Origin of the sequence: Dactylosporangium siamense, assembly GCF_016862795.1 — a bacterium.
Lineage (GTDB): Bacteria > Actinomycetota > Actinomycetes > Mycobacteriales > Micromonosporaceae > Dactylosporangium > Dactylosporangium siamense.
Window position 1 is genome coordinate 1 of sequence record NZ_BONQ01000004.1, and the last position, 56090, is coordinate 56090.

Consider the following 56090-nt stretch of genomic DNA (forward strand, 5'->3'; position numbering starts at 1 on the left):
GGTAGCCGCCGCCTCAGGACGATGGGGCGGCGGCCGGTGCGGGCGGGGCGGGGTCAGCCGCGTTCGACGAGGTGGCCGACGATCTCCGGGGCGCGCAGCTGGGCGCCGGAGCCGTCGCGGCGCTGGTCGGGGGCGGGCAGGTCGCGGGGCTCGCCCTTGGTGGAGGAGGCGGCGGGGCGGGGGCCGACCCAGGCGAGGACCAGGTGGGTCTCGCCCTTGAGGAAGCGCTGGGCGCGGACGCCGCCCGTGGCCCGGCCCTTCGCCGGGTAGAGGCGCAGCGGGGTCATCTTGGCGTTGCCGATGGTGGCGGTGACGACCATGGGCTCGCCGTGCTGCGGGTCGTGGGTGGTGACGGCGCCGAAGAAGAGGACCTGGACGCCGTCGGCGAGGGCGATGCCGGCCATGCCGCCGCCCTTGAGGCCCTGGGGGCGCACGAGCTTGGCCGGGAAGCGCAGCAGCGACGCGTCGGAGGTGACGAACGCGAGGGTCTCGGCGCCGTCGCCGAGCCAGGTGGCGCCGACGACCTCGTCGCCTTCGCGGAGGCCGATGACCTCGAACTCGTCGGCGCGGACCGGCCACTCGGGGGCGCAGATCTTCACCATGCCGTTGCGGGTGCCGAGGGCGAGGCCTGGTGAGCCTTCGGCGCCCGGGCCGCCGAGCGGGGCGAGGGTGACGACGGTCTCGCCGGCCTGGAGCGGGACGAGCTCGGCGGTGGACATGCCGCCGCGCAGGGAGACGGTGCCGGTCTGCTCGGGCAGGACCGGCAGGGGCAGGACGTCGACCTTGAACGCCCGGCCGAGGCTCGTGACGAGCAGGACCTGGCCGCGGGCCGTGGTGTGCACGACGGCGCGGACGGTGTCGTGCTTGTCGCGGCCGGCCTTGCGGCTGCCCTCGGGGGCCTCCTCCGACTCGGCGGCGGTGCGGGCGACGAGGCCGGTGCTGGACAGCAGGACCTGGCACGGGTCGTCGGACACCTCGAGGGGGCCGGCGGGGACGGACGCGGCGAGGACCTCCTTGAGGTCACCGTCGATGAGGGTGGTGCGGCGCGGCTGGGCGAACTCCTTGACGACGGCGGCGAGCTCGTCGGAGACGACCTTCTTGAGGACCTTCTCGTCGTCGAGGATCTGGCTGAGCGCGGCGATCTCCTCGTTGAGGCGGGCCTGCTCGGCCTCAAGCTCGATGCGGTCGAAGCGGGTGAGGCGGCGCAGCGGGGTGTCCAGGATGTAGGTGGCCTGGATGTCGGTGAGGCCGAACTCGCTCATCAGCGACGCCTTGGCCGCGGCCGCGTTGTCGCTGGCACGGATGATGGCCACGACCCGGTCGATGTCCAGCAGCGCGACGAGCAGGCCGTCGACGAGGTGCAGCCGGTCCTGGCGCTTCTTGCGGCGGAACTCGGTGCGGCGGGTCACGACCTCGTAGCGGTGCGCGAGGAACACCTCGAGCAGGGGCTTGAGGCCGAGGGTCTGCGGCTGGCCGTCGACGAGGACGAGGTTGTTGACGCCGAAGGACTGCTCCAGCGGGGTCAGCCGGTAGAGGTCGGCGAGCAGGGCCTGCGGGTTGACGCCGACCTTGCACTCGATGACCAGCCTGGTGCCGTTCTCCCGGTCGGTGAGGTCCTTGACGTCGGCGATGCCCTGCAGGCGCTTGGTCTTGTTGACCTCGTCGGTGATCTTCTCGATGACCTTCTCGGCGCCGATGCCGTAGGGCAGCTCGGTGACGGTGATCGCCTGCCGGCCGCGGCTGCCCTCGAGCAGGCCGATCTCGATCCGGCCGCGCATGCGCACCACGCCGCGGCCGGTCTCGTAGGCGCGGCGGACCTCGTCGAGGCCCAGCAGCAGCCCACCGGTCGGCAGGTCCGGGCCGGGGACGAACTCCATGAGCTTGTCCAGGGTGGCGGTCGGGTGGTTGATGAGCCAGCGGGCCGCGGCGACGACCTCGCCGAGGTTGTGCGGGATCATGTTGGTGGCCATGCCGACGGCGATGCCCGAGGAACCGTTGACCAGCAGGTTGGGGAACGCGGCCGGCAGCACCGACGGCTCCTCGAGGGAGCCGTCGTAGTTGGGCCGGAAGTCCACGGTGCCCTCGTCGAGCTCGCCGACGAGCAGCATCGCCTCCCGCGACATCCTGGCCTCGGTGTACCGCGAGGCGGCCGGTCCGTCGTCCGGGGAGCCGAAGTTGCCGTGGCCGTCGATGAGGGGCACGTTGAGCGAGAAGTCCTGTGCCATGCGGACCATCGCGTCGTAGATCGCGCTGTCGCCGTGAGGGTGGTACTTACCCATGACGTCACCGACGACGCGGGACGACTTGACGTGGCCGCGGTCGGGGCGGTGCCCCTGCTCGCTCATCGAGAACAGGATCCGGCGGTGCACCGGCTTGAGGCCGTCCCGCGCGTCGGGCAGCGCACGGGAGTGGATGACCGAATACGCATACTCCAGGTAGGAGTCCTCGACCTCGGTGATGAGCGGGTTGTTGAGGACCCGCGCACCCGCCTGGTCGAAAGCGGACAGGTCGGCCTTCACTGGTGTGGCCTTGCGTGCCATGTCGGCGAACTACCCTTCCTGACTCAGGCGTCGATGTTCTCTTGGTCGACCCGCGGCGCGGCGTCGATGAGCCAGTTGCGGCGGGGCTCGACCCGCTCACCCATGAGCAGCTCGAGGACCTCTTCGGCCTTCTCGACGTCGTCGAGGGTGATGCGCCGCACGGCCCGGGTCGCCGGGTTCATCGTCGTGTCCCACAGCTCGTCGGCGTCCATCTCACCGAGACCCTTGAACCGCGGGATCGGCGTGACGACCTGCTTGTTGGCCTTCTCCAGCCGGGTGACGGTGCTGACCATCTCCTGCTGCGTGTACGTGTAGATCGTCTCGGGGTTGCGGCCCTTGGTGACGATCTTGTGCAGGGGCGGGACGGCGGCGTAGAGCCGGCCGTCGGCGATCGCCGGGCGCATGTACTTGGCGAACAGCGTGATGAGCAGCGTGCGGATGTGCGAGCCGTCGACGTCGGCGTCGGCCATGATCAGGATTCGCCCGTAGCGCATCGACTCGAGGTCGAACGTGCGGCCGGAGCCGGCGCCGAGCACCTGCACGATCGCGGAGCACTCCGCGTTGTCCAGGACCTGCTGGATGTTGGCCTTCTGCACGTTGAGGATCTTGCCGCGGATCGGCAGCAGCGCCTGATACTCCGAGGAGCGGGCCATCCGGGCGGTGCCGAGGGCGCTGTCGCCCTCGACGATGAACAGCTCGCTGCGCTGCACGCCGGTGGAGCGGCAGTCGACCAGTTTCGCCGGCATCGACGCGCCTTCAAGCGCCGTCTTGCGCCGGGCGGCGTCCTTCTGCTGCTTCTGGGTGAGGCGCACCCGCGCCGCGTCGACGATCTTCTGCAGGACGGTGCGGGCCTCGACCTTGGTCTTGCGGGCCTCGACCCACGCCTTCACCTGCTGCTCGACGATCGCCTGCACGACCCGGGTGACCGGCGCCGTGGACAGCTCGTCCTTGGTCTGCGACGTGAACTGCGGCTCGGGGATCCGCACGTGGATGACCGCCGTCATGCCCTCGAGCACGTCGTCGAGGGTCGGCAGGTCCTCCTTCGGCCGCAGCAGGCCGCGGGTGTTGCGGATCGCGTCGGCGAGCGCCCGCAGCGCGCCGCGCTCGAAGCCGCGGCGGTGCGTGCCGCCGTGCACGTTGCGGATCGTGTTGGTGAACGACTCCACGATCCGCTCATAGCCGGTGCCCCAGCGCAGCGCGATCTCGATCTCGGCGCGGCGCTCGACGTTGGCCTTCATCACGCCGTTCTCGTCGGCGGCGTTCTCCTTGTAGGTGCCCTCGCCGGTGATGTGCAGCATGCCGCAGACGGCCCGGTCGCCGGACGGCGCCAGGAACTCGACCATGTCGGCGAGGCCGTTGGGATATTGGAACGTCTCGGTCGCGATCTGCCCGCCGGTCGCGTCCTTGAGCACATAGGCCACGCCGGGGACGAGGAACGCGGTGTTGCGCAGCTTGGTGCGGACCGTCTCGACGTCGAGCGTGGCGCCGGTCTCGAAGTAGCGGGCGTCGTGCCAGTAGCGGATCGACGTGCCGGCGGACTGGCCCCGCTTCATCCGGCCGGTGACGCTGAGCCCCGAGCGGCGGGTGAACGGCGCGGCCGGTCCGGTGCCGTCGAAGTCGCCGGGGACGCCGTGCTGGAAGGCCATGTGGTGGACCTTGCCGTCGCGGCGCACGGTGACGTCGAAGCGGTGCGACAGGGCGTTGACCGCGGACGCGCCGACGCCGTGCAGGCCGCCGGAGGTCTTGTAGCCCGACCCGCCGAACTTGCCGCCGGCGTGCAGCCGGGTCAGCACCAGCTCGACCCCGGACATGCCCGACTTCGCGTGCACGCCGACGGGGATGCCACGACCGTCGTCGTCGACCTGGACGGAACCGTCGGCGTGCAGGGTCACCTCGACGCGGGTCGCGTGGCCCGCGATGCCCTCGTCGGTGGAGTTGTCGACGATCTCGTTGAACAGGTGAGCGACGCCGCGGCTGTCGGTCGAGCCGATGTACATGCCGGGCCGCTTGCGGACAGCGTCCAGCCCTTCGAGGAGCGTGAGGTCGTCAGCCCCGTACAAGGTCTCGGGTTGTGCGGTCAACTCGATGCTCTCCAATGATCTGGTGCGCTGCTGCCCGCGAGCGTAGCCGCAGGGTCTGACAATTCCGTGGCACCCTCGCCGGTTGTGGTGCCCGCCGCCTCCGGAAAATCAAACGAAGCCGCCCGGAAACCAAACGGAGCCGCCCGGAACGTCAGACAAAAGCCGACCGGCAAGTTGCCCCTCAGGTGCGGCCCGGTCACGCCGATGTGCCGGTCACACGCCACTTCCTGGCCGTTCGCCGAATGAGGTGCTCCTGCCGTGACCGCTCCCACAGCTCCGTCGCGTTCCGGTCCCCTGCGCGCCTTCCACGACATGCGGGTCGGCGGCAAGATCTACCTCGCCGTCGTCATCGTCATCCTCGTGGCGATCGGCGTCGGCGGCCTGTCGATCACGCGGATGAGCACGCTCAACGACCGGCTCACCACGATCAAGGAGCAGAACGTCGACGGTCTGCGCCACGTGGACGCGGCCCGCGGCGGCATCGAGAAGATGTACTCGGACATGGCCTTCTACTTCGCCACCACGGGCAGCGGCGGGCAGGGCCCCAGCGTCGCGGAGTTCGTGCGGATGGTCCACTCCGACGACAAACTCGTCGATGACTCGATCGCCGCCTACCGTTCAGTGAAGCACGGCCACAACGCGGACGCGGTCCAGGCCTTCGAGAAGTCGGCCACACAGTACCGCGGCCTGCGCGACACGGTCGCGTTCCGCCAGCCGCCGCCGGCCGGCCTGACCATCCCGACGGAGATCCCGGCGCTGATCAAGGCGTTCGACGACGGCCAGAAGCTGATGGACGCGTCGTTGCAGCGTCTCGTCGACGCCGAGGTCGCCGACGCGAACGCGCAGGTCAAGGCGACCGCGGACACCTACCACGCGGCGGTGCGCCTGATCGTCATCGTGATCGTCGTGGGGTTGCTGCTGGCGGTGCTGCTGGCCGCGGCCATCACCCGGCGGATCGTGCGGCCGCTGCGCGACGTGTCGCAGTCCCTGGCGAAGGTGGCCGCGGGCGACCTCACCCACACCGTGCCGGTCACGTCCCGCGACGAGGTCGGGCAGATGGCGGCGTCGCTCAACCAGGCCACCGAGTCGGTGCGGGAGACCGTCCGGGCGCTGCGGACCAGCGCGGACACCCTGTCGTCCAACTCCTCGCAGCTGACCTCGCTCAGTGACCGCATCGCGGTGAACGCCGACTCCGCCAGCAGCCAGGCGAGCTCCGCCGCGCACAGCGCGGACCAGGTGTCGCGCAACATGCAGACGGTCTCCGCCGGCGCCGGCGAGATGGGCTCGTCGATCCGCGAGATCTCCGCCAGCGCCAACGAGGGCGCCCGGGTGGCCGCGCAGGCCGTGGCGGTGGCGCAGTCGACGAACGCGACGATCGCGAGCCTCGGCGAGTCCTCGGCGCAGATCAGCTCGGTCATCAAGGCGATCACGTCCATCGCCGAGCAGACCAACCTGCTCGCCCTCAACGCCACCATCGAGGCCGCCCGGGCCGGCGAGTCCGGCAAGGGCTTCGCGGTCGTCGCCGGCGAGGTGAAGGACCTGGCCCAGGAGACGGCGAAGGCGACCGAGGACATCTCCCGGCGGGTGGAGGCGATCCAGGCCGACACCGGCCGGGCGGTCGAGGCGATCAGCGAGATCGGCGACATCATCGCCCGGATCAACGACTACCAGATGACGATCGCCAGCGCCGTGGAGGAGCAGACCGCGACGACGAACGAGATGAACCGCAACGTCGGCGAGGCCGCCAACCTCGGCGCGGAGATCGCCGCGCACATCAGCGGGGTCGCCACGGCCGCGCAGGCCACGGCGCAGAGCACCGGCGAGAGCCGACAGGCCGCCGCGGACCTGGCGTCGCTGTCCGACGAGCTACGAGGGCTGGTCTCGAGGTTCAAGTACTGAACGACCGCCGAACTGCGCGAGGGCGCCGAGGATCTCCGATTCGGTGCGGTCGTTGAGCCGCAGCGGCGCCAGGTAGCGAACCCGGCCCGCGAAGACGGCGATCATCCGGGCGCCCAGGAACCGGCGCCGGGCGACCCGCTCGACGGACTCCCAGGGGATCCAGACGGCCTTGCCCCACACGGCCTGCGAGTTCTTGATCCAGAGACCGGAGTGGTCGAGCGCGAGCACCGGGCCGTTGCTCAGGATGATCCGGACCACGATCAGCGCGGCCACCGCGAAAATGACGGCGGCGCAGAACCCGCCGACCACCACGGCGACCACGTCGCCGCCGGTGCGGTCCTGGGACTCGCCCGCGAGCAGGCCGAACGCCAGCTGGCCGGTCAACAGTGCCCAGATCAGCGCGAACACCGATCCCATGGACACCGACAGCCGCCCGGCGCTGCGCCGCACCACGAACGGCAGGTCGCCCGGGATCTGCCTGCGAGGCGCCGGCGGCGCCCCACGCCACGACGGCGGCTGAGGATTGGTCACGCGAGCAGGATACGGTCAGGCACTGGTGCGGTCGATCCACGAACGGTAGGTGCCTCCGCCGTCGCCGGTGGGCTCCTCGAGGTAGTACTCGCGCAGATCGCCGCGGGTGACGAAGCCGGCGATGAAGAACAGCAGGCCGGCCGCGAAGAGCTCGGCGGTGCCGTGCACCCACAGGTACCACTCCGGCACGGCCTTCGCGTATTCCTGCCGCAGCAGCTCGGGCTCCTCGCCGGTCGGGGCGACCGCCCACTCGGGTCCGCCGACGAGCCCGCACAGCAGGGCCAGGCCGAGCAGCGGCCCGATGATCCAGATCGCGGCCCTGATCTTCGGGCTGTGCCGGTGCACGACCAGCGCCAGCGCCACCATCAGCACCGCTCCGACGGATGCCACCAGCAGGTTGTTGGTGTAGTCGGCCTTGACCTGCTCGAGGGAGCGCGGGGACATGAGCCGGGTGTCCAGGTGCAGCAGGTTGCGCCGCACCACCGCGGTCATGGCGGCGTCGAGCACGAGCAGTGCCGCGATCGCGACGACGGACCAGAACACCAGCCGGACCTGCGTGCGCACCTGCATTGCCACACGCTAACCAAGTGCCCCTCGCCACCGCAGCCCCGTTTCGAACCGGCAAAAGCGACCGGCATAGTGCACAATTCCCCGGTGGATCCTGTGATGGCCCTGGCCGGGCTCGGTGTCGGCGTCGTCGTCGGCCTCACCGGTATGGGTGGCGGCGCGCTGATGACCCCCATCCTGGTGCTGTTCTTCGGGATCCCTCCCCTGGCGGCGGTCTCCAGCGACCTGGCGGCGAGCGCGGTGATGAAGCCGTTCGGCGGCTGGGTGCACGCCCGCCGCGGCACCGTCAACTGGGCGCTGGTGCGGTGGCTGTGCCTGGGCAGCGTGCCCGCGGCGTTCACCGGAGTCCTGATCATGCGGGCGCTCGGGGACGGCGAGTCGGTGCAGGACGTCGTCCGCGTGGCGCTCGGCGTCGCGCTGATGCTCGCCGTCGTGGGTCTGCTGATCAAGGCGTACACCGGCCGAAATCGGAACAAACAGGATGTAGCGGAAGAGATCACCATCAGACCCGTCCCGACGGTGCTGCTCGGCGCCCTCGGCGGGGTGGTCGTGGGGATGACCTCGGTCGGGTCCGGCTCGCTCATCATTGTGATCCTGCTCGCGTTGTATCCGATGCTGCGCCCGAACGACCTCGTCGGCACCGACCTCGTGCAGGCCATCCCCCTGGTCGCCGCGGCCGCGCTGGGCCACGCGATCTTCGGCGACCTGAAGCTCGACCTCGCCGCCGCCGTCCTGGTCGGATCCGTGCCCGGCGTGCTCATCGGCGCGCGGCTGTCGTCCCGGGCGCCGGCCGGCGTCGTGCGGGCCGCCCTGGTCATCGTGCTGATCGCCAGCGCGCTGAAACTGTTCGAGGTGCCCACCGCCGTCGTCGGCGCCGTGGTCGCGGCGGCAACCGTCGCGGCGGTCGTGATCGCGATCCGTCGACGGTCGACAGTTTCGGCGGGTGTACCGGCACCGCCGGCCGAACCGGTCGGGGCGGCCCTCACGGGGTGGGACCAATCGCAAGATCGGCGCACGGAGGACGAGACGGATGCGAAAGGGGCACAATCCCAGTGAGAGTGTGACCTCGCTGAAGGAGTGCTTGATGTCTCACGGCCGACCCAATCAGCTGCCCGAATGGGCTGCGCTGGCGAAACACCGCGCCGAGCTGGGTGAGGTGCACCTGCGGGACCTGTTCGCCGACGACCCCGGGCGCGGTGAGAAGTACGCCCTGCGGGTCGGCGACCTGTATCTCGACTACGGCAAGCACCTCGTCACCGGCGAGACCCTCGGCCTGCTGCGCGACCTCGCCGCGGCGCGCGGGGTGGGCGAGCTGCGCGACGCCATGTTCCGCGGCGACCGGATCAACTTCACCGAGCACCGGGCGGTGCTGCACACCGCGCTGCGCGCGCCCCGCGGCGCGGTCGTCGAGGTCGACGGTGAGAACGTGGTGCCGAAGGTGCACGCCGTGCTGGACCGGATGGCGGCGTTCGCCGAGCGGATCCGCTCCGGCGAGTGGACCGGCTTCACCGGCCGGCGGATCACCACGATCGTCAACATCGGCATCGGCGGCTCCGACCTCGGCCCCGCGATGGCCTACGAGGTGCTGCGCGGATACACCGACCGCGACCTGGAGATGCACTTCGTCTCCAACGTCGACGGCGCCGACCTCTACGAGGCCGTGCGGGCCGCCGACCCGGCCACGACCCTGTTCATCGTGTCGTCCAAGACGTTCACCACGATCGAGACGATCACCAACGCGACCGCCGCCCGCACCTGGATCCTCGACGCGTTCGGCGACGACGCCGCGGTCGCCAAGCACTTCGTCGCGGTGTCGACCAACGCCGGCGAGGTCGCGAAGTTCGGCATCGACACGACCAACATGTTCGAGTTCTGGGACTGGGTCGGTGGGCGGTACTCCTACGACAGCGCGATCGGCCTGTCGCTGATGATCGCGCTCGGACCGGACGGCTTCCGGGAGATGCTCGACGGCTTCCACGCCATGGACGAGCACTTCCGCACCGCGCCGCCGGAGGAGAACGCGCCGTTGCTGCTCGGGCTGCTCGGCATCTGGTACCGCAACTTCCACGACGCGCAGACCCACGCCGTGCTCCCCTACAGCCACTACCTGTCCCGGTTCACCGCGTACCTGCAGCAGCTGGACATGGAGTCCAACGGCAAGTCCGTCGACCACGACGGCCACCCGGTCGAGTGGCAGACGGGCCCGGTCGTGTGGGGCACCCCCGGCACCAACGGCCAGCACGCGTACTACCAGCTGATCCACCAGGGCACGATGCTCATCCCGGCCGACCTCATCGGCTTCGCGCAGCCGGCGCCGGGTCTCGGCGTCTTCGCCGACCAGCACGACCTGCTGATGGCCAACCTGTTCGCGCAGGGCCAGGCGCTCGCGTTCGGCAAGACGTCCGACGAGGTCGCGAAGGAGGGCGTCGCCGCCGAGGAGGTCCCGCACCGCACGTTCCGCGGCGACCGGCCGACCACCACCATCCTCGCCGACAAGCTCACCCCCGGCGTGCTCGGTCAGCTGATCGCCCTGTATGAGCACAAGGTCTTCGTCCAGGGCGCGATCTGGGACATCGACTCCTTCGACCAGTGGGGCGTCGAACTCGGCAAGGTCCTCGCCAAGCGGATCGAACCCGCCCTCACCAGCGCCGCCGGCGACACGTCCGCGCTGGACTCCTCGACCGCCGCCCTGGTCAACCGCTACCGGGCGCAACGCGGCCGCTGAGTGCCGGTCACCGACGACGAGCTCGCTCGGATGTCCCCGTCCGAGCGGGCCGACCTGGCCCGGCGCCTCACCCGCCTGGCGCCCGTACCGCACGCCGACGAGCAGGCCCGGCGCCGGTTCGTCGTCGTGGTCGTCACCGCCGCCCTGCTCATGATCCCGTGGGTGGCGGCGCTGGCGTGGACGCTGCCGCCGCGCTACCTGGCCGGTCACTGGCGCACCACCTGGGTCGGCTTCGACCTGGTCCTCGCCGCCGCTCTCGCCGTCACCGCGTGGGCGGCGGTGCGCCGCCGCCAGATCGTGGTGCTGACCGCGATCGTCAGCGCCACGCTCCTGGCCTGCGACGCCTGGTTCGACATCATGACCGCGGCCGGCCCGGACCGCTGGGTCAGCCTCGCCACCGCCCTGCTGATCGAGCTGCCCTTCGCCGGCTGGCTGTTCTACGTCGTGCACGCCCTGATCCGCCTGAGCATGCGCCGGATGCTGACCCTGTCCGGCCAGACCGTCATCGACCTGCCCCTCTGGCGCATGCCACTGTTCGGCGTCCCGCCCCGCCGGCGCCGCCGGACGTGACGGTGGTTTCGCGGCGTGCCGGTCGCCGCCGGCGACCGGCCCGGCCGCGGCGTCAGGCTCCGGCCAGCTCCTCCACGAGGGTCGGCCGGGTCGGGGTCCAGCCGAGCGAGCGCGCCTTCGCGCCGGTGGCCTGCTGGTCCAGCAGCAGCGCGTCGGCGAACAGGGGACCGAACCGGGCCCGGGACGCCTCGACGCTCTCCGGCGCCACCCCGGCGCCGACGGCCTCGGCGACCTCGCGGACCGTCGGGTTCACCCCGGAGGCGGCGACCACGTGCCCCAGCCGCTCGCCGCGTTCGACCACGGCGACGTACAGCGCCGCCACGTCCTCGACGTGCACGGTCGTCCAGCGCTGGGTGCCGTCGCCGACCAGCCGGACCCGGCCCTGCTCGTCCCGTCCCGGCGCGAGCACCCCGGCCGGGATGCCGCCGCCGTGGCCGTAGACGATCCCGGGGGCCACGATCGTGGCCACCAGGTCCGCGTCGAGCACCGACCGCTCGACCGCCAGCCGCCACGCGGTCAGCGCCGGGGGCGCGAACGGCGAGTCCTCCGCGATGTCGGCGTTGTCGCCGTACACCCAGATCCCGCTGGTGTGCACATACGGCTTACCGGTCCCGGACAGCGCCTCGACCGCCGCCTCCACGACCGCGCGGTCGAACTGCTCGCTGGTCCCGTCGCCGGGGGCCGCGGTGTGCACCACGCCGTCGGCCGCCGCGAACAGCCTGGCCGTCCACGCGGTGTCGTAGAGGTCCCCGACGGCCGGCTCCGCGCCCGCCTTGCGGACCTTCGCGGCGGCCTCGTCACTGCGCACCAGCGCCGTGACGGCGTGCCCCGCGGCGACGAGCTGCTCCAGCACCACGGAGCCGATGTACCCGGTCCCACCGGTCAATACGATCTTCATGCGGCCGAGCCTAGGACCGGTTCTTGTGGCGATGCAGCGTGACCAATACCGCGCGTCCGGCGGGAATGCGGCGCTGACGAGGCTATTCCCGGGTTAGCCGTGATGTTTCAGCCCAGGGCTTCCGCCTTGCGCAGGAGGACCGCGCGTTCGCGGACGTTGCGGCACAGCCGGGCGGCCAGCTCCAGCTCGTTGCGGGCCTCGGCGATGCGGCCGAGCCGGATGAGCAGCTCGCCCCGCACCCCCGGCAGCAGGTGCGAGCCCGGCAGCCGGTCGGTGGCCACCAGCTCGTCCACGATCTCGAGGGCGAGCTGCGGGCCGCTGGCCATCGCCACGGCGACGGCCCGGTTGAGCTCGACGACGGGTGAGGGCGCGATCCGGCCGAGCGCCTCGTACAGCAGCACGATGTGGTCCCAGTCGGTCTCCCCGACCGACGCCGCCCGCGCGTGGCAGGCCGCGATCCCCGCCTGCAGCCCGTACGGGCCGAGCCCGGTCTTGGCCGCGGTGCCGAACGCGGCGAGCCCACGGCGGATCGCGGAACGGTCCCACAGCCGCCGGTCCTGGTGCTCCAGCAGCACCGCCTCACCGTCCGGCCCGGTGCGCGCCGGGAACCGGGCGGCGGTCAGCTCGAACAGCGCGAGCAGCCCGTACACCTCCGGCTCCCCCGGCAGGACCGCGGCCAGCATCCGCGCCAGCCGGATCGCCTCGTACGCGAGGTCGGGCCGCAGCAGGTCGTCGCCGGCCGTCGCGGTCGCCCCCTCCGTGAAGATCACGTAGAGCACGCTGAGCACCCCGCCGAGCCGCTCCCGCCGCTCCTGCGCCGGCGGCACCTCGAACGGCACCTTGGCCGCGGCGATCGTCTTCTTCGCCCGCGTGATCCGCGCCTGCACGGTCGGCACCGGCACCAGGAACGCCCGGGCGATCTCCTCGCTCGACAGCCCGCCGACGGTCCGCAGCGTCAGCGCGACCCTGGCCTCGGGGGCGAGCACCGGGTGGCACGCCACGAACATGAGCGCGAGGATGTCGTCGTCGATGCGGTCCGGGTCCCACGGCAGCTCGTCCGCGTGCCCCGCCGGCGTCACCGCCCCCGTGGCGGCCTCACCCTCGGTGAGCTGGCCGGCGAGCGCCGCATACCGGTCGTCGCGGGCCGACCTCCGCCGGAAGCTGTCGATGGCCCGCCGCCGCGCGGTGGCCAGCAGCCAGCCCACCGGGTTGTCCGGCGCGCCCTCCCGGGCCCAGCTGACCAGGGCCTCCGCGACCGCCTCCTGGGCGACGTCCTCGGCGAGCGCGAAGTCCCCGGTGTACCGGGCGAGCGCCCCCACGATGCGCGCCGACTCGATCCGCCAGACCGCCTCGACCGCCCGCCGCGCCGCCTCGACCGCCCGCGGCTCGGGCTCCGCGGCCTGCGGCTTCCGCTCCTCGGCCGGCTCTTGTGCGACAGGCGGCTCTTGTGCGGCGGCCGGCTCTTGTGCGGCGGCCGGCTCTTGTGCGGCGGCCGGCTCTTGTGCGGCGGCCGGCTCTTGTGCGACAGGCGGCTTTTGTCCGGTGGGCGGCTGGGCCCCGACGGCCCGCGGCGCCGGCTCGGCGCTCGGCGGGCCGTCCGTGGCCGCGACCATCAGAGCTGGCCGGTCTGCTCGCGCCACGCCCGCTCCTTGACGATCCACTCGTTGTCCTGCGGGAACTCCTCGATGCTCGGCACCCGCCGGATCTCACACTTCGTGCCGGGCCCACCGGGGAGCCGCTTGGCCCACTCGACGGCCTCCTCCTTGCTCGCCACGTCCAGCAGGTAGAAGCCGCCGAACAGCTCCTTCGTCTCCCCGTACGGCCCGTCGGTGACCAGCGGCGTCTCACCGTCGAAGCTCACGACCACACCCTGCGACGGGTCGTCGAGGCCCTCGGCGGCGACCAGCACCCCGGCCCGGATCAGCTCCTCGTTGAACCGGCCCACCGTCTCCAGCATCTCCTCGAACGGCGTCTCCATCATCTTCGCCATCGACTCGTCCGTGCCGCGCATGATCAGCATGTACTTCGTCATCGTCGTTCTCCTCGTCCAGCGGGGTCGCTCCTCGACCCTCTCACCCCAAGGTCGAACGACGCAGGCGCCGATCGACACGGCCCCCAAAAAAGTTTTCCGGTCACCGCCGCAGCACGTCTGCGCAGCTCCGGGCGGGGTCGACCGGCACCGCGTGCCCGAGCGCCGGGTCGAACCGGACCTCGCCGCTGTCGAGGGCGGCGAGCCAGCGGCACAGCAGGTCGGTGACCGAACTCGCCACGACCACGCGCTCCACCCGGTCGGTCGGAAACAGCACCTGCCCCGCCGTCCCCCGCGGCCCGGGCGCGGAGTCCAGCACCATGATCCCGTCGTCGTTCTCCGCGACCGGCAGCCACGACCACGGCACCGACCACTGGTAGTGGGTGCCGTCCCCGGCGAGCTCCGGCGTCCAGCCGGGATGCTGCGAGGTCAGCGTCGCCCAGTACTGCCACGCGGTCAGCATCGCCTCGTACGGCAGCAGCGACATCCCATTCGGCAGCAGCGGCGCATAGGAGCCACCGTGCACCGCATACAGCGCCCGCAGGTCCGCCGGCACCCTGAGCCCCGTGCGCTCCTCCAGCACCCGCGCGGCGTCGTCGTCGCCCGGCGGCTCGAACAGCGGCCGCACGATCCAACCGTCGACGGCCGCGGCCCGGTACCCAGGTGGCAGGCACAGCCAGCCGGCGCTGAGCACCGGCGGCGGCAGCTCCCACCGCGATGCCCAGACCCGCAGGCGGGACCACAGCTCCACCGGGTCGGCATCATCCACCGCGACACCGTACCGGTCGTCATGTCGCGACGCGGCTGGCGTCCTGTCACTCCGTCGCGGCCACTGGACCGGGTGGTACCAGCGCTCCGGAACGGAAATCTTGAACTACCTGGTTGATTGGTGGCTGGCCGCGACCACCAATCAACCAGGTAGTTCGAAGCGTCGGGTCCGGCGTGGGCGGGTCGGGGGGATTGCGGCTTTTGTGGCCGGCGGCGGTGTTGTAGCACCGAATGATGACCTCGACGGCGCTGGATCCTGTGAGTGCGGACCTGGCTTGGGATCACCGCGAGACGGCACGGACCGGGACCACGCCACCCTGTCGCACGGACGCGCCAGCGGCCGGGCGGGAGCCCCGAAGTCCCCTTGCGCGAACGTGAATATCTGAAGGTCATGCCGACCAGAACCGCGAACCGCAACCAGCGCCGATCCACCCCCACGGCCAAATACACGGCGTGAGGGTGGATCGGAGGAAGCCGGGTCAGTCGACCTCGACGGCCGCCGCGGCGAACTGTGCGGAATACAGCCGCGCATACGCGCCGCCGGACGCGAGCAGCGACTCGTGTGTCCCCTGCTCCACGATCGTGCCGTGCTCCATGACGAGGATCAGGTCGGCGTCGCGGATGGTGGAGAGGCGGTGGGCGATGACGAAGCTCGTCCGGCCGGCCCGCAGCGTGCTCATGGCACGCTGGATGAGGACCTCGGTGCGGGTGTCGACGGAGCTGGTGGCCTCGTCGAGGATGAGGATCGTCGGCTCGGCGAGGAACGCTCGGGCGATCGTGATGAGCTGCTTCTCGCCCGCCGAGACGCCGGCGCCCTCCTCGTCGATGACGGTGTCGTAGCCGTCGGGGAGGGTGCGGACGAACCGGTCGGCGTGGGCCGTCTCGGCCGCGGCGACGACCTTGTCGTGGGTCGGGTGGTCGGCGCCGTAGGCGAGGTTCTCCGCGATGGTGCCCTGGAAGAGCCACGTGTCCTGCAGGACCATGCCGATCTGCTCGCGGAGGTCGTCGCGGGTCATCGTGGCGATGTCGACGTCGTCGAGGAGGATGCGGCCGGCGGTCAGGTCGTAGAAGCGCATGACGAGGTTGACGAGCGTGGTCTTGCCTGCACCGGTGGGACCGACGATCGCGACCGTCTGGCCGGGCTCGACGGTGAGCGTGAGGTCCTCGATGAGGGGCTCGTCGTGCTTGTAGCGGAACGACACCCCCTCGAACGTGACCTTGCCCCGCACCTGGGCGGGCCGGGACGGCTTGACCGGGTCCGGCGACTGCTCGGCGGCGTCCAGGAGCTGGAAGACCCGTTCGGCGGAGGCGACGCCGGACTGCACCAGGTTGGCCATGCTCGCGACCTGGGTCAGGGGCTGGCTGAACTGGCGGGAGTACTGGATGAACGCCTGCACGTCGCCGAGGGACAATGACCCGGACGCGACCCGCAGCCCGCCGACGACGGCGACGAGGACGTAGTTGAGGTTGCCGATGAACATCATCGCGGGCTGGATCAGCCCGGAGATGAACTGGGCCCGGAACGACGCCGTGTAGAGCGCCTCGTTGTGCTCCTCGAACGTCTTCGCGGCCTCGGCCTGGCGGCCGAAGATCTTCACCACGGAGTGCCCGGTGAACATCTCCTCGATGTGGCCGTTGAGCTTGCCGGTGGACGCCCACTGCTTGACGAACTGCGGCTGGGACCGCTTGCCGATGCGCATCGTGATGAGCACCGACACCGGCACCGTGACCAGGGCGATGATCGCGAGCAGCGGCGAGATCCAGAACATCATGCCCAGGACGCCGACGATCGTCAGCAGGGACGTGAGCAGCATGCTCATCGACTGCTGCAGGGTCATGGCGATGTTGTCGGTGTCGTTGGTGGCGCGGCTGAGGACCTCGCCGCGGGGCTGCTGGTCGAAGTAGCTCAGCGGCAGCCGGGACAGCTTCGCCGAGACGTGCTCGCGGAGCCGGTAGACGGTGCGCTGCACGATGACCGTGGTGAGCCGGGCCTGGAGCAGGCCGAGGATCCAGGCGCCGAGGTAGATGACGGCGACCCACAGCAGGACCCGTTCGAGCCGATCGAAGTCGATCCCGCGGCCGGGCACGACGTGGTCCATCGCGGCGAGCATGTCGGCGTAGCGGTCCTGGCCGCGTGCCCGCGCCCCGGCGACCGCCTCGGCCTGGGTGATGCCGGCCGGCAGTTCCCGGCCGATGATGCCCTCGAAGATGACGTCGGTGGCCTTGCCGAGCAACCTCGGCCCGATGACGGACAGCACGACGCTGCCGATGCCGAACACGAGGACCGCGGCGACCAGCAGCCGGTCCGGTGCGAGCATCCGCAGCAGCCGCTTGGAGGAGCCCTTGAAGTCCTCGAGCTTCGCCGGCGGCCCGCCGGCACCCATCATCATTCTGCCGGGGCCGAACGCGGGCGGCGTGGGCCGCGATCCGCCGCCGGGGCGTCCAGGTCCGGTCATGCCGCCGCCTCCTGCTCGGTGAGCTGGGACAGGACGATCTCGCGGTAGGTCGCGTTGCCGTCCATGAGTTCGGTGTGGGTGCCGGTGCCGACCACGCGGCCCTCGTCGATCACGACGATGGTCTGCGCGTCGCGGATCGTGCTGACCCGCTGCGCCACGATGACGACCGTCGCGTCGGCGATCTCGGCCCGCAGCGCGTCGCGCAGCGCGGCGTCGGTCGCGTAGTCCAGGGCGGAGAACGAGTCGTCGAACAGGTAGACCTCGGGCCGGGCGACGAGCGTGCGGGCGATCGCGAGGCGCTGCCGCTGCCCGCCGGAGACGTTGGTCCCGCCCTGCGCGATCGGCGCGTCGAGCGCCTCGGGCATGGCCCGCACGAAGTCGGCGGCCTGGGCGACCTCCAAAGCCCGCCACAGCTCGGCGTCGGTCGCGTCGGGCCGGCCGTAGCGCAGGTTGGACGCGACGGTGCCGGAGAACAGGTACGGCTTCTGCGGCACCATGCTCACCGTCGCCGACAGCAGCGCGGGGTCGATGTCGCGCACGTCGACGCCGTCGACCAGCACGGTGCCGCCGGTCGCGTCCATCAGCCGCGGGACGAGGTTGAGCAGCGTGGTCTTGCCGGCGCCGGTGCTGCCGATGATCGCGGTCGTCTCGCCGGGCCGGGCGGTGAGGTCGATGCCGCTGATGACGGGCGACTCCGCGCCCGGGTAGCGGAACTCGACCCCGCGCAGCTCCAGCTCACCGTGGCGGGGCAGGCTCGTGACCGCCTTCGCCGGCGGCACGACGCTGGACCCGGTCGTGAGGACCTCCTGGATGCGCTCGGCGCACACCTCGGCCCGCGGGATCATGACGAACATGAACGTCGCCATCATCACCGCCATCAGGATCTGCATGAGGTAGCTCAGGAACGCGGTCAGTGCCCCGACCTGCATGCCGCCGCTGTCGATGCGGTGCGCGCCGAACCAGAGCACGAGGATGCTGGAGGCGTTGACGACCAGCATCACCGTCGGGAACATCAGCGACATCAGCCGGCCGACGGCGAGTGACACGTCGCGCAGGTCGCCGTTGGTCTTGGCGAAGCGGACCCGCTCGTGCTCGTCGCGGACGAAGGCCCGGATCACCCGGATGCCGGTGATCTGCTCCCGGATGACCCGGTTGACCAGGTCGATGCGCACCTGCATGGTGCGGAACAGCGGCCGCATCCGCACCACGATGACGGAGATGACCCCGACCAGGATCGGCACGACGACCAGCAGCAGCGCCGAGAGCGGCACGTCCTGCACGAGCGCGAGGATGATGCCGCCGACGCACATGATCGGTGCGGACACCATCAGCGTGAAGGTCATCAGCACCAGCATCTGGACCTGCTGGATGTCGTTGGTGGTGCGGGTGATCAGCGACGGCGCGCCGAACTGCCCGACCTCCCGCGTGGAGAGCTCCTGCACGTGGGCGAAGATGCCGGCGCGCACGTCACGGCCCAGCGCCATCGCGGTGCGGGCGCCGAAGTAGACCGCGGCCGCGGAGCACACGATCTGCACGGCGGTGACGGCGAGCATCCAGCCGCCGATGCGCATGATGTAACCGGTGTCGCCGGTGACGACGCCACCGTCGATGATGTCGGCGTTGAGGGTCGGCAGATACAGCGTCGCCAGGGTCTGCACCAGTTGCAGCAGCACCACCAGCGTGATCGGCCGTTTGTAGGGCCGAAGATAGGTTTTGAGCAGTTGGATGAGCATCGTCAGGCGTCTCCCCCGGGGGTGTCGGTCGGGCGGACCAGCAGGCCGTCCAGTAGGACGGCGACCACGCCGTCGGCATCCAGCGCCTCGGGCCCGGCCAGCTCCTGCCGGACCGACGCGATGGAGAGCAGCACGAGCATGCCGGCGGTTGCGCCCGGGCCGCGCCGCAGCAGCGCCCGGTCCGGCTCGATGAGGGCCGCGACCGTCTCGGTCAGCCGCCGGCGGCCCTCCATCAGCTGCTCGACCTGCCGCCGGCCGAGCTCCATCGGCAGCGTGCGGGCGACCATCATCAGCTGAGCGTTGGTCTCGAAGCGGCGCATCAGGATCGCCGCGGCGTCGCGCATGCGCTCCCGCAGGGGTGCCTGCGGGTCGATCGCGCTGAGCTGGCGCAGCACTGACTCCTGGTCGAAGGCGGTGTCGAGTGCGGCGAGGATCAGCGACGCCTTGTCGGGGAAGACGCCGAAGATGGTGCCCTCGGCGACGCCCGCGGCCTCGGCGATCTGCTTCGTGGTGACCGCCGCGCCGTGCGTGCGCAGCAGCGGGATGGTCGCGGCGATGATCGTCGCCCGTCGCTCGTCCGGCGACAGCGCGGGAACGCGCCGGCGGCGGGTCTGCACGGGCTGCTGGTTCACGATGGCCACCTTACTGAGCGAGCACTCACTCGGACAACTGGATTTCCAAAGATGCCGGACAACGAGGTTTCAAAAAAGACGAGAACCACACCCTAAGCACACCCCCCGACACTTCCCGGCGCCCGCTACCGCACCGCAACCGTGCGTGATCGCGGCAGGCACCTGGGTAACCCGAATCTGATGGGGCACAGCCGAGCCGGGGGGACGAGATGACGACACATGCTCACGACGAGGACGCCCGCCTCGCCGCGCTGCACAGTTACGGCATCCTCGACGGCCCCCGCCCGCCGGCCCTCGACGAGCTCACCCGGCTCGCGAGCTCGATCTTCGACACCCCGATGTCGGCGGTCTCCCTCGTCGACCGGGACCGGCAGTGGTTCGCCGGCAACACCGGCCTCGGCGACGCCGAGACCCCGCTCGACGTCTCCTTCTGCGTCCACGCCGTGCGCGACCGGCGGCAGCTCGTCGTGCCCGACGCCCGCCTCGACCCGCACTTCGGCACGTACCCCAACGTCACCGGCGACCCGCACATCCGCTTCTACGCCGGCTCCCCCCTCGTCGACGAGGACGGCCACGCCCTCGGCGCGCTGTGCGTCATCGACGACCGCCCCGGCGACATCGGCCCCCGCCAGCGTGAGGCCCTGGACACCCTCGCCGCGCAGGCGGTGGGCCACCTCTCCCTGTTGCGCAGCCGGATCCTGCTCACCGAGCTCGGCGACGAGCTGGCCCGGGCCACCCAGCGCGAGGAGGACCTGATCGCGACCGTCTCGCACGAGCTGCGCACCCCGGTCGCCGCGATCCAGGGCTACCTGGAGCTGCTGGCCGAGGAGGAGCAGCTGGCCGCGTACGCGCGGCTGGTCGAGCCCATCCAGCGCAACGGCGAGCGGCTCATCCGGATGGTCGACCACCTGCTCACCGGCACCCGCCCGGCGCACGCCCCGACCGAGCTGCACCGCACCCCGGTCGACCTGGCCATGGTCGTCGAGGCCGCCTGGCGCGCCTGCCGCGCCCTCGCCGAGCAGCGCGCGGTCGCCTTGACCTCGGTGCCCACCCCGGCGCAGGTCGTCGTGCGGGCCGACGTGACCCAGCTGACCCACGCGGTCCAGCAGCTCATCCGCAACGCCGTGCTGTTCACCCCGGCGGGCGGCGAGGTCACGGTCTCCATCGCGGGCGGGCCGGTGCCGACCGTCGAGATCGCCGACACCGGGGAGGGCATCCCGGCCGACGAGCTGCCATACGTCTTCCAACGCTTCTATCGCGGCCGGTACGCCCGGCAACAGGCCGTTCCCGGCGTCGGGCTGGGCCTGCACATCGCCCGCCAGGCCGCGACCGCCCACGGCGGCACCGTGACCCTCCGCTCGGGCCAGACCGGCACCACCGCCCGGCTCACCCTGGGCTGAAACCCCTCTGACGTGGAACTTTCACGGCAGGTGCCTTGTCCCACCGCACCGGCGACGTCGACGCTTGCCAATGCGCGAAGCCCGTGGGAACACTGCGCTCACCTCATGTGAGGAGGAGCACATTGCGCCCAATGTGGAGCGTCGTCGCGGCCATCGCCGTCGGCGCCGTCGCGGTTCTCGTGGTGCCCGCCCCGGCGGGGGCCCACGGTGTCGCCATGGTGCCCGGCAGCCGCACCTATCTGTGCTATGTGGACGGGCTGCGAGCCAACGGCCAGATCATCCCGTCCAACCCCGCCTGCGCCGACGCCGTCGCGCAGGGCGGCCAGCAGCCGCTGTACGACTGGTTCGGCGTGCTGCGCTCCGACGCCGGCGGCCGCACGACCGGCTACATCCCCGACGGCCAGATCTGCGGGGCGGGCACGACGAAGTACGCCGCGTACAACGCCGCCCGCACCGACTGGCCGCTCACCCACCTGACCGCCGGCTCGACGATCCAGCTGCGCTACAGCAACTGGGCCGCGCACCCCGGCACGTTCCACCTGTACGTCACCCGCAACGGCTGGAGCCCCACCACCCCGCTCGCGTGGGGTGACCTGGAGCCGTTCTGGAGTGCGACCGACCCGCCGCAGTCCGGGCCGCCCGGCGCGCTCAACTACTACTCGTTCAACACCACCCTGCCGGCGGGCAAGACCGGCCGGCACATGCTGTTCATCCAGTGGGTTCGCTCCGACAGCCAGGAGAACTTCTTCAGCTGCTCGGACATCGTCTTCGACGGCGGCAACGGCGAGGTGACCGGCATCAACAACCCGCCCACCTCACCGTCGGCGTCCGTGTCGCCGTCGCGGTCCGTCTCACCGTCACCGTCAAGGTCGGTCTCGCCGTCGCCGTCACGGTCCGCGTCGTCCTCACCGCCACCGTCCGGCGGGTCCGGCGGGTGCACCGCGACCTGGCGGATCGTGCCCAGCTCGTGGGCCGGGCACTTCCAGGCCGAGGTCACGGTCCGCAACAGCGGATCAGCGAGCCTGAACGGGTGGACCGTGCGCTGGACGTACCAGGGCGGAGAGGGCTTCGAAGGCTCGCCCTGGAACGGCACCCTGGTCGGTCAACCGCCGAACGTCGCGGTCAGCAACGTCGACTGGAACAGGGTCCTGGCCGCCGGCGCCACGACGTCGTTCGGGTTCAACGCCACCGGCACGGCCCCGGCGACCGCACCGACGCTGAGCTGCACCAGCCAATGATCAAGTCACCGTGGTTGCGCCTGCTGACCGGTGTGGTGGCGGTGGCGTTGGTACTGGTAGGCCTCGTCATCGCCACCACCCGCACGGGTACCCCGGACACACCCGCCGAGAAGGAGCCGGTGCACACCGTCACCGGCACCCTCGACGGCCGGCAGGCAGCCACGCTCGAGGTGGTCACCGGCGCCGAGTCGGTGATCATCCACAGCGAGCCGATGGACGGCTATCTGTACCGCGCCTCGACGCTGCCCGGCAGCCGGGTCGAACCGGCTGCCGCGGTGGACGGCGACGTGGTCAAGCTCAGCCTGAACGGCACCGAGATCGCCGGCCAGGCCACCGTCCACGTGTACCTCAACTCGACCGTCCGCTGGCAGCTCAAGCTCGCCGGCGGCGGCCTGCGGCAGGTCGTCGACTTCGCCTCCGGCCGCCTCGCCGGCGTCGACGTGCTCGCCGGCGTCCAGGAGCTCGACGTCACCGTCCCCAAACCGGAGGGCGAACTGCCGATCCGGGTCGGCGGCGTCGGCAAGCTCCTGGTCCACGCGCCGGCCGGCCCGCCGGCGCAGCTGACCCTCGGCGCGGGCAGCACCGTCGGCAAGGCCACCCTGGACACCGCCGCCAAGCAGAACCTGGCCGGCGGCACCGTCCTGGCCCTGCCCGGCTGGCAACAGGCCGCCGACCGCTACACCCTGCGCGTCGACGGCGGCGCGGCCGAGGTCCTCCTCGACCGCCGCTGAGCGCCCCCGGCGCAGGCGCGGGCCGCGAACCCGCGCCTGCGTCGGGTATGCATGGACGCGTGACAGCGAACATGGCATGGCCCGGCGGGCGCAACGTCCGCGACCTCGGCGGCAGGGCGTTGCGCGACGGCGGGGTCACCCGGTCCGGGCTGGTGTTCCGCTCGGCCGCACCCGAGCACCTCACCGACGCCGGCTGGGCGGCGGCCCGGGCCACCGGGATCCGCACGGTGGTGGACCTGCGCAACGCGCCGACGGAGACCGGCCGCACCGCGGACCACCCGGTCATCCGGGCCGACTCGCTCGACGGGCTGGTCTTCGTCGCCGCGCCGACCGAGGACCCGGACGACGCCGAGTTCCTGCGGGTCTGCGGCCCGTGGCTCGATCATCCCCGCTCGTGGGCGGACAACGCACGGCTCGCCCCGGCGCGGGTCGCGGGCGCCGTGCGGGCCGTCGCGGCGGCGCGGCCGGCGGTGCTCGTGCACTGCGCCGGCGGCCGGGACCGCACCGGCATGATCTGCGCGATGCTGCTGGTCCTGGCCGGTGCCACCGCTGACGCCGTCGTCGACGACTACGCCGACGGGTGGCGGGGCGCCGGGGCATACGAGGGACACGGCTGGGTCTACGACCTGCAGCGGCAGACCTGGGACCGGCGGCATCTGCCGGCCGCGGAGCCGGCGGAGCTCGACCGTCAGGTGGCCGAGCGCGTCCCCGCAGTGCGGGAGTGGATCCGCACGTTCGACACCGAAGCGTTCCTGCGCTCGGCCGGGCTCTCCGGGCCGGAGCTGGACACCCTGCGGGCGCTGCTGCGACCGCTCAGCGGATCCTGATCGTGACCAGGAGGGCACCGCCGGGGCGGGCGCCACGGTCGGGGACGCGCATCGTCCGGCCGTCCGGGATGTCCTTCGGCAGGCGGATCTCGACCGTGCCGGTGGTGGTCGGGACCGTGACGACGGCGCCGGAGCGGGCCTGTTCCCCGGTGACGTCGAGGGTGTACAGGTAGTCGTCGCCCTGCCGCTGGAAGCCCTCGTGCGGGTCGACGAGGACCCGGACGAACAGGTCACCGGCCGGGCCGCCGGGGTCCGGGCTGGGATGCCCGCGGCCGGACAGCCGGACCCGCTGCCGGTCGCCGATCCCGGCCGGCAGTCGCACCTTCAGGGTCCGCCGGCCCAGCGCGCCGGTCAGCCCCGAGCCGCGGCAGGTGCCGCAGGTCGCGCCGCGGATCACGCCGCCGGCGACGCCGGTGCCCTTGCAGGGCACGCACAGGGTGGGCCAGTTCATGTTCAGCACGACGACGCCCTCGCGGACCTGGGCCTTGGTCAGCACGACGTCGGTCTCGTGGTTGCGGCCGGGCCGCAGCGGCGCGCGCGTCTTCGCGGTGCCGAAGAACTCGTCCATGATCTCTTTGAACCCGGCCCCGCTGTACGCCTCCGGCGGGTCCGGCTGCGAATCCGTGACCTTGGTGAAAGGCGGCGGCACCTCCGCAACCGGCGGCGGCACCTCCGCAACCGGCGGCGGCACCTCCGCAACCGGCGGCGGCACCTCCGCGACCGGCGGCGGCATCTCCGAAACAGGCGGCACGGTCAGTGGCACGGTGAACGGCGAGGTCGGCGCCGACCCGGTCAGCGTGACCAGGCCGCCGTGCGCGACCACCAGCTCCGGCTGCTCGATCACGACCGGCGCCAGCCGCAGCGCCCGGTGCAGCATCGTCGCCACCAGCGGGGTCCGGCTCGCGCCGCCGACCAGGAACACCCCGGTGAGACGGTCGGCGGGGACCTTGCTGGCGGCGATCGTGTCGCGGGTCAGGCGCACCGTGCGTTCCAGCCACGGCTGGGCGAACGTCTCGTACTCGCTCCTGGTGAGGTGCGCGTCGACGTCGAGGACCGGCACGGCCAGGTCGGCGGTGGTGCCCCGGGACAGCTGCTCCTTCGCCGCCCGGGCGTCGTCCCACAGGTGCCGGCGGTGGCGCCGATCGGCCGGGCTCTGCGGGGCGAGCAGCCGCTGCCAGGTGGGGTCGTCGGGGCGCACGGTGCGCCGCGCCCAGTCCACGACCGCGGCGTCGAGGTCGACCCCGCCGACGTCGAGGCCGTCGGCGGCGGCCACGTCCCAGGCGTCGTCGCCGGTGCGGCGGACCACGCTCACGTCGAACGTGCCGCCGCCGAAGTCGTACACGACGATGGCGTCGCCGTGGCGCACCTGGTGACCGAGGACGGTGGTGAAGTACGCCGCCGCGGCGACGGGTTCGCTGACCAGTTCGACGCCGGTGAGGCCGGCCGCCGACGCGGCGGCGGACAGCACGCCACGCCGCTGCGGTCCCCACCCGGCCGGGCAGGTGAGCACGGTCCGCGCGGGCGCCGACCCGCCGAGGGTGCGAGCCGCCTCCTCGCGGACCCGGCGCAGCACCGCCGCGCAGGCGTCGACCACGCCGATCTCGGCGTCGCCGAGCAGCAGCGTGCCCTCGTCGAGGCGCCGTTTCGGGTTGGGTTCGTATCTGGCCGGGTCGGCCCTGGCGGAGCGGTCCGCGTCCCGGCCGACCAGCAGCCGGCCGTCGGTGCCGGCGAAGACCGCGGAGGACAGCAACGGCGAAGCGTCGAACAGCAGCGGCTCGACCCGGCCGTCGGCGCGGGCGAGCACCGCCACGGTGTGCGACGTGCCGAAGTCGAGGGCGAGACCGGGCGCGATCGACGTCACTGTCGCAGCCTATCGACGTCACGCACGCCGGGCGCGGCCCGAAACGCCGCCGCGAGCGGCCGGGAACCGGAAACACGCCCCGCAGGCACCGAAATCGGGCGGTCACGATAGGGTCCGGCGATGATCGATGAGGACGGCTATTTCGGGGAGCGGGTCGCGGCCCGGTACGACGAGTCGTCGAGGGAGATGGCGGACCCCGCGGTCGTGCAGCCGGCCGTCGACACGCTCGCCAAGCTCGCCGACGGCGGCCGGGCCCTGGAGCTGGGCATCGGCACGGGTCGTATCGCGCTGCCGCTCGCCGCCCGCGGCGTGCCGGTGCACGGCATCGACCTGTCCCGGGCCATGGTGGCCCGGCTGCGCGAGAAGCCCGGCGGCGAGGCGATCAGCGTCACGATCGGCGACTTCGCCACGGCCCGGGTCGACGCGGCGTTCTCCGTGGCGTACCTGGTCTTCAACACGATCATGAATCTGACGACCCAGGCGGCGCAGGTCGCCTGCTTCCGCAACGTGGCGGCGCACCTGCAGCCCGGCGGCCGGTTCGTCGTCGAGGTGATGATGCCGGACCTGCGGCGGCTCCCACCGGGCCAGGACGTCGTGCCGTTCCACGTGAGCAAGACCCGCTGGGCCTACGACCTGTACGACGTCGCCACCCAGTCGATGAGCTCCAACTACGTCGAGGTCTCCGGCGGCCGCGGCGGCTTCCGCTCCATCCCGTTCCGCTACGTGTGGCCCGCCGAACTGGACCTGATGGCGCAGATGGCCGGCCTGCACCTGCAGCACCGCTGGTCGGGCTGGGACCAGGAGCCGTTCACCAGCGACAGCACCCAGCACGTCTCCGTCTGGGAGAAGCCCCTGCTGCCGGAGTGACGCATGCCCGACACGCGCCGTTTTTGACCCGGGGACGGTTGCCCGGAAGGATCGGTGCGGCGTTCGGGGATGGGGGGCACCGCAATGCGCAACCGGCGGGTGAGTCTGCTGGACATCGGGCTGGACCAGTCGTTCGACGCCTCGATGGCCTTCGTCCAGTCGACCCTGCAGAGCATCAACGCCGGCCTGCCGGAGTCGATCGTGGACATCGACTTCGTGCGGTCCCGGGACCTCGACACGGTCCTGGCCGCGTTCACCGCGCCGTGCGACGTCCTGCACGTGATGGCGCACGGCGATCACGGCGAGACCCCGATGTTCAGTAGCACCGACGGCAAGACCGCCATCTCGTTGGAGGCGATCGGTGACTACTCCGCCGACCGTGGCAGCGGGCTCAACGCGAGCGCCGTGCTCGCCGACGGGTGCAAGACCGGCATCGGCGCGTGGCAGCGGGCGCTGCGCAACTGCCTGCACGGGGAGATCGTCTACATCGGCTCGTCCGCCCTGGTCGGCTGGCACGAGAGCACCGTGTTCTGCTCGGCGTTCTACGGCGCGTTGTTCCGCAACAAGGGCAAGGGCTCGACCCCGGCCGAGCAGGCGTGGGACGCGGCCAGCCGGGCGATCGAGGCATACGCGGCGATCACCGACCGGGTCTGCCCCTACAAGGTGATGGTGCTGGAGCCGAGCCGCCAGGCCCGCCTGGCGTTCAGATAAAGGGCATAAGGGCGATTTTGTCGGGTAGGTCCGCCGACGTGCTGACCAACCTTGCGCATCTGGACTCCCTGCGGGTCCGTCTCACCCCGCCGCCGCAGCCGGGCCACACCACGTTCCGGCTGGCCGAGGAGCCCTCCGTCGAGGTCGTGTGGACCTACGCCGAGCGGCTCCCGGACGGCAGTTACCTCCCGGTCGGCGGCGGGCCCGTCGACCCCGACACCGGTCACTACACCCAGGGCGCCTTCAACGCCGACGACATCGCCCGGGCCGCCGTGGTGTACCTGCGGCACTGGCAGGCCACGGGCGCGGACACCAGCCGGGACGCGGCGCGGCAGCTGCTGCGCGGGCTGTGCTTCCTGCAGACCGTGCACGACGACGACCCCGACGACCCCGCGCACGGCAACGTGGTGCTGTGGCAGCAGCCGGACGGCATCCTCAACCGCAGCGGCATCCCCGCGGAGAGCCCCGACCCGTCCGACACCGGCGAGTCGGCGTGGCTGGCCCGCACGGTCTGGGCCCTCGGTGAGGGGTTCGCGGCATTCCAGGGCGACCCGGATTTCGGGGCGTTCCTGCGGCGCAGGCTCCGGCTGGCGATGAGCGCGATCCGCCGTCAGGTGCTGCCACGGTACGGCCAATGGCGCGTCGTGGAGGACTCGGCCACCCCCGCGTGGCTGATCGGGGACGGCGCGGACCTGACCGGCGAGGCACTGCTGGGGCTCTGCGCGTACACCGGATGCACCGGCGACGACGACGCGCGGAAGCTCCTCGAACAGCTCGCCGAGGGGGTCACCGCGATGCGGACCGGCACGCCCTGGACCTGGCCGTTCGGGGCGGTGCTGCCCAGCGCCCTGTCACGCAGCGCCTGGCACGCGTGGGCCGGGCTGGCACCGGCCGGACTGGCCCGCGTCTACGAGGTTGCCGGTGACCTGGCGGCCCGGGACGCGGCCCTGGCCGACGCGGCGTCGTTCACCCCGCACCTGCTGGTGGAGGGCGGACCGGACAACCTGCGGGTCGCGGTCCCGGGCGCCCGGGAGGCGCTGACGATCGACGGGGTGCAGCTGTCCTACGGCGCCCAGTCCCGGGTCGAGTCGCTGCTGACCACGGCCAGGGTGACGGGCCGGCCCGCGCTGTCGACCCTCGCCGGGATCGCCGGCTCGTGGTTCTTCGGCAACAACCCGGCCGGCGCACCCATGTACGACCCGGCGACCGGCCGCACCTACGACGGCGTCGACATCCCCGACGCCCCGCCGCAGCAGCAGGGCCCGCGGGGCGTCGTGCACCGCGACGCGGGCGCCGAGTCCACGATCCACGGCCTGCTCGCCATGCTCGCCCTGGACTCGGACCCGCACGCGGCGGCCGTGGCCCGCATCGCGGAGACCGAGACCGACCTGGAGCCGGGTGCCGGGGCCGGCGACTGCCGCAAGGACGGCGAGCTGCGCTGCCTCACGCTGCGGGACCCGCTGACCGGGGCCCGGCTGACGCTGCTGCGCAGCGTCGCGACCAGCACCCGGGTCTGCGACGTCGACGTGGCCGGCGGCACCACCGAGAGCACCGCCACCGTGACGGTCAACGACCCCGGCGGCGAGGAGCTGGAGCACTACACGACGTCGGCGGGCCGCATCCGGGCGCTCGTCCCGGCCGGCGGCTTCACCGTCATCACGCGGATGCCGGAGACCGGCTGACCGGCCGGCGCCCGCGGGCGCCCGGGCCCGCGGCCGCCACGGTGGGGTGGGTTCCTCATGTCACGTCATCGGGCCTTGGCGTGCAACTGACTGTCACGTCATCGGGCCCTGGCGTGCAACAGGCTGTCACGTCATCGGGCCCTGGCGTGCAACAGGCTGTCACGTCATCGGGCCCTGGCGTGCAGGAGGCGGAACAGGGTCAGCCACTGCTCGGGCCAGACCAGCCCGACCGGGGTGTCCGGGGCGAGCCGCACCGCCCGGAACGCGGCCGACACGCGCCGCGGGTCGAACCGGCGGCTCAGCGACGCGTGCAGCGACCCGCCGACGCCGCCGAACCCGAGGTCCACGAACGGTTCCCAGCCGCGGGCCGGCGCGAGCGGCACCGGCCTGCGGGTCAGCCGCAGGATGCCGCCGTCGACGCGGGGCACCGGCCGGAACGCCGCCCGCGGCACCCGCCCGGCGAGCCGCCAGTCCCACCACGGCCAGGTCAGGATCGTCAGCCGGGTCCAGCGGCCGTAGTCGCCGGTGCGTTTGCGGGCGTACTCGAGCTGGGTCAGCAGCGTCGCCCCGGTCAGGCCGGGGGCGTGCAGGCACCAGTCAACGACGGCGGACGTCAGCGCGTACGGGATGTTGCCGACGACCGTGAACGGCTCCGCCGGCGGCGCCGACGCGAGGAAGTCCGCGACCCGGACCGTGACGTCGCCGCCTCCGGGGACGCCGGCGGGGAGGGCGGCGGCGAGGGCCGGGTCGACCTCGTAGGCGATGACCCGCCGGCACCGCTGGGCGAGCGCGGCGGTGACGTGCCCGCGCCCCGCGCCGACCTCGACGACGACTCCGCGGGGTTCGAGCTGTGCCGCGTCGACCAGCCGGCGGACCGCGTCGGGGGCGGTGAGCAGGTTCTGGCCGTACACGCGGCGGCTTCTGGCTTGAAGGTTTTTCCGGATGGATGGCGCCATGACCGTGGGTCCCGTCTGCCGCCGCGACTCGGCGGCGAAACACGGACAGGCGGCATCGCGGCCCGTCCGTCTCCGAAGATGGACTCGGTGGGCCCTGGCGCGGCTGGAAGCGGCGGCGTCTAGCGGACCAGGGCGCGACGCTCGGCGCGCTTGCGCGCGGCCGGCATCGCCGCCTGGGCGATGAGGGCATGCGTCGTCGTGGTCATCGCCGCACCGTAACGGACCACCGGCCGCACGGCACCCGATTTCCCGCTTGAACCTTTCCGCGGCGCCGGGAGTAGATGGTGCGACCACGGGAGGTGGATGGTGGCGCGGACCGACGCCGACTTCACGGACTACTTCGCTGCGCGGGCGGCGCCGCTGCGCCGGTTCGCGTTCGCGCTGTGCGGCGACTGGCACACCGCCGACGATCTGGTGCAGGCGACGTTCGTCAAGCTGTACCAGCACTGGCGCCGCGTGGAGCCGGAGTCGCTGGACGCCTACGTGCGGCGGATCCTGGTCAACACCTTCCTGTCGCACCGGCGCGACCGGCGGCGCGAGACGCTGGTCGCCGACCCGCCGGACGCCGCCTCCGACGTCAACCGCGACCAGGCCGTCGGTCAGGGCGTCGACCAGGAGCTCGGCCGGGCGCTGCAACGCCTGCCGGAGCGTCAGCGGGCCGCGGTGGTGCTCCGACACCTCGAGGACATGTCGATCACCGAGGTCGCCGACCTGCTCGGCATGGCCGAGGGCACGGTCAAGAGCCAGACGGCCCGCGGCGTGGACGCGCTGCGCCGGGCGCTCGGCGCCCCTACAACGATGAAGGAGTAGCCATGCACGACACGCTGGTCAGTGATGCGCTGCGCTCGTACGTCTCCGGCGGGCCCCCGATGACGATCGACTCGGCCGGGGTGCTCGCGGCGGGCCGCCGGGTTCGCACCCGCCGGCGGGTCGGCGTCGCGGCCGGCGCTGCGGCGGGGGTGGCCGCGCTCGCCGCGGTGTCGGTGGTCGTGGCGGGCCTGCTGCCGGGCCCGGTATCGGCCCCGGCACCGCCGGCGGGCCCGGGCTGGGCGAGCCTCGACCCGGCGCCGTTCTGCGCCGCGGCGGCCGCGCCGGCGACCGGGCCGGGCACGGCCCCGACGAGCACGGTCAACGAGAAGAACGGCCACGTCATCGAGTCGCCGACGGAACCGGCTGACCACGCGGCGGCCCGGCTGAGCTGCTATCTGCTCGGCGAGGTTCCCCGCCGGCTGCCCGGTGCGACGTTCTACCGCGACCCGGACAGCCCCGGGGGCACGGTGCCGCTGCAGGTGTACCGGGCCGGGGTCGAGCCGTCATTCTCGTCGTCGGCGATCGTCGCCGACGCTCGCGGGGTCGGGACGATCGGGTTCGGGGTGTTGCCGGCGTACGAGTCACCGGCGGACGCGACGGCCGGCTGCCAACCTCCCGCCTGCACGGTTCGCACCGGCCCTCGCGGTGAGGTGGTCACCGTCGTGGTCGCCGGCCTGACCCGGAACGGCCAGGTGCAACTGGTCAATGTCCGCGTCTACCTGGCGCGGACCATCACGTTCGCCAGTGCCGTGAACGCGAACACCGCCGCCACCGCACCGGCGGCCCCGGGCGAGGCGAGGGTCCTGAACGACCTGCGGGCGGGCCGGCCCGACCTGCCGCTGAGCATCGACACGTTGATCGAGCTCATCGCCGCACCCGCGCTCACCCTGTTTCCGTGACGCCCGCTCGCGGTTCTCCAGCCGGTTCAGAGCCGGCTCAGAGCCGGCTCAGAGCCGGCCGGCGTCGGTGATGCGTTGCAGGAACTGCCGGGTGCGCGGCTCGCGGGGTGCGCCGAAGACCTGCTCCGGCGGGCCCTGCTCGACGATGAGGCCGCCGTCGAGGAAGCAGACCCGGTCGGCGACCTGACGGGCGAAGCTCATCTCGTGCGTCGCGAGGATCATCGTGACGCCGTCGCCCTTGAGGTCGCGGATCAGGGCGAGGACCTCACCGACCAGCTCCGGGTCGAGGGCGGACGTGACCTCGTCGAGCAGCAGCAACCGCGGGTCGTTGACCAGCGCCCGGACGATCGCGACCCGCTGCTGCTGGCCGCCGGAGAGACGGTCCGGGTAGGCGGCGGCCTTGTCGGCGAGCCCGACCCGCTCCAGCAGCGCGAGCGCCTTGGCCCGCGCCTGCGCCTTCGGCATCCGGTGCACGCGCAGCGGGGCGAGGGTCACGTTGTCCAGCACGCTCAGGTGCGGAAACAGGTTGAACGCCTGGAAGACGATGCCGATGCGGCGGCGGACCTGGTCCGGGTCGGCGCGCGGGTCGGTGATGTCCCGGCCGTCGAGGTGGATGGTGCCGTCGTCGACCTGTTCGAGGAGGTTCACGCAGCGCAGCAGCGTCGACTTGCCGGAGCCGGACGCGCCGATGAGTGCGACCACCTCGTGCTCGTCGACGTCCAGGGACACCCCGCGCAGCACCGGGTTGCCGTTGAACAGTTTGTGGACGCCGGAGATGCTCAGCACGGTCACAGCCGGTTGTCTCCTGACTGGCGGCGGGCGGCGCGCAGCGTGACCCAGTCCGTGACGGCGACGACGGGGATCGCCAGCAGCACGAACAGGATCCCGGCGACGACGTACGGGGTGTAGTTGTAGGAGCCGGCGGTCTCGATCTGCGCGGCCCGGATCGCGTCGATCGGCCCGGCGAGGGAGATCAGCCCGACGTCCTTCTGCATCGCGACGAGGTCGTTGAGCAGCGGCGGCGCGACCCGGCGGACGGCCTGCGGCAGCACCACGTGCCGCATCGTCTGCCGATAGGTGAGACCCAGCGAACGGGCCGCGGCGCGCTGCGACGGGTGCACCGACTCGATCCCGGCGCGGAACACCTCGGCGATGTAGCCGCCGTAGGTGAGCACGATCGCGATCCCGCCGAGGACGAGGACCGACGGGGTGCCGCTGAGCCGCAGCCCGGGCACGCCGAACGCGAAGAGATACAGGGTCACGATCAACGGCAGACCGCGGAAGGTGTACGTGTATCCGGCCGCGAGCGCGCGCAGCGGGAAGAACACGGCGGGCCGGATGGTGCGCAGTGTGGCGATGCCCAGACCGAGCAGCACCGCGGCGATCGCACACACCACGAGCAGCTGCACGTTGAGCCACAGCCCGCGCAGCACCGCGGGCAGCGAGTCGCGGGCGGCCTCGGCGGACAGGAAGCTGGCCCGGAACCGGTCCCAGCCGGGTGCGCCGGTGACGGCGGCGTACAGCAGAATCCCGACGACGAGCGTGGACACGGCCGCGACCGCCACCGACAGGATCGTCTGCCGGCGGCGGTACGCGTCGCGTTCCAGCTGTAACGGGCTGGGTTGGAACGTCATCGCTTTCAGCTGAGCGTCGGGGCGCCCTGCACGGACGACAGCCATTTGTCCGTGAGCGTCTTGAGGGTGCCGTCGGTGCGCAGCGCGTCGACGGCCTGGCTGACGCAGCCGGTCAGCGCCGAGCCCTTGTCCAGCACCAGACCGAACTGCTCCGGGGTGCCGGACGGCTGCGGCAGCTGCCCGACGATCTGCGCGTCGGTGATCTCGGCGCCGGTGATGTAGAACGCGGTCGGCAGGTCCACGACGAGCCCGTCGATCTGCCCGTTCTGCAGGGCCTTCTTGGCGTCGTCGTTGTTGTTGTACACCTGCGGCTGCGCCGTCGGCTTGACCACCTCGGTGATCGAGCGGTAACTGGTCGTGCCGACCTGCGCGCCGAGCTTGGCGCCCTTGAGGTCGGCGACGGTCTTCGCCCCGGCGATCTTCGACGTCTTCAACGCGATGACCGTCTGGGTCACGTCGTAGTACGGGGCGGAGAAGTCGACGGCCTGCTTGCGCTCGTCGGTGATGGAGAACTCGTTGACGTCGAAGTCGAACGTCTTCTTCCCCGGGGCGATCGCGTTGTTGAACGTGACCCGGGTCCAGGCGACCTGGTCCTTGCTGTAGCCGAGCTTCGTGGCGACCGCGTAGGCGACCGCGGCCTCGAAGCCCTCGCCCGACTCCGGCTTGTTGTCCTTGAACCACGGCTCGTAGACGGGCTCGTCGGTGGCGATCGTGAGCTTGCCCGCCGCGACGGTCTTGAGGTTCGCCGGGTCGCACTTCGCGGTGCCCGGTGAGGCGGAGCCGCCCGAGGCGGCCGGGGTGGCAGTGGTGTCGTCGTCGGCCGGCGCGCAACCGGAGGCGACGGCGAGCGCCGCCGTGAGCCCGGCGGCGACGAGAAGGGTCCTGGAGCGCATGGCGGCGATCGTACCCACCACAACGGTAGGAATTGGATCTCCAGTGTGTCGGATCACGGCATTGACGGTCACGGCACCGGCGTGATCCGCCGTGGCATCAGCAGCAGCGCGCCGACCCCGAGGACCGCGACGCAGGCCAGCGCGATGAACACGTGGTGGGTCGCCGCGTACAGGCTGCCGCGTGCGTACTCCAGCACCGCCGGTGGTGTGCCGTCCGCCTTGAGCACGACGTCGGTCGCGTCGGCGCCGGCTGTGAACGTGTCGCGCACGTCGGGCGGCGCGGCCGCGAACCGCTGGTCGAGGGTGGTGTTGGCGATCGCGCCGAACACCGCACCACCGATCGCGCTGCCGATCGACCGGAAGAACATGTTGGTGCCGGTGACCACGCCGCGGCGGTCCCAGCCGACCACCGACTGCACGGCGACGATGTTGGGACTCGACACCAGCCCGAGGCCGATCCCGACGACGAAACAGGCGACCGCGAGGAACGGGATGCCGGTGTACCGGCCGAGCACGGCGCACATGACGGTGCCGGCGACCACTGCCGCGCTGCCCACCAGGCCCGTGTCACGGAAACCGATGCGCAGGTAGACGCGGCCGGACAGGGTCGCGGCGATCGGCCAGCCCAGCGACATCGCCGCGACGACGAACCCGGCGACGACGGCGCTCGCGCCCAGCACACCCTGCGCGAAACTCGGCACGAACGACGTGAGCCCGATCAGCAGCGCGCCGACGACGAGCGCGATGAGGTTGCCGGCGACGAGCACCCGGTGCCGGAACACCCACAGCGGCAGGATCGGCTCCTCGGCCCGGCGCTCCACGAACCAGAACGCGACCATCAGCACCGTGCCGGCCGCGAAGATCGCCACGCTCGGCGCCGAAGCCCACGCCCAGCTGGTGCCGCCCTCGAGGGTGCCGAGGATGAGCAGGCTGCAACCGGTGACGAGCAGCGCCGCACCCAGATAGTCGATGCGGTGCTGGCGCCGCTCGATCTTCTCCTTCAGGTTCCGGGCGAGCATCCACGCGGCGAGCGCGCACAGCGGAAGGTTGACGAAGAAGATCCACCGCCACGACAGGTAGTCGGCGAACACCCCGCCGAGGGTCGGCCCGATCACCGACGACACGCCCCACACGCCGGCGACGTACCCCTGCACCCTGGCCCGCTCCTCGACCGTGTACAGGTCACCGATGATCGTGATGTTCATCGGCTGGATCGCGCCCGCGCCGATGCCCTGCACGGCCCGGAACACGATGAGCGACAGCATGCTCCACGCGAACCCGCACAGCACCGACCCGGCCAGGAACACGGCGATCCCGGCGAACATCACCGGGCGGCGGCCGAGGACGTCGGCGAGCTTGCCGTACAGCGGCGTCGTCACCGCCTGGGTCAGCAGGTACACCGAGAACAGCCACGGAAACTGCGAGAACCCGCCGAGGTCACGGACCACCGACGGCACCGCGGTCGCGATGATCGTGCTGTCGAGCGCGACGAGCGCGGTGGTCAGCATCACCGAGGCGAGGACCGGCCCCCGCTCGGACCGCAGCCCGACCGCTTTCCGGGGCGTGAAAGTGGCGTTACCCATGCGGACACCTTACGACCGGCGGCCCTTGGGGGGACCGCCGGTCTTTTTCGTCTTTGGTCTACTTTGTGTCAGCGATCCGGGTGCGGTTGACGACGCGCAGCCCGGCGACCACCATCACGGCGAGCATGGGCAGGGTGCCGACGGCCGGGAGGATCGGCGTGTCGTACGGCATGAACAGCAACCCCGCATACCCGAGCACGATCGCGCCCAGCGACCACCAGCCGATGACACCGGCGCGGGCCAGCCCGGCGAACGTCAGCAGCAGCGCGACCGACACCAGCGGGCCGGGGCTGAACGCCAGCTGCTGCGCGGGGTGCGCGAGCACCTTGTCCGACAGCGCCACCGCCTGCTCGACCGGCAGGTTCCGGCCGATCTCCATGTGGAACCAGTCCGACAGCAGCGCCCCCGACATCTCGATCAGGCACAGCGCGCCGAGCAGCGCACCGACCAGCGTGACGACGCTGCCGCGGCGGCCCCGCACGAGCAGCGGCAGCGCCAGCAGCCCGACCCCCATCAGCAGGTTGCCGTAGTGCAGCAGCAGCGCCGACAGCTGCGTCTGGAACGGATCTTCGGCCAGGGACTGCAAATATGCGGCCTTGTCGTCGCCGGTGCTCGGCGGTGACGTGGCCAGCCCGGCGAAGAAGAGGGCGGCGCCCGCGATCAGCGAGACACCGGCGGCGTATGGAAGGACCCGGTTTGACTTGTTCATAAGGTTTGTCGTGCTTGTGGTGCTTGTCAGGCTTGTCATGGCCAGAAATCTATGGCCGGACCCCCTGCCGGGTCTGCTGCCCGGCGTCTCGACCCGCGTCCGCCGCCCGACGGACCCGGCACCGTCACGCTGTCCGCCGCACGGCCGACCCGGCCCACTGACCTGCGACAATAGGATCACCCCATGCACCGCACGCTCGTGCCCCTGGCCACCGCCGGTCTCCTGGCGGTCATCGGCGTCGCCGAGATCCTCCTCGACAGCGCGTTCTCCGCCGCCCCGGCCGTCCCGGCGCTCGCGCTCGCCGCCGTCGTGGCCGGCGCCGCCCTCGCCGGCAGGTTCCCGATCACCGGCGCCGCCGTCGTCGCGCTCGCCTTCCCCATCGCCGTCGCCGGCGGCCTCAACGGCCCGACCGGCGCCGCCGTCTTCGGCTTCTTCCTGGCCCCGGGCTGGGCCGGCTACCGGCGGGCCGCGTCCTGGCCGGCGCCCCTCGCGGCGCAGCTCATGGCCAGCCTCGGCACCTGGCTCGCCGCCCGGGCCGCCGGCTCGACCGTGACCGGCGTCGCCGCCATGGCCTGGGAGAACCTGTTCTTCGGCCTGCTGTGCTGGGGCGCCTGGGGCGTCGGCCTGCTCGCCCGGCGGCTGCGCGACCGCGCGGAGCTCCTCGCCCGGCTCACCACCGCCCTGGACGCCGAACGCGACGCCCGCGAACACGCCGTCGTCGCCGAGGAACGCCAGCGCATCGCCCGCGACATGCACGACGCCGTCGCGCACTCGATCAGCGTCATGGTCCTGCAGCTCGGCGCGGTCCGCGCGACCCTGCCACCCGGCACGCCACAGGCCGAGATGCTCGAAGGCGTCGAACGGCTCGGCCGCGAGTCCGTGCGCGAGCTGCACACCCTGGTCGGCATCCTGCGCGACACTCCCGCCGCGACCACCGCGCCCCAGCCGTCCCTCGCCCGCGCCGAGGACCTGGTCGCCGAGGTCCGCGCCGCCGGCCTGCCGGTCGAGCTCACCGTCGACGGCGACCTGACCGGCCTCCCCCGCGCCCAGGACATCTCCGCCTACCGGGTCCTGCAGGAGGCCCTGACCAACGTCCTGCGCCACGCCGGCACCGCCGCGACCAGCGTGCACCTGCAGCGGACCGCGGACAGCGTCACCCTCACGGTCGACAACGCCACCGGCTCCACCGCGCCGGTCGACAGCGGCGGGCACGGGCTCATCGGGATGCGCGAACGGGTCGCCGTGTTCTCCGGCACCCTCGATGCCGGCACGCGCCCCGGCGGCTACACCGTGCGTGCCGTCTTTCCCCTCGGTACCACCACCGCACCGGCCATCCTGACGGCCCGCGCATGATCCGGGTCGTGGTCGTCGACGACGAGGCGATGATCCGGGCCGGCCTGCGCATGCTGCTGGACCACCAGCCCGACATCGAGGTCGTCGGCGAGGCCGCGGACGGCGTCCGGGCCCTCGACGAGGTCCGCCGCACCACCCCCGACGTGGTCCTGCTGGACGTCCGCATGCCGCACGGCGACGGCATCGAGGCGGCCCGGCACATCCTCGCCCTCGGCACCGCCCGGGTCATCATCCTGACCACCTTCGACGAGGACGAGGCGGTCCGGCGGGCGCTGCGCCTGGGCGTGAGCGGGTTCCTGCTCAAGGTCGCGCCGCCGGAGCAGCTGGTCCACGCGGTGCGTACCGTCGCCGCCGGCCAGGCACTGCTCGACCCGGCGGTGACCCTGCGCGTCATCGAGTCCTACGCCGCCGCCCCCACCGCCGACCCACGGGCCGCCGCCCAGCTCGCCACCCTCACCGACCGCGAGGTCGACGTGCTGCGACTCGTCGCCCGGGGCCGGTCCAACGCCGAGATCGCCGCGGCCCTGTTCCTCGGCGAGGCGACGGTCAAGACGTACATCTCCCGCATGCTGACGAAACTCGACCTGCGCGACCGCGTCCAGGCGGCCGCGTTCGCCTACGAGAGCGGCCTGATCCGCCCCGGCACCGCGTCCCCCTGACCCTGCTCCCCCGGCCTTGCTTCCCCCCGGCCTTGCTTCCCCTTGACCCTTGCTTCCTCTTGGCCTTGTTTCCCTTGGCCCTTGCTTCCCCTTGGCCTTGCTTCCCCTTGGCCTTGCTTCCCCTTGGCCTTGTTTCTCCTTGGGGCGGTCAGGGTTCGCCGCGGCGGACCACGCCCGCCTCGTAGGCGAACACCACGACCTGGACCCGGTCCCGTAGCCCGAGTTTCATCAGCAATCGCCCCACGTGCGTCTTCACCGTCGTCTCCGACAGCGACAGCGCCTCGGCGACCTCCAGGTTGGACCGGCCGCGGGCGACCTCGACGAGCACCTCCCGCTCCCGCCCGGTCAACCGCTCCAGCAGCAGGTCCGCCGGCGACGGCCCGGCCGCCGGGTCCGGCAGGTGCCCCGCGAACGCGTCGATCAGCCGCCGGGTCACCCGCGGCGCGACGACGGCGTCGCCCTCCGCGACCGACCGGATCGCGCCGACCAACTCGGCCGGCTGGACGTCCTTGAGCAGGAACCCGCTGGCGCCGGCCCGTAGCGCCGCCCACACGTACTCGTCCAGGTCGAACGTGGTCAGCACCAGAATCCGCGCCGCCGAACCCGACCCCACGATCCGCCGGGTCGCCTCGATGCCGTCGGCGACAGGCATCCGCACGTCCATGAGCACCACGTCCGGCTGAAGCGCCGCCGCCATCGTCACCGCCTGCGCACCGTCACCGGCCTCCCCGACCACCTCCAGGTCCGGCTGCGTCGAAAGGATCATCCGGAACCCGAGCCGCAACAGCGGTTGATCGTCCACCAGCAGCACCCTGATACTCACGCCCCGCCCCCTCCCCCGTGCACCACGACCCGCACCGACCACCCCGGACCATCGGCGCGCGGACCGGCTGCGAACCGCCCGCCGTACGCCGCGGCCCGCGCCGCCATCCCCGCCATCCCCCGCCCGTCCCCCGACCCCACGTCGGTTCCGAGCGCACCAGACCCCGCGCCTGCCCTGGGCGCGCCCGGGCCGGTGCCCGTCCTTGACGCACCCAGCCCCGCCCCTGCCCTGGGCGCGCCCGAGCCGGTGCCGGTTCTGAGCGCACCCGCCCCGGCGCCCGTCCTTGGCGCACCCGTCCTTGACGCACCCAGCCCCGCCCCTGCCCCGGGCGCACCCGAGCCGGCGCCTGCTCTGAGCGCACCCGCCCCGGCGCCCGTCCTTGGCGCACCCGTCCTTGACGCACCCAGCCCCGCGCCTGCCCCGGGCGCACCCGAGCCGGTGCCGGTTCTGGGTGCGCCCGAGCCGGCTCCGGGCGGGCCCGGCCCGTCGTCGGTGACCTCGAGTTCGACCCGCCCGCCCGTATACCGCAACCGCACCACCGACCGGCTCGCCGCCCCGGCGTGCTTGAGCACGTTGGTGAGCGCTTCCTGGACGATGCGGTACACCGCCAGCTCCGCCCCGGCGCCGAGCTCACCGGGCACCCCGTCCACGGTGACCTCGACCCGCAGCCCGGCCGCCCGCACCCCGGCGACCAGGGCGTCGAGGTCGGCCAGCCCCGGCTGCGGTCCGGGCCGCTGACCCGCGCCGGTGCCGGCGTCCGCGTCGCTGTGCAGGAGACCAAGGACCCGGCGCATCTCGCCGAGCGCCTGCCGCCCGGTGCCCGACACGTGCCGCATCGCGGCCACTGCCTCGTCCGGCGACGACCCGGCTGTCAGCGTCGCCGCGTCGGCAAGGGTGACCATCACCGACAGGTGGTGCGCGACGATGTCATGCATGTCGCGGGCGATCCTGGCCCGCTCGGCCGCCACCGCGATCTCGGCCCGCTGGTCACGGTCGCGCTCGAGGCGCCGGGCCCGGTCCTCCAACCCGGCCAGATACGCCCTCCGCGTCCGCATCACCAGCCCGAGCAGCACCGCAGCCGCCAACCCGAACGTCACGAACCCCGCCGCCGTCCACAACGGACCGGCCGCCCGCGACGCCGTGAGCGACGCGGCGAGCGCAAGCGCCTCCACCACGACGACGATCGGAACGAGATGCGGCAGCGGTGCGTGCCGGGCGACCGTGTACACCGCGATGGCGATGACCGCCTCCGGATACAGCCCCTCGACCCGGATCCCCACCGACACGAGCGTCACCAGCGACAGCCCGAACACGCCCCAGCACACCGCGACGGGCGCGGCCCGCCGCCACGCCAGCAGCAGGTGGACCGCCACGTAGCACCCGACGCCGACGGCGTGCGCCCCCTCCAGGGCCCGGTCCGCGTTGACCACCCCGACCGCGGCGGCGAGCACACCGTCCAACCATCGCGGATGCCGCATCGCGAACGCCCGCACCGCCCCGAACCACCGCGCCCCGGCCGACCCGCTCATGCCGCCGTCACCACCGCCGCCACCCGCCCTGCCGGACCGCCCCACCCCACCATCAACAGCACCGACAACGCCCCCGCCGTCCGCGACGTTGGCGACGTTGGCGACGTTGGCGACGTTGGCGACAGGATCTCCGCCCCCAAGACCCCCGCCCGAGATGTCCCCGCCCCTGATGCCCCCACGCGCGATGCCCCCGCTAGCGATACCCCCGCTAGCGATGCCCCCGCCCGCAACGTCTGTGGCGGTCCCGCCGTCCGGACCTTCGGCAAGGCTGCCGGCGGGAGCCACGACCGCCGACCCCCCGACCGGAACCTCGACGGCCGGGACGTCGCCCGCTTCCGCGGCGAATCTGCCCAATGAGACACCAGCGTTGGAGCCGCCGAGCGAAACGTCGTCAGGCGCGGGGACGGTGAAGCCGCCGGGCGAAACGTCAGACGCGGGAACAGCGGACCCACCGAGCGAAACGTCGTCAGGCGCGGGGACGGTGAAGCCGCCGGGCGAAGCGTCAGGCGCGGGAACAGTGGAGCCGCCGAGCGAGGCGTCGTCGGGTGTGGGGGCATGGTGGTCGGCGGCGGGGGTCACGGGGAGCAACGCTATGCGTCTCGGCGGCGCAGGACGAGGGTGCCGGCCAGCAGGAGCAGCGCCACCCAGCCGGTGAGCACGGCTGCGGAGGCGGCCGGGGAGAAGGTGTGGAACGGGTTGCCGGTGCCGTTGACGCTGTACATGGCCTGGGCGGCCACCGTCGGCACGAAGCGCATGATGTCGTCGGCGCGGTCGGCGGGCAGGGCGGCGCCGAGCAGGGCGGGGCCGACGAACATCGCGGCCACCAGGGTGGTGATCGCGCCCGCGGAGTGGCGCAGGAGGGTGCCGACGCCGAGGCCGAGCAGGCCGGTGAGGACGAGTCCGGTGGCGGCGCCGGCGATGGCGCGGGGGACCTGCGGGTCGCCGAGGGAGGCGCCGTCCGGGCCGAGGAACGCCTGGCAGAGCAGGAACGAGCCGAGGCAGACGGCGGTCATCAGCGGCACGGTGACGGCGAGCTGGGCGACGGCCTTGGCCGCGACGACCGGCCAGCGGCGGGGCACGGCGGTGAGCGTGGAGCGGATCGAGCCGGTGCCGTATTCGCCGGTCATCTGCAGGACGCCGAAGACACCGACGACCAGGACGACGAAGTCGACGGGGAGGAACCCGGCGCCGATGGCCTCGGGGACGCCGGGTGGTGTGGCGCCGCCGAGGACGGAACGGTGCACGCCGTAGCCGACGGCGCCGGCGAGGCCGACGGTGACGACGGCGAGGGTGCCGAGCGTGAACCAGGTCGAGCGCAGGGACAGCAGCTTGGTCCACTCGGCGTGCAGGACCCTTGGGAACGTGAGTCTCATCGGTATTCGACCTCCGATTTGGTGAGCTCCATGTAGGCCTCCTCCAGGGACGCGCGGCGCGGGGTGAGCTCGTGCAGGGCGATGCCGGCCGCGCGGGCGACGTCACCGATGTGTTCGGCGGTGGCCTCGGCCACGTGCAGCAGGCCGGGCTCGACGCCGGTGACGACGGCACCGGTGGTGGTGAGGGCATCGCGTAACGCGGCGGCGTCGGGTGTACGGACCACGACGGTGCCGACCCCGACCCGTGCGATCAGGTCGGCGACGGTCGTGTCGGCGAGGAGCCGGCCGCGGCCGACGATGACGAGGTGCTCGGCGGTGACGGCCATCTCGCTCATCAGGTGGCTGGACACCAGCACGGTGCGCCCGTCGGCGGCGAGGTCCTTGAGCAGGTTGCGGATCCACAGGACGCCGTCGGGGTCCAGTCCGTTGACCGGCTCGTCGAGGATGACGACGGCCGGGTCGCCGAGCAGCGCGGCGGCGATGCCGAGCCGCTGCCCCATGCCGAGGGAGAACCCACCGGCGCGGCGGTGCGCAACGGACTCCAGGCCGACGAGGCCGAGGACCTCCTCGACCCGGGTGGCCGGGATGCCGTGGGTGCGTGCGAGGGCGAGCAGGTGCGCGCGCGCCGTGCGTCCCCTGTGGACGGACCGGGCGTCGAGCAGCGCGCCGACCTGCCGCAGCGGGTCGGGATGCGCGCGATACGGCCGGCCGTTGACGGTGGCGGTGCCCGCCGTCGGGCGGTCCAACCCGACGATCATCCGCATGGTGGTGGACTTGCCGGCGCCGTTGGGCCCGAGGAAGCCGGTGACCTGCCCGGGCTTCACGGCGAACGACAGTGCGTCGACGGCGACGGTGCCGCCGTAGCGTTTGCTCAGTGCCTGCGCCTCGATCATGCGTCCGACGCTATGACCGGCACGAATTTGCCACGACCTCCTCAGGTCGCGACCCGCGGCGGTGAATGTCCTCCTCAGGTAGGACCCGGGTCCTACCTGGCGACGACCGGCAGCGCGGCGAGGCGCCATGTGCCCGGGTCCGGCACCCGCCGGGCGGCGACCCCGGCGAGGGCACCGGCGTCGCTGAGCGCCAGGTCCGGAAACCGTGCCAGCAGGGCACCGAGCGCCACCGTCGTCTGCACCCGGGCGAGGGGCGCGCCGAGGCAGAAGTGCGGGCCGTGCGCGTAGCCGAGATGGGCCCCGGCGGACGTCGAGCGCAGGTCGAGCCGCTCAGGGTCGGGAAACACCCGCGGATCCCGGTTCGCCGCGACGATCGAGACCGTGACGGGCTCACCGGGTGCCACAGTGATGCCGGCGAGGGTGGTGGGGCGCTGGACGTACCGTGGAATCGTCAGAAGCTGCGGACCGCACCATCTGGTCAGCTCCTCGACGGCGCCCGGTAGCAGGTGCGGTTCGGCGCGCAGGAGTGCCGCGCGGGAGGGGTCCTCGAGCAGGACCGCGACGGCGTTGGCGATCAGGTTCGTCGGGGTCTGCCCGGCGAGGACCAGGTGCCAGACCAGCGTGACCAGTTCCTGCTCCGTGAGCCCGGCGCCGAACAGGGCCGCCACGTGCGGCGCGGCGGTCCTGGCCCCGTCGATGATCGCCGGCATGGCCGCGGTGAAGGCGGCCCCGTTGCCGGCCGCGACGGCCCTGCCGTGCGCCAGCCAGGCCGGACGGTCGCCCGCCGGGACGCCGACGAGCGCGCAGATGACCTCCATCGGCAGCGGCCCGGCGAAGTGTTCCAGCAGGTCGACCGGCCCGTCGAGGAGCCGGTCGGCGACGCCGTCCAGCAGCCGGTCGACGATCTGCGAGATCACCGGCTGGAAGTCGGCGGCGCGGCGGGCGGTGAACGCGGGTGCGCTCAGCCTGCGCAGCCGCTGGTGTTCGGGGCCGTCCAGCTCCTGCATGGTCCGCAGGTACGGCCGGCAGTGCTCCGGCACGTCGAGCCGCGGATAGCTGGCGGCGCTGTTGCCGAACCGCGGGTCGGCGAGCATCGCCCGAGCCTCGGCGTGCCGGGTGACGGCCCACATGGGACCGAGCCCGGGCGCGACGAGCCTGGCGATCGGGGCACGTTCGCGGGCCTGCCCGAACACGGCGGCGGGGTCGTGCAGCACCGAAGGGTCGGTGAGGTCGATCTCGAGCAACTGTCCTCCAAATGATCGCATCATCTGAATGGTGACAGTATCTTAACCACCATGGCTCGTCTGACCCGCGCCGAGACGCAGGAGCGCAACCGCACGGCCGTCCTCACCGCCGCGCGCGCGGAGTTCGCCGAACGCGGCTTCCGCGACGCGAAGATCGACGCGATCGCCGAGCGGGCCGAGCTCACCCGGGGTGCGGTCTACTCGAACTTCCCGGGCAAGCGCGCCCTGTACTTCGCGGTCCTCGCCGACGACGTCCCCGCCGTCCCCGCGGCCGCCACCACGACCACCGCCCGGGCCGCGCTCGGCGCGCTCGCCAGGGCCTGGGTCGCCCGGCTGCCCCTGGCGACCGACGACACCGGACCGGCCGCCCGCCTCGCCGCCGACCTGATGGCCGAGGTCGTCGCCGACCCGGCCGCACGGACCGCGTTCGCGCAGCTCAAGCGGCTCGACGCGATCATTCTCGGGCTCTGCCTGGAACGCCTCCGGGGAGACGACCGCCGGCAGGTCCGCCTCGCCGAGCTGGCCCTGACGGTCCTGCACGGCGCCGGCCAGCTCGCCGTGGCGGCGCCCGGTTTCGGCGAGCCGTTCGACGTCGTGCGGGCCGTCGAGGAGCTCCCCGACCTCGACGACACCTGGGCCCCACCGGCGCCCGCGACCACCGCGGACCCCGTCGACGAGCCCTGGACCCCGCCGTCCACAGTGGACTTGTTGCGGGGCGGGCCCGTGCAGGCCAGACCGGACGGGATCGTCGCGATCGTCGGGCTGCACCGCCTGGCCGCCATCGAGGACGCGGCCCGCGGCGGGCGACCCGTGACCGCGGTCCTCGTCACCGGCGCGCCGGACGAGCTGCTGCCGCTGGTCCGGCTGTCCCTGGCCGAACTGCGCCATCACCTCGCCCACGCCGTGCCGCCCGGAGCATGGCCCGAGGTGCAGGTCACCTGCGATCCGCGGCCCGCCCCCGACACCACGGAGACCGCGCTGCGCGTCGCCGGCGGCCGGATCGTCGCCCGCGCCGACGGATGGGGCGCTGTGGCGGCCGTCTCCTGAACGCCCCTTCTTGCCGTTTCAGCAACATCCCTTGTCGCTGACGCCAGAACGAGCGACGCTCGGGGCATGGAGAACGAATACGACGTCGTGATCATCGGTGGCGGCGCCGCCGGCCTGAGCGCGGCCCTGACCCTGTCCCGCGCGCGCCGCCGGGTGCTGGTCGTCGACGCGGGCCACCCCCGCAATGCCCCCGCCGGCCACGTGCACAACTATCTCGGCCGGGAAAGCACCCCGCCGGGCGAGCTGCTGGCGATCGGTCGCTCGGAGGTCATGGGGTACGGCGGCGAGATCCGCGACGGCATCGTCACCGCGGTCCACCCCCGGTCCGGGCCCAGGTTCACGGTGGAACTCGCCGACGGCATCAGCGTCGCGGCGCGGCGGGTCCTGGTCACCACGGGCCTCACCGACGAACTGCCGGACATCCCCGGCGTGGCCGAGCACTGGGGCAGCCGCGTGCTGCACTGCCCTTACTGCCACGGGTGGGAGGTCCGCGACCGGCCCGTCGCGATCCTCGGACTGTCGCCGATGTCCGCGCACCAGGCGCTGCTCTGGCGGCAGTGGACCCCGGACGTCACCCTGCTGCTGCACACCGGTCCGGCGCCGGCCGCGGACGAGCTGGCGAGGCTCGCCCGGCGCGGCATCCGGATCGTCGAGGGCGAGGTCACCGGCTTCGACACCGACGGCGCCCGGCTCGCCGACGGCACGCTCGTGCCGGTCGAAGCCCTGGTCCTGATGAGCCGCATCGAGGCCCGCGCCGACGCCCTCGCGCCGCTGGGCCTGAAACCGGTCGACTTCGAGGCCAACGGTCACCGGTTCGGCACGCACCTCCCGTCGGGCCCGGGCGGCGCCACCACCGTCCCGGGCGTCTACGTGGCCGGCAACGTCACCGACCCGATGGCCACGGTCATCGCCGCGGCCGCCGCCGGGGTCAGCACCGCCGGAATGCTGAACATGGATCTCGTCATGGAAGAAGCCGCCTGACCGCTCAGTGGCACCGGCTCCGGAGCCGGTGCCACCGGGCAAGCGGGCACGGTCACATTGTGTTATGCTTCCTAGGATACTAGGCCTCATGGAATGGACGGGCAGATGGACTTCGCAGGACAGATCGCCGCGGCCGTCCCGGACGGCCTGGTGGCCGTGATCCTGCACGGCTCCCTCGCCACCGGCGACTTCCTGGCCGGGCGCAGCGACGTCGACCTGCTCGCCGTCGTCGCGACCGCGGTCACCGACGGGCAGGCCGGCGCGCTGGAGCGGTTCGTTATGGGTGCGGATCTCGGGGACGCCGCCGGGATGGACCTGCACGTGGTCACCGCCGCCGTGGCCGCCCATCCCGGGCAGGCGCCGCCGGTGGAGCTGTATGTCGGCCGGCATCCGTCCGGCGTCGAGGTCGACCGCGACGTCGCCGCCGACCCTGACCTGCCGGTCGAGCTGGCGATGGCCCGCGCCGGCGGCCGGTCGCTGCTCGGCGCGGCGCCCGTCGAGGTGATCGGCGAGATCCCGGCCGGGTGGGTGCTCGACCGGGGACGGCACTGGCTGACGGTGTGGCAGGGGCTGACGGACGACGACGAGCACGCCGCGCACATGGTGCTGACCGCCTGCCGGATCTGGAGGTTCGCCGCCACGGGGGTGCACTGCGGTAAGGGAGACGCGGCGAGGTGGGCCGCCGCCCGGGATCCGAGCATGGAGGTGATCGGGGCGGCGTTGCGTCGGTACACCACCGGAAAACGCGAATCGATCCAGCCTGCGGCGATCGGCGGGCTGCTCGACCGGGTGCTCCGGGATACGGTGTGGCGGTGACCGCAGCCGAGGAGCGTGACGGGGTCGCTCTGACGAACCTCGACCAGCCGCTGTTCGACGACGCCGGAGCGACCAAGCGGGACCTGGTCGACTATCTCGACGCCGTCCGCGACCGGATCATCCCGGTGCTGCGGGACCGGCCGCTGTCGGTGGTGCGGATGCTGCGCGGGCAGCAGCCGTTCATGCAGAAGAACCTGCCGAAGTACACGCCGGACTGGGTCCCGAGGATGACCGTGTGGGCGGAGTCGTCGAAGCGGGACGTCACCTATGGGCTGTGCGAGGACCGGCGGACGCTGCTGTGGTTCGCCAACCAGCGGGCCATCGAGTTCCACCCGTTGCTGGCGAGGGCGCCGGACTTCGCGCACACCACCCACATGATCCTCGACCTGGACCCGCCGTCGCCGGACGCGTTCGGGCTCGCGGTCGGCGCGGCCAAGCTGATCCGGACCGTGCTCACCGACCTGGGCATGGACAGCGCGGTGAAGACCAGCGGCGCCAAGGGGCTGCACGTGTTCGTGCCCATCGACGCGCACGCGCCGATGGAGGACATCGCCGCCGCGACGCGGGCCGTGGCCACCCGCGCCGCTCGGCTCGACCCGGCACTGGCCACGACCGCGTTCATCCGAGACGACCGGGAGGGCAAGGTGTTCCTCGACCCGACCAGGGTCGGCGGGGCGACCGTCGTCGCCGCGTACAGTCCACGGCTGCGACCGGGCACGCCGGTGTCGTTTCCGCTGTCCTGGGACGACCTCGACGACGTGACGCCGTCCGACTTCACGATCCACACCGCACCCGCGCTCCTCGGCGACGGTGACCCGTGGGCGGCGCGGATGCCGGCCCCGCAACGGCTCGACGCCGACCTGATCGCCGAGGGGCACACCATCCCCGTGCCCCGCGTGCAGGCGATGCACGAGGGGAAACGTCGCGCCAAGGCGAAACGGGAAGCGGCGGTGGACAGCTGATGCCGATCTCCGTGGACGGGGCGCGGGAAGCATGGGCGGCTCGCGGCCTCGCGCTGGCCGCCCGGATCCAGCACGACCTCGGCGCGTCGGCGGTGCGGGTCGAGCACATCGGCAGCACGTCGATCCCCGGGATGCCCGCGAAGCCGATCATCGATCTGCAGGTCAGCGTGACGGATCTCGACGCGCCACTGGACGGTCCCCTCCAGGCCCTCGGACTGGCGCCGCTGCCCTACCGGTATGACCACGTGCCCGCGGGGCTGACCGACGACCCGGATCGGTGGACGAAACGGGCCTGGAGCGGGCCGGGCGTCAACCTGCACGTCCGGCTGGACGGCTCGCCGAACGAGCGGCTGGCGCTGCTGTTCCGCGACTGGTTCCGGGCGCACCCGGCGGCGGTGCCGGCCTACGGCGCGTTCAAGTCGGCGCTCGCCGAGGTCCTCGACGACGTCGGCGTCTACAGCGACGTGAAGGACCCCGTGGTCGACCTGGTGGTCGTCGTGGCTGAGGAGTGGGCCGCGGCGACCGGCTGGCGTGTCGGCTGATCCCAGCAAGGCCGACACGGCCTGCCCCGGACCCACACTCGTCCATGTCCGCCGGGTGACGCCTGGGACTCCGCGAGGACCGGCCAGCGGACAACTGGCCGCGGAATCCGCACGTATCGGGCAGTGGACAGTTAACCGCGGGGCTCGACGAGGACCAGCCAGTTGCCGGTGTCGTCGCGCATGACCGCCTCCACCCCGTAGGGCCGGTCGGACGGCTCCTGCAGGAACGTGACGCCCTTCGCCGACAGCTCCGCGAACGTCTTGTGGCAGTCGTCGACCCGCAGCCCGAGCCCGCCCATCTGGCCCTTCTCCAGCTGACGCCGCACGAACGCGGCCGCCTCCTCGTCCAGCGGCGGGCCGGGGAGCATGAGTGTCACCTCCAGCTCCGGCTGGTTCGGGTGACCGATCGTCAGCCACCGGTATCCATCACCCATCGTGACGTCGACACGAGGCTCGAAGCCGAGCAGGTTCACGTAGAAGTCGCGGGCTTTATCCTGGTCAAGGCAGTACACAGTGACCAGCGAGACGTTCGTAATCATGCCGCGGACGTTACTGACCGTCAGTCTTCGGGTGCTTCTCCAGAATTGCGGCGCTGCAGCACGCCGTTCATGAACAGGAAGCAGCCGGGAATGTGCGGGGCGCCGCGGGCCGCCCAGCGGTCCCGGTAGGCGGTCGGGCTCTCCCCCACGATCGCGGTGAACTTGGCCGAGAACGAGCCCAGGCTGCTGAAACCGACCGTCATGCAGATCTCGGTGACGGTCAGGTTGGCCGAGCGCAGCAGGTCCTGGGCGCGCTCGATCCGGCGGCGGGTCAGGTAACGCATCGGCGTCTCGCCATAGGCCGATTCGAAACAGCGCACGAAGTGATACTTCGAGACGCGCGCGACGGCGGCGACCGCGTCCAGGTCAAGCGGCTCCCGGTAGTGCCGGTCGAGGTGGTCGCGGGCCCGGCGCAGGTGGGCCAGCAGGGGCACGGGCACCTTGGTCTTCACGCCAGCACCATAACGCCGCCGCCGCCGGACAATCACCCGCCGCATTCACACGCATGCACTGCGCTACAGGGGATGTGAAACCTGCCCGGATTCGGTTACGTTGGCCGGACATGCCGTCCAGGTGAGGAGTGCCCAGGGTGTCCCGACGCAGGACCGCTGTCGTGTTGCTGGTGACGTCGCTGCTCGCCCTGACGGCGTGCGGGTCGGACAAGAAACCGGACCACTCGGCCGCCCTGCCCGCCACCGGCGCACCCACCGCATCGGCGTCCACGGAACCGTCGCCGCCGCCCGCGTCGCCGTCGGCCAGTCCGTCCACGTCGACGTCGCCGACCAAGAAGCCGTCACCGAAGCCGAGCGCGTCCACGGTGCAGGGCCCCGAGGGCACATTCGTGATCCGCCCGCCCGGCACCGGTCACGGCGCCGCCGGGTCGCAGAGCCGCACCGGCACCACCGCGGTCGCGCTGACGTTCGACGACGGACCCGACCCGGTCAACACCCCGAAGATCCTCGACCTGCTGCGCGAGAACGGCGTGAAGGCCACCTTCTGCCTGGTCGGCTTCCGCGCCCGGGACAACCCGGACCTGGTCCGTCGCATCGCCGCCGAGGGGCACACCCTGTGCAACCACTCGTGGCAGCACCTGACGGACCTGGCGAAGAAGGACCCGGGATACATCGACTGGGACCTCAAGAAGACCAACGAGGCGATCCGGGCCGCCGCCGGCCCCAACACCCCGATCAGGTACTTCCGGGCGCCCGGCGGCAACTTCACCTCCGGCCTGATCGCGAAGGCGAAGGACATGGGGATGGCGTCGATCTACTGGGACGTCGACCCGGCGGACTGGAACCACTCGAAGGACGCCAACGACGACGCGCACATCAAGCGGGTCATCGCCGACGTGAAGAAGCAGGTCCGGCAGGGCTCGATCGTGCTGTCCCACGACAACAAGCAGCCGGACTCGATCATCGCCTACAAGACCCTGATCCCGTTCCTGAAGCAGTACTTCACGCTCGAGGCACTCTAAGGACTGAGCCGCTCGTCCAGGGCGGCCAGGTCAGGCAGGAACCACGCGTCGCGACGGCGGTTGGACTCGCGGACCAGGTCGCGCAGCGCGGTGCTGGCCTCGACCGGCGCGGTGATGTCACCGACGACGGCGAGCCGCAGCCGGTAGTTGACCAGCTTCTGCAGGACCTCCCCCGCCACGCCGGTGCGCAGCGTCCAGAACTCGGGCGCGACCCGGACGGCCGGCACGACCAGCAGGTCGACCCCGTGATCCAGGGCGGCGCCGACGAGGTCGCCGGCGTCGAGCTCGGTGCCGACGGCCGGGCCGTCCTCGGACAGGATCAGCGTCGGGATGCCGTGCAGGGTCGTGACGGTCGGGTCCATGCCGGCGATTGTTCCCTCATCGCACGACCCGGTGCAGCCCAATTCCCGTGAGCGCCCCGCGCACCACGTCGGCGGTCATGAAGGTGGCGAAGGGCTGGCGCCGCCGGTCCGTCGGCGAACCCGGATTCAGCAGGCGCAGGCCGCCGGGGGTCACGGTGTCCCACGGGATGTGGGAGTGGCCGAAGACGAGCAGGTCCCGCCCCGGGAAGCGGGCCTCGCACCGCTGCTCACGGCCGGTCGCCGGGCCCGTCTCATGGACGACCGCCACCCGGAGCCCGTCCAGCTCGACGTCCGCCACCTCCGGCAGCCGCGCTCGCAGTCCCGGGCCGTCGTTGTTGCCGTACACCCCGACCAACCGGACGCAACGTGACTCCAGACGATCCAGGAACGCCTCATCGACCCAGTCCCCGGCATGCAGGACGACGTCGGCGTCCTCGACGGCGGTCCAGACCGCTGCCGGCAGGTCGCGGGCCCGCTTCGGGACATGGGTGTCGGCGATGAGGACGAGCTTCATCGTTTGGTGACCACGGTGCCGGCGAGCTTGTCCCCCAGGGTCTGCCGCTTGCCGTCCCACAGCGGGAACAGCACGCCGACGAAACTGACCACGTCAGCGGCGTGCGCGAGGTCGCGGACGAGTGCCGCGCCGGCACCGATGGGTCGCTCGGTCCCCTCCGCGACGAGATCCAGGCCGAGGAGCCGCTTGCCCCAGCTCTGTCCCCGGCCGCCGAGGAACCACCGGTTGTAGCCGATCCAGGCGAGGCCGGCCAGCAGGAACAGGTACAGGTACACGCCATACGTCCCGTCGCCGTTGTTGCCGATGACGGCGCCGGCGCCGAGCAGCGCCAGGTACGGGATCGCGTCGATGACGGCGGCGCCGACGCGCTCGCGCCAGGTGGCGAGGTTCAAAGGGCTCACCGTCGTCACGGTAGGCGCATGACATCCGTCATGGGGTCCCGGGTGACGGCACACAGATCCGCCGCGGTGGATACCGGGCGATGCTCTTGCCATGACGAACGCAGCTGTCCAGTTGACCGGCCTCACGAAACGGTTCGGTGCGCTCACCGCCGTGGACGGGCTGGACCTGACGATCCGCCGGGGTGAGGTCGTCGCGCTCCTCGGCCCGAACGGCGCCGGCAAGTCCACGACGATCGACATGCTCCTCGGACTCCAGCGCCCCGACGCCGGCACGGTCCTGCTGGACGGGCAGTCCCCCGCCAAGGCCATCGCCAAGGGCACCGTCGGCGCGCTGCTGCAGAGCGGCGGACTGCTGCCGGACCTCACCGCGGGCGAGACGGTCCGCCTCACCGCCGCGTTGCAGCAACGCTCGCGGCCGGTACGGGACGTGCTTGACCGAGCCGGTGTCACCGAGTTCGCCAACCAGCGGGTCGGTGGCCTCTCCGGCGGGCAGCAGCAGCGGATCCGGTTCGCGATGGCCCTCGTCGCCGACCCGGAGCTGCTGGTCCTGGACGAGCCGACGACCGGCATGGACGTCGAGACCCGCCGCGGCTTCTGGACCACGATGCGCCAGGAGACCGCGCAGGGCCGCACAGTGCTGTTCGCCACGCACTACCTCGACGAGGCCGACGCATACGCGGACCGCATCGTCCTGCTGCGCGCCGGGCAGGTCATCGCCGACGGCACCGCCGCCCAGATCAAGGCGGCCGTCACCGGCCGGACCATCCGCGCCACCCTCCCCGGCGCCGACCTCGTCGGCCTCGCCGCGCTGCCCGGCGTCGACCGGGTCGAGACCCGCGGCGACGTGGTCATGCTGCACTGCGACGACTCCGACACCGCACTGCGATCCCTGCTCAGCAGCACCGACGCGCACGACGTCGAAGTCACCGCGCGCAACCTCGAAGACGCCTTCATCGCCCTCACCGCAGCCGGGAGCAGCAAGTGAACACCACCTACCTCCGCATGGAGATCGTCCGCCTGGTCCGCAACAAGCGGGTTGTCATCTTCTCGATGCTCATGCCGGCCCTGCTCCTGCTCATCATCGGCGGCGTCTCCGTCGGCGGCGACCCCGACGCCAAGAAGTACGTCATGGTCAGCATGGCCCTGTTCGGCGCGATGACCGCCGCCCTCACCAGCGGCAGCACCATCGCCGTCGAACGCGGCATCGGCTGGAACCGCACCCTGCGCCTCACGCCGCTCTCGCCCGGCGGGTACGTCGTCAACAAGGTCATCGTCGCGCTCCTGGTCGCCGTCCCGCCGGCCGTCGTCACGTTCCTCGTCGGCGCCCTGGGGCTGCACGTCCGGCTCACCGCGACCGAGTGGGTCCTCTGCTTCGTCGGCGCCTGGCTGTCGGCGCTGCCCTTCGCGGCACTCGGCGTCGTCATCGGCTACCTCGCCAAGCCCGACGGCGTCCAGCAGGTCACGGCGCTGCTCAACCTGACCCTCGCCGCCTTCGGCGGGCTCTGGGTGCCGGTCTCGCTCATGCCGGGCTTCATGCAGCAGATCGCGAAGCTGACCCCCTCCTACTGGACCGGGCAGGTCGCCCGCAGCCCCCTGGACCACGGCCACGTCGACGTCCAGGCGATCCTCGTCCTCGGCGGCTGGACCGTCGCGCTCGCCCTGGTCGCGCTGCGCCGGTTCCGCGTCGACACCGCCCGCGCCTGAGTCGTCGGTACCGTGTCCGACATGAACACCAACACCAGCCGCCGCCCCTTCTGGTTGTGGGCGGCGGTCTGGCTGTTCTACATGGTCAACCCGATCAGCGACGCGTGGCACCGCCCCGAGGTCTGGGAGCGGGTCGTCGGCCTCACCGCCGCCATCGGCTTCTGCGTGGTCTACCTGCTGTCCTTCATCTCGGCCCGCGCCGCCCTCAGACGCACCGGCGCCGTCCTGCGACTGCCCGAGGCGCTGGTGCGGCTCGGCGTCATGGTGGCCCTGATGACCGTGCTGACCGTCATCGTCGGCGAGTCCGGCCTGACCGCGCTGGTCTACGTCGGTGTGATGGCCGTGTTCACCTTCGAGCCGCGCATCGCCTGGACCGTCGCGGGCGCCGCAGCGGTGACGGCGGCGGTCCTGCCACGGTTCGTGCCCGGCTGGCACAGCGACATCGACGTCACCTTCGCCGTCCTGGTCGCCGCCCTCGCCGTCTGGGGCCTCATTCGCTTCATGCAACGCAACGCCCAGCTCGCCGAGGCCCGCGAGGAGATCACCGAGCTCGCCGTCGCCGCCGAACGCAACCGCTTCGCCCGCGACCTGCACGACCTCCTCGGCCACTCCCTCACCGTCGTCTCCGTCAAGAGCGAGCTCGCCGCGCGCCTGGTCCGCATCGCCCCGGACCGCGCCGAGGCCGAGCTCGCCGACATCCAGCGCCTGGTCCGCGAGGCGCTCGTCGACGTCCGCGCCGCCGTGTCCGGATACCGGGAGATGTCCCTGGCGACGGAGCTCGCCTCGGCCCGCAGCGCCCTGGACGCCGCCGGCATCGAGGCGGAGGTGCCCCTCACGGCCGAGGCCGCCGACCCCGACCGGCAGCAGCTCTTCGCCTGGGTCGTCCGCGAAGGCGTCACCAACGTGATCCGCCACAGCGAGGCGAAACACTGCTGGATCCGCCTCGAACGCACCGCCGTCGAGATCAGCGACGACGGCCGCGGCCCGGCCACCTCGGAGCACCCCACCGGCCACGGCCTCGACGGCCTCCGCGAGCGGGTCGACTCCGCGGGCGGCACCCTGACCATCGGCAACCGCGAGGGCGGCGGCTTCGTCCTGCGCGCCTCCACCTGAGCGGCGCCGCGACCCATGACCTACCACCTGATCGACGAACCACCAGCCGGCACGATCACCCACGCCACGCTCGTCGCCTTCCTGCCCGGCGGCGCGTGCGCCGCCCTGCTCGGCCCGACCCTGATGGGCGACCCCGTCCTGCCCGGCGAGTCGATCGACCTCGACGCGAGCGTCCGCATCCCGCTGCGCCAGGCCGGATTCCGGCGGCAACGGGTGCGCGCCTTCGCCCTTCCGGTGGCGGGCGTGGCGCACGCGCGAAGCGGCAACGAGGCCGGGTCGACCGCGTGGGTGGACCGACCTCGATAGCACTCGAATGCGGTTGCCGCCTGCCGTCGCGAGGGGCAGGCTGCGACCGGTGGACCACTCTCCGCCCTCCGACCCGCCACGGCAGCGGTTGCCACCTGCCCGCGCGAAGGGCAGGCTGCGGCCGGTGGACCACTCTCCGCCCTCCGCCCCGCCACGGCGCCCGACCACCCCGGACGCGACGGGGACTGCCGTTGACCGGTCACGACAGCCGACCGGCGTGGACGGGGTCACGGCGGACAGACGACGGCGGGCTGCGGTCGTCGCGGCCGCGCCGGCAGCGGTCCGGGCGAAGGCCGAGGCCGTCGGAGCGCACGACTGGCTGCGGGGTCTGCCTGAGCTCGTCGCCGAGATCGAGGAGGACTGGGCGGTCAGCGTCAGCCGGGTGTACGGCGACGCCACCGAAGCCCTGGTCGCCGAGGTCACCATGGCCGACGGCTCGCCCGCGGTGCTGAAACTGCTCGTGCCGCGCCCCGGCAACGCCGCCGCCAACGAGATCACGGTGCTGCGGCTGGCCGACGGCGACGGCTGCGCCCAGCTGCTGCGCCACGACGTCGCCCGGGACGCGCTGCTGCTGGAGAAGCTCGGCCCGAGCCTGTTCGAACTTGGACTGCCCGTCGACCAGCGCCTCGAGATCCTCTGCGACGTGGCGAGCCGGGTGTGGCGACCAGCACCGGACGCTGGACTCCCGACGGCCGCGACCAAGGGCGCACGGCTCGGCACGCTCCTGCCCGCCCTCTGGGAGCGGCTCGGCCGCCCCTGCGCCGAACGCACTATCGCCCACGCACTGGCCTGCGCCGAACGCCGGGTCGCCGCCCACGACGACGAACGGGCCGTCCTCGTCCACGGCGACGTCCACCAGTGGAACACCCTGCGAGGCGCGGACGGGTTCCGGCTCGTCGACCCCGACGGGCTGCTCGCCGAGGCCGAGTACGACCTCGGTGTCCTGATGCGCGAGGACCCTGTCGAGCTGATGGCGGCCGATCCCCGCCACCGGTCCCGTTGGCTCGCCGCCCGCACCGGCCTCGACGAGACCGCGATCTGGCAGTGGGGCGTCGTCGACCGCGTCATGACCGGCCTGGTGCTCACCCAGGTAGGCCTCCAGCCCGTGGCCGCCCAGATGCTCAACGCCGCCGACACCATCGCCACTATGCCCATCTGACCGTCCCTCTTCCGCCGCTGCCGTGCTCGGCGCCTGCCTTCGCTCCGCTCGCTTGCGCTCATCCGC

The 56090-nt window shown here is 72.3% G+C and carries 54 protein-coding genes; 26 read left to right on the forward strand and 28 right to left on the reverse strand.

All coding sequences use genetic code 11. From position 1 onward, the window contains the following. Nucleotides 1-53: 53 nt before the first annotated feature. On the reverse strand, nt 54-2540 hold the full coding sequence (locus Dsi01nite_RS00655) for a DNA gyrase/topoisomerase IV subunit A (protein ID WP_203843981.1): 2487 nt from the start codon (nt 2538-2540) through the stop codon (nt 54-56). A gap of 23 nt (nt 2541-2563) precedes the next feature. Then, on the reverse strand, nt 2564-4621 hold the full coding sequence (locus Dsi01nite_RS00660; RefSeq protein ID WP_203843982.1) for a DNA gyrase/topoisomerase IV subunit B: 2058 nt from the start codon (nt 4619-4621) through the stop codon (nt 2564-2566). Between the two features lie 258 nt (nt 4622-4879). Here Dsi01nite_RS00660 and Dsi01nite_RS00665 point away from each other — a divergent pair, with 258 nt between their 5' ends. Then, complete coding sequence (locus Dsi01nite_RS00665) at nt 4880-6520, forward strand: methyl-accepting chemotaxis protein (protein WP_239135589.1); 1641 nt, start codon at nt 4880-4882, stop codon at nt 6518-6520. On the opposite strand, the gene Dsi01nite_RS00670 is transcribed toward Dsi01nite_RS00665, so the two are convergent. Then, a complete protein-coding gene (locus Dsi01nite_RS00670) occupies nt 6488-7051 on the reverse strand; it encodes a hypothetical protein (protein ID WP_203843983.1) in 564 nt (187 codons plus the stop codon). The genes Dsi01nite_RS00665 and Dsi01nite_RS00670 overlap by 33 nt on opposite strands. 15 nt (nt 7052-7066) lie before the next feature. Further along, complete coding sequence (locus Dsi01nite_RS00675) at nt 7067-7621, reverse strand: hypothetical protein (protein WP_203843984.1); 555 nt, start codon at nt 7619-7621, stop codon at nt 7067-7069. Between the two features lie 84 nt (nt 7622-7705). On the opposite strand from Dsi01nite_RS00675, the gene Dsi01nite_RS00680 reads away from it, so the two are divergent. Genes Dsi01nite_RS00680 through Dsi01nite_RS00690 form a run of 3 tightly spaced genes read left to right on the forward strand, consistent with a single transcriptional unit; the run spans nt 7706 to nt 10913 of the window. Next, a complete protein-coding gene (locus tag Dsi01nite_RS00680) occupies nt 7706-8674 on the forward strand; it encodes a sulfite exporter TauE/SafE family protein (protein ID WP_203843985.1) in 969 nt (322 codons plus the stop codon). Between the two features lie 28 nt (nt 8675-8702). Then, nucleotides 8703-10343, forward strand: a complete 1641-nt coding sequence (gene pgi / locus Dsi01nite_RS00685; protein ID WP_203843986.1) for a glucose-6-phosphate isomerase — start codon at nt 8703-8705, stop codon at nt 10341-10343. Between the two features lie 30 nt (nt 10344-10373). Beyond that, entirely contained in the window at nt 10374-10913 is a 540-nt protein-coding gene (locus Dsi01nite_RS00690; RefSeq protein ID WP_203843987.1) for a hypothetical protein, read from the forward strand. Nucleotides 10914-10965: 52 nt separating this feature from the next. Here the strand turns inward: Dsi01nite_RS00690 and Dsi01nite_RS00695 are convergent, their stop codons facing one another. The 7 genes from Dsi01nite_RS00695 to Dsi01nite_RS00725 form a co-directional block, all read right to left on the reverse strand. Next, complete coding sequence (locus tag Dsi01nite_RS00695) at nt 10966-11811, reverse strand: NAD-dependent epimerase/dehydratase family protein (protein WP_203843988.1); 846 nt, start codon at nt 11809-11811, stop codon at nt 10966-10968. A gap of 107 nt (nt 11812-11918) precedes the next feature. Next, nucleotides 11919-13451 carry an RNA polymerase sigma factor gene (locus tag Dsi01nite_RS00700; protein ID WP_239135590.1) on the reverse strand — a complete coding sequence of 511 codons (1533 nt, stop codon included), beginning with the start codon at nt 13449-13451 and terminating at the stop codon, nt 11919-11921. After that, nucleotides 13424-13843 carry a YciI family protein gene (locus tag Dsi01nite_RS00705; RefSeq protein ID WP_203843989.1) on the reverse strand — a complete coding sequence of 140 codons (420 nt, stop codon included), beginning with the start codon at nt 13841-13843 and terminating at the stop codon, nt 13424-13426. Before Dsi01nite_RS00705 ends, Dsi01nite_RS00700 begins: the two co-directional genes overlap by 28 nt. Nucleotides 13844-13943: 100 nt before the next feature. Then, nucleotides 13944-14609, reverse strand: a complete 666-nt coding sequence (locus Dsi01nite_RS00710; protein ID WP_203843990.1) for an SMI1/KNR4 family protein — start codon at nt 14607-14609, stop codon at nt 13944-13946. Between the two features lie 478 nt (nt 14610-15087). Continuing rightward, nucleotides 15088-17064 (reverse strand): ABC transporter ATP-binding protein, encoded by a 1977-nt coding sequence (locus Dsi01nite_RS00715; protein WP_373318708.1) that lies wholly within the window; start codon nt 17062-17064, stop codon nt 15088-15090. Next, nucleotides 17061-18797 (reverse strand): ABC transporter ATP-binding protein, encoded by a 1737-nt coding sequence (locus Dsi01nite_RS00720; RefSeq protein ID WP_203843991.1) that lies wholly within the window; start codon nt 18795-18797, stop codon nt 17061-17063. Before Dsi01nite_RS00720 ends, Dsi01nite_RS00715 begins: the two co-directional genes overlap by 4 nt. Nucleotides 18798-18799: 2 nt before the next feature. Beyond that, complete coding sequence (locus tag Dsi01nite_RS00725) at nt 18800-19429, reverse strand: TetR/AcrR family transcriptional regulator (protein ID WP_203843992.1); 630 nt, start codon at nt 19427-19429, stop codon at nt 18800-18802. 209 nt (nt 19430-19638) lie between these two features. On the opposite strand from Dsi01nite_RS00725, the gene Dsi01nite_RS00730 reads away from it, so the two are divergent. From Dsi01nite_RS00730 to Dsi01nite_RS00745, 4 genes are all read left to right on the forward strand, one after another. After that, the gene (locus Dsi01nite_RS00730) at nt 19639-20829 is read left to right on the forward strand and encodes a GAF domain-containing sensor histidine kinase (RefSeq protein ID WP_203843993.1); all 1191 of its coding nucleotides are present in this window, start codon (nt 19639-19641) and stop codon (nt 20827-20829) included. Between the two features lie 131 nt (nt 20830-20960). Continuing rightward, complete coding sequence (locus tag Dsi01nite_RS00735) at nt 20961-22067, forward strand: lytic polysaccharide monooxygenase (protein ID WP_203843994.1); 1107 nt, start codon at nt 20961-20963, stop codon at nt 22065-22067. Next, entirely contained in the window at nt 22064-22798 is a 735-nt protein-coding gene (locus tag Dsi01nite_RS00740) for a hypothetical protein (RefSeq protein ID WP_203843995.1), read from the forward strand. The genes Dsi01nite_RS00735 and Dsi01nite_RS00740 overlap by 4 nt, the downstream gene beginning before the upstream one ends. Nucleotides 22799-22857: 59 nt before the next feature. Beyond that, nucleotides 22858-23625 carry a tyrosine-protein phosphatase gene (locus Dsi01nite_RS00745; protein ID WP_203843996.1) on the forward strand — a complete coding sequence of 256 codons (768 nt, stop codon included), beginning with the start codon at nt 22858-22860 and terminating at the stop codon, nt 23623-23625. Here the strand turns inward: Dsi01nite_RS00745 and Dsi01nite_RS00750 are convergent. Then, nucleotides 23612-25486: an Hsp70 family protein gene (locus Dsi01nite_RS00750; protein ID WP_203843997.1), complete on the reverse strand. Its 1875-nt coding sequence runs from the start codon at nt 25484-25486 to the stop codon at nt 23612-23614. The two genes, Dsi01nite_RS00745 and Dsi01nite_RS00750, sit on opposite strands and share 14 nt — an antisense overlap. Before the next feature lie 120 nt (nt 25487-25606). On the opposite strand from Dsi01nite_RS00750, the gene Dsi01nite_RS00755 reads away from it, so the two are divergent. From Dsi01nite_RS00755 to Dsi01nite_RS00765, 3 genes are all read left to right on the forward strand, one after another. Further along, nucleotides 25607-26353, forward strand: a complete 747-nt coding sequence (locus Dsi01nite_RS00755) for a class I SAM-dependent DNA methyltransferase (RefSeq protein WP_203843998.1) — start codon at nt 25607-25609, stop codon at nt 26351-26353. Nucleotides 26354-26422: 69 nt separating this feature from the next. Then, nucleotides 26423-27064, forward strand: a complete 642-nt coding sequence (locus tag Dsi01nite_RS00760) for a hypothetical protein (RefSeq protein ID WP_239135591.1) — start codon at nt 26423-26425, stop codon at nt 27062-27064. Between the two features lie 38 nt (nt 27065-27102). Beyond that, nucleotides 27103-28746 carry a hypothetical protein gene (locus tag Dsi01nite_RS00765; protein ID WP_203843999.1) on the forward strand — a complete coding sequence of 548 codons (1644 nt, stop codon included), beginning with the start codon at nt 27103-27105 and terminating at the stop codon, nt 28744-28746. 164 nt (nt 28747-28910) lie between these two features. Here the strand turns inward: Dsi01nite_RS00765 and erm are convergent, their stop codons facing one another. Next, nucleotides 28911-29702, reverse strand: coding sequence for an ErmE/ErmH/ErmO/ErmR family 23S rRNA (adenine(2058)-N(6))-methyltransferase (erm, locus tag Dsi01nite_RS00770; protein ID WP_203844000.1), 792 nt, complete (start codon nt 29700-29702; stop codon nt 28911-28913). Between the two features lie 303 nt (nt 29703-30005). Here erm and Dsi01nite_RS00775 point away from each other — a divergent pair, with 303 nt between their 5' ends. Beyond that, on the forward strand, nt 30006-30512 hold the full coding sequence (locus Dsi01nite_RS00775) for a SigE family RNA polymerase sigma factor (protein WP_203844001.1): 507 nt from the start codon (nt 30006-30008) through the stop codon (nt 30510-30512). A 2-nt stretch (nt 30513-30514) separates the two neighbouring features. Then, complete coding sequence (locus Dsi01nite_RS00780; RefSeq protein ID WP_203844002.1) at nt 30515-31411, forward strand: hypothetical protein; 897 nt, start codon at nt 30515-30517, stop codon at nt 31409-31411. Nucleotides 31412-31459: 48 nt separating this feature from the next. Here Dsi01nite_RS00780 and Dsi01nite_RS00785 read toward each other — a convergent pair whose 3' ends face one another. The 5 genes from Dsi01nite_RS00785 to Dsi01nite_RS00805 all read right to left on the reverse strand — a co-directional run bounded on the left by Dsi01nite_RS00785 (nt 31460) and on the right by Dsi01nite_RS00805 (nt 36230). After that, nucleotides 31460-32203, reverse strand: coding sequence for an amino acid ABC transporter ATP-binding protein (locus tag Dsi01nite_RS00785; protein WP_373318709.1), 744 nt, complete (start codon nt 32201-32203; stop codon nt 31460-31462). Further along, entirely contained in the window at nt 32200-33045 is an 846-nt protein-coding gene (locus tag Dsi01nite_RS00790; protein ID WP_203844003.1) for an amino acid ABC transporter permease, read from the reverse strand. The genes Dsi01nite_RS00785 and Dsi01nite_RS00790 overlap by 4 nt, the downstream gene beginning before the upstream one ends. A gap of 5 nt (nt 33046-33050) precedes the next feature. Continuing rightward, on the reverse strand, nt 33051-33938 hold the full coding sequence (locus Dsi01nite_RS00795) for an ABC transporter substrate-binding protein (protein ID WP_203844004.1): 888 nt from the start codon (nt 33936-33938) through the stop codon (nt 33051-33053). A 68-nt stretch (nt 33939-34006) separates the two neighbouring features. Beyond that, nucleotides 34007-35521 (reverse strand): MDR family MFS transporter, encoded by a 1515-nt coding sequence (locus tag Dsi01nite_RS00800; protein ID WP_203844005.1) that lies wholly within the window; start codon nt 35519-35521, stop codon nt 34007-34009. Between the two features lie 58 nt (nt 35522-35579). After that, the gene (locus tag Dsi01nite_RS00805; RefSeq protein ID WP_203844006.1) at nt 35580-36230 is read right to left on the reverse strand and encodes a hypothetical protein; all 651 of its coding nucleotides are present in this window, start codon (nt 36228-36230) and stop codon (nt 35580-35582) included. A 183-nt stretch (nt 36231-36413) separates the two neighbouring features. Here Dsi01nite_RS00805 and Dsi01nite_RS00810 point away from each other — a divergent pair, with 183 nt between their 5' ends. After that, entirely contained in the window at nt 36414-37583 is a 1170-nt protein-coding gene (locus tag Dsi01nite_RS00810; RefSeq protein ID WP_203844007.1) for a sensor histidine kinase, read from the forward strand. Further along, nucleotides 37580-38242, forward strand: coding sequence for a response regulator (locus Dsi01nite_RS00815; RefSeq protein ID WP_203844008.1), 663 nt, complete (start codon nt 37580-37582; stop codon nt 38240-38242). Before Dsi01nite_RS00810 ends, Dsi01nite_RS00815 begins: the two co-directional genes overlap by 4 nt. 148 nt (nt 38243-38390) lie before the next feature. On the opposite strand, the gene Dsi01nite_RS00820 is transcribed toward Dsi01nite_RS00815, so the two are convergent. The 5 genes from Dsi01nite_RS00820 to Dsi01nite_RS00840 all read right to left on the reverse strand — a co-directional run bounded on the left by Dsi01nite_RS00820 (nt 38391) and on the right by Dsi01nite_RS00840 (nt 44104). Continuing rightward, complete coding sequence (locus tag Dsi01nite_RS00820) at nt 38391-39065, reverse strand: response regulator (RefSeq protein ID WP_203844009.1); 675 nt, start codon at nt 39063-39065, stop codon at nt 38391-38393. After that, nucleotides 39062-40594: a sensor histidine kinase gene (locus Dsi01nite_RS58220; protein ID WP_203844010.1), complete on the reverse strand. Its 1533-nt coding sequence runs from the start codon at nt 40592-40594 to the stop codon at nt 39062-39064. The genes Dsi01nite_RS00820 and Dsi01nite_RS58220 overlap by 4 nt, the downstream gene beginning before the upstream one ends. Nucleotides 40595-41184: 590 nt before the next feature. Continuing rightward, on the reverse strand, nt 41185-41967 hold the full coding sequence (locus Dsi01nite_RS00830) for an ABC transporter permease subunit (RefSeq protein WP_203844011.1): 783 nt from the start codon (nt 41965-41967) through the stop codon (nt 41185-41187). Then, nucleotides 41964-42860 (reverse strand): ABC transporter ATP-binding protein, encoded by an 897-nt coding sequence (locus Dsi01nite_RS00835; RefSeq protein WP_203844012.1) that lies wholly within the window; start codon nt 42858-42860, stop codon nt 41964-41966. Before Dsi01nite_RS00835 ends, Dsi01nite_RS00830 begins: the two co-directional genes overlap by 4 nt. Before the next feature lie 92 nt (nt 42861-42952). Next, nucleotides 42953-44104, reverse strand: a complete 1152-nt coding sequence (locus tag Dsi01nite_RS00840; RefSeq protein ID WP_239135592.1) for a cytochrome P450 — start codon at nt 44102-44104, stop codon at nt 42953-42955. Nucleotides 44105-44155: 51 nt separating this feature from the next. On the opposite strand from Dsi01nite_RS00840, the gene Dsi01nite_RS00845 reads away from it, so the two are divergent. The 5 genes from Dsi01nite_RS00845 to Dsi01nite_RS00865 all read left to right on the forward strand — a co-directional run bounded on the left by Dsi01nite_RS00845 (nt 44156) and on the right by Dsi01nite_RS00865 (nt 48452). Further along, nucleotides 44156-45151, forward strand: coding sequence for a TetR/AcrR family transcriptional regulator (locus Dsi01nite_RS00845; protein WP_203844014.1), 996 nt, complete (start codon nt 44156-44158; stop codon nt 45149-45151). Nucleotides 45152-45217: 66 nt separating this feature from the next. Continuing rightward, nucleotides 45218-46132 (forward strand): NAD(P)/FAD-dependent oxidoreductase, encoded by a 915-nt coding sequence (locus Dsi01nite_RS00850; protein ID WP_203844015.1) that lies wholly within the window; start codon nt 45218-45220, stop codon nt 46130-46132. Nucleotides 46133-46237: 105 nt separating this feature from the next. Continuing rightward, a complete protein-coding gene (locus Dsi01nite_RS00855) occupies nt 46238-46948 on the forward strand; it encodes an aminoglycoside adenylyltransferase domain-containing protein (protein ID WP_203844016.1) in 711 nt (236 codons plus the stop codon). Further along, a complete protein-coding gene (gene ligD / locus Dsi01nite_RS00860; protein ID WP_203844017.1) occupies nt 46945-47910 on the forward strand; it encodes a non-homologous end-joining DNA ligase in 966 nt (321 codons plus the stop codon). Before Dsi01nite_RS00855 ends, ligD begins: the two co-directional genes overlap by 4 nt. After that, the gene (locus tag Dsi01nite_RS00865) at nt 47910-48452 is read left to right on the forward strand and encodes a GrpB family protein (RefSeq protein WP_203844018.1); all 543 of its coding nucleotides are present in this window, start codon (nt 47910-47912) and stop codon (nt 48450-48452) included. The genes ligD and Dsi01nite_RS00865 overlap by 1 nt, the downstream gene beginning before the upstream one ends. 131 nt (nt 48453-48583) lie before the next feature. Here Dsi01nite_RS00865 and Dsi01nite_RS00870 read toward each other — a convergent pair whose 3' ends face one another. Beyond that, the gene (locus Dsi01nite_RS00870) at nt 48584-48991 is read right to left on the reverse strand and encodes a VOC family protein (protein WP_203844019.1); all 408 of its coding nucleotides are present in this window, start codon (nt 48989-48991) and stop codon (nt 48584-48586) included. Between the two features lie 20 nt (nt 48992-49011). Then, on the reverse strand, nt 49012-49443 hold the full coding sequence (locus tag Dsi01nite_RS00875) for a helix-turn-helix transcriptional regulator (protein WP_239135593.1): 432 nt from the start codon (nt 49441-49443) through the stop codon (nt 49012-49014). Between the two features lie 137 nt (nt 49444-49580). Between Dsi01nite_RS00875 and Dsi01nite_RS00880 the strand changes: the two genes are divergently transcribed. Beyond that, complete coding sequence (locus Dsi01nite_RS00880; protein ID WP_239135594.1) at nt 49581-50465, forward strand: polysaccharide deacetylase family protein; 885 nt, start codon at nt 49581-49583, stop codon at nt 50463-50465. Here the strand turns inward: Dsi01nite_RS00880 and Dsi01nite_RS00885 are convergent. From Dsi01nite_RS00885 to Dsi01nite_RS00895, 3 genes are read right to left on the reverse strand one after another with little or no spacing between them, the layout of a single operon-like run. Beyond that, a complete protein-coding gene (locus tag Dsi01nite_RS00885) occupies nt 50462-50827 on the reverse strand; it encodes a DUF4180 domain-containing protein (RefSeq protein WP_203844021.1) in 366 nt (121 codons plus the stop codon). The two genes, Dsi01nite_RS00880 and Dsi01nite_RS00885, sit on opposite strands and share 4 nt — an antisense overlap. A 16-nt stretch (nt 50828-50843) precedes the next feature. After that, nucleotides 50844-51341 carry a metallophosphoesterase family protein gene (locus Dsi01nite_RS00890; protein ID WP_203844022.1) on the reverse strand — a complete coding sequence of 166 codons (498 nt, stop codon included), beginning with the start codon at nt 51339-51341 and terminating at the stop codon, nt 50844-50846. Next, complete coding sequence (locus Dsi01nite_RS00895) at nt 51338-51742, reverse strand: RDD family protein (RefSeq protein WP_203844023.1); 405 nt, start codon at nt 51740-51742, stop codon at nt 51338-51340. Before Dsi01nite_RS00895 ends, Dsi01nite_RS00890 begins: the two co-directional genes overlap by 4 nt. 91 nt (nt 51743-51833) lie before the next feature. Here Dsi01nite_RS00895 and Dsi01nite_RS00900 point away from each other — a divergent pair, with 91 nt between their 5' ends. The 5 genes from Dsi01nite_RS00900 to Dsi01nite_RS00920 all read left to right on the forward strand — a co-directional run bounded on the left by Dsi01nite_RS00900 (nt 51834) and on the right by Dsi01nite_RS00920 (nt 56024). Then, nucleotides 51834-52727 (forward strand): ABC transporter ATP-binding protein, encoded by an 894-nt coding sequence (locus Dsi01nite_RS00900; protein WP_203844024.1) that lies wholly within the window; start codon nt 51834-51836, stop codon nt 52725-52727. Then, nucleotides 52724-53446, forward strand: coding sequence for an ABC transporter permease (locus tag Dsi01nite_RS00905; RefSeq protein WP_203844025.1), 723 nt, complete (start codon nt 52724-52726; stop codon nt 53444-53446). The genes Dsi01nite_RS00900 and Dsi01nite_RS00905 overlap by 4 nt, the downstream gene beginning before the upstream one ends. 21 nt (nt 53447-53467) lie before the next feature. Beyond that, on the forward strand, nt 53468-54559 hold the full coding sequence (locus tag Dsi01nite_RS00910; protein WP_203844026.1) for a sensor histidine kinase: 1092 nt from the start codon (nt 53468-53470) through the stop codon (nt 54557-54559). 15 nt (nt 54560-54574) lie between these two features. Beyond that, nucleotides 54575-54865, forward strand: a complete 291-nt coding sequence (locus Dsi01nite_RS00915) for a hypothetical protein (protein WP_203844027.1) — start codon at nt 54575-54577, stop codon at nt 54863-54865. A gap of 217 nt (nt 54866-55082) precedes the next feature. Then, the gene (locus Dsi01nite_RS00920; protein WP_239135595.1) at nt 55083-56024 is read left to right on the forward strand and encodes an aminoglycoside phosphotransferase family protein; all 942 of its coding nucleotides are present in this window, start codon (nt 55083-55085) and stop codon (nt 56022-56024) included. Nucleotides 56025-56090 lie beyond the last annotated feature (66 nt).

What these genes read in the sequence shown, in the direction of transcription:
- Dsi01nite_RS00755 (WP_203843998.1), top strand. Translation starts at nt 25,607, where the DNA reads ATGATCGATGAGGACGGCTATTTCGGGGAGCGGGTCGCGGCCCGGTAC.
- Dsi01nite_RS00655 (WP_203843981.1), bottom strand. Translation starts at nt 2,540, where the DNA reads ATGGCACGCAAGGCCACACCAGTGAAGGCCGACCTGTCCGCTTTCGAC.
- Dsi01nite_RS00780 (WP_203844002.1), top strand. Translation starts at nt 30,515, where the DNA reads ATGCACGACACGCTGGTCAGTGATGCGCTGCGCTCGTACGTCTCCGGC.
- Dsi01nite_RS00810 (WP_203844007.1), top strand. Translation starts at nt 36,414, where the DNA reads ATGCACCGCACGCTCGTGCCCCTGGCCACCGCCGGTCTCCTGGCGGTC.
- Dsi01nite_RS00850 (WP_203844015.1), top strand. Translation starts at nt 45,218, where the DNA reads ATGGAGAACGAATACGACGTCGTGATCATCGGTGGCGGCGCCGCCGGC.
- pgi (WP_203843986.1), top strand. Translation starts at nt 8,703, where the DNA reads ATGTCTCACGGCCGACCCAATCAGCTGCCCGAATGGGCTGCGCTGGCG.
- Dsi01nite_RS00865 (WP_203844018.1), top strand. Translation starts at nt 47,910, where the DNA reads ATGCCGATCTCCGTGGACGGGGCGCGGGAAGCATGGGCGGCTCGCGGC.
- Dsi01nite_RS00915 (WP_203844027.1), top strand. Translation starts at nt 54,575, where the DNA reads ATGACCTACCACCTGATCGACGAACCACCAGCCGGCACGATCACCCAC.
- Dsi01nite_RS00730 (WP_203843993.1), top strand. Translation starts at nt 19,639, where the DNA reads ATGACGACACATGCTCACGACGAGGACGCCCGCCTCGCCGCGCTGCAC.
- Dsi01nite_RS00800 (WP_203844005.1), bottom strand. Translation starts at nt 35,521, where the DNA reads ATGGGTAACGCCACTTTCACGCCCCGGAAAGCGGTCGGGCTGCGGTCC.
- Dsi01nite_RS00690 (WP_203843987.1), top strand. Translation starts at nt 10,374, where the DNA reads ATGTCCCCGTCCGAGCGGGCCGACCTGGCCCGGCGCCTCACCCGCCTG.
- Dsi01nite_RS00705 (WP_203843989.1), bottom strand. Translation starts at nt 13,843, where the DNA reads ATGACGAAGTACATGCTGATCATGCGCGGCACGGACGAGTCGATGGCG.
- Dsi01nite_RS00775 (WP_203844001.1), top strand. Translation starts at nt 30,006, where the DNA reads ATGGTGGCGCGGACCGACGCCGACTTCACGGACTACTTCGCTGCGCGG.
- Dsi01nite_RS00890 (WP_203844022.1), bottom strand. Translation starts at nt 51,341, where the DNA reads ATGAAGCTCGTCCTCATCGCCGACACCCATGTCCCGAAGCGGGCCCGC.
- Dsi01nite_RS00805 (WP_203844006.1), bottom strand. Translation starts at nt 36,230, where the DNA reads ATGAACAAGTCAAACCGGGTCCTTCCATACGCCGCCGGTGTCTCGCTG.
- Dsi01nite_RS00900 (WP_203844024.1), top strand. Translation starts at nt 51,834, where the DNA reads ATGACGAACGCAGCTGTCCAGTTGACCGGCCTCACGAAACGGTTCGGT.
- Dsi01nite_RS00910 (WP_203844026.1), top strand. Translation starts at nt 53,468, where the DNA reads ATGAACACCAACACCAGCCGCCGCCCCTTCTGGTTGTGGGCGGCGGTC.
- Dsi01nite_RS58220 (WP_203844010.1), bottom strand. Translation starts at nt 40,594, where the DNA reads ATGAGCGGGTCGGCCGGGGCGCGGTGGTTCGGGGCGGTGCGGGCGTTC.
- erm (WP_203844000.1), bottom strand. Translation starts at nt 29,702, where the DNA reads ATGGCGCCATCCATCCGGAAAAACCTTCAAGCCAGAAGCCGCCGCGTG.
- Dsi01nite_RS00855 (WP_203844016.1), top strand. Translation starts at nt 46,238, where the DNA reads ATGGACTTCGCAGGACAGATCGCCGCGGCCGTCCCGGACGGCCTGGTG.
- Dsi01nite_RS00735 (WP_203843994.1), top strand. Translation starts at nt 20,961, where the DNA reads ATGTGGAGCGTCGTCGCGGCCATCGCCGTCGGCGCCGTCGCGGTTCTC.
- Dsi01nite_RS00870 (WP_203844019.1), bottom strand. Translation starts at nt 48,991, where the DNA reads ATGATTACGAACGTCTCGCTGGTCACTGTGTACTGCCTTGACCAGGAT.
- Dsi01nite_RS00790 (WP_203844003.1), bottom strand. Translation starts at nt 33,045, where the DNA reads ATGACGTTCCAACCCAGCCCGTTACAGCTGGAACGCGACGCGTACCGC.
- Dsi01nite_RS00760 (WP_239135591.1), top strand. Translation starts at nt 26,423, where the DNA reads ATGGGGGGCACCGCAATGCGCAACCGGCGGGTGAGTCTGCTGGACATC.
- Dsi01nite_RS00695 (WP_203843988.1), bottom strand. Translation starts at nt 11,811, where the DNA reads ATGAAGATCGTATTGACCGGTGGGACCGGGTACATCGGCTCCGTGGTG.
- Dsi01nite_RS00675 (WP_203843984.1), bottom strand. Translation starts at nt 7,621, where the DNA reads ATGCAGGTGCGCACGCAGGTCCGGCTGGTGTTCTGGTCCGTCGTCGCG.
- Dsi01nite_RS00815 (WP_203844008.1), top strand. Translation starts at nt 37,580, where the DNA reads ATGATCCGGGTCGTGGTCGTCGACGACGAGGCGATGATCCGGGCCGGC.
- Dsi01nite_RS00795 (WP_203844004.1), bottom strand. Translation starts at nt 33,938, where the DNA reads ATGCGCTCCAGGACCCTTCTCGTCGCCGCCGGGCTCACGGCGGCGCTC.
- Dsi01nite_RS00885 (WP_203844021.1), bottom strand. Translation starts at nt 50,827, where the DNA reads ATGGACCCGACCGTCACGACCCTGCACGGCATCCCGACGCTGATCCTG.
- Dsi01nite_RS00740 (WP_203843995.1), top strand. Translation starts at nt 22,064, where the DNA reads ATGATCAAGTCACCGTGGTTGCGCCTGCTGACCGGTGTGGTGGCGGTG.
- Dsi01nite_RS00720 (WP_203843991.1), bottom strand. Translation starts at nt 18,797, where the DNA reads ATGCTCATCCAACTGCTCAAAACCTATCTTCGGCCCTACAAACGGCCG.
- Dsi01nite_RS00845 (WP_203844014.1), top strand. Translation starts at nt 44,156, where the DNA reads ATGGCTCGTCTGACCCGCGCCGAGACGCAGGAGCGCAACCGCACGGCC.
- Dsi01nite_RS00830 (WP_203844011.1), bottom strand. Translation starts at nt 41,967, where the DNA reads ATGAGACTCACGTTCCCAAGGGTCCTGCACGCCGAGTGGACCAAGCTG.
- Dsi01nite_RS00835 (WP_203844012.1), bottom strand. Translation starts at nt 42,860, where the DNA reads ATGATCGAGGCGCAGGCACTGAGCAAACGCTACGGCGGCACCGTCGCC.
- Dsi01nite_RS00715 (WP_373318708.1), bottom strand. Translation starts at nt 17,064, where the DNA reads ATGACCGGACCTGGACGCCCCGGCGGCGGATCGCGGCCCACGCCGCCC.